Origin of the sequence: Aeromonas sp. s5, assembly GCF_040907865.1 — a bacterium.
In the GTDB taxonomy this organism is placed as follows: domain Bacteria; phylum Pseudomonadota; class Gammaproteobacteria; order Enterobacterales; family Aeromonadaceae; genus Aeromonas; species Aeromonas dhakensis.
The window spans coordinates 1-56,869 of the sequence record NZ_JBFOCO010000016.1; the positions used below are offsets into that span (position 1 = coordinate 1).

At 62.8% G+C, this 56,869-nt stretch carries 50 protein-coding genes (1 of these 50 cut by a window edge); 27 read left to right on the forward strand and 23 right to left on the reverse strand.

The window, feature by feature from the left end; all coding sequences use genetic code 11:
- Positions 1-31 precede the first annotated feature (31 nt).
- The gene (locus tag AB5Y94_RS10355) at positions 32-364 is read right to left on the reverse strand and encodes a cupin domain-containing protein (RefSeq protein WP_124251015.1); all 333 of its coding nucleotides are present in this window, start codon (positions 362-364) and stop codon (positions 32-34) included.
- 226 nt (positions 365-590) lie between these two features.
- Between AB5Y94_RS10355 and AB5Y94_RS10360 the strand changes: the two genes are divergently transcribed.
- From AB5Y94_RS10360 to AB5Y94_RS10380, 5 genes are all read left to right on the forward strand, one after another.
- A complete protein-coding gene (locus AB5Y94_RS10360) occupies positions 591-1,949 on the forward strand; it encodes an NCS2 family permease (RefSeq protein ID WP_368205455.1) in 1,359 nt (452 codons plus the stop codon).
- A gap of 239 nt (positions 1,950-2,188) precedes the next feature.
- The gene (dhaK, locus tag AB5Y94_RS10365; RefSeq protein WP_017765519.1) at positions 2,189-3,259 is read left to right on the forward strand and encodes a dihydroxyacetone kinase subunit DhaK; all 1,071 of its coding nucleotides are present in this window, start codon (positions 2,189-2,191) and stop codon (positions 3,257-3,259) included.
- Between the two features lie 9 nt (positions 3,260-3,268).
- Positions 3,269-3,898 (forward strand): dihydroxyacetone kinase subunit DhaL, encoded by a 630-nt coding sequence (gene dhaL / locus AB5Y94_RS10370; protein WP_017765520.1) that lies wholly within the window; start codon positions 3,269-3,271, stop codon positions 3,896-3,898.
- Between the two features lie 2 nt (positions 3,899-3,900).
- A complete protein-coding gene (gene dhaM / locus AB5Y94_RS10375) occupies positions 3,901-4,617 on the forward strand; it encodes a dihydroxyacetone kinase phosphoryl donor subunit DhaM (protein WP_099360419.1) in 717 nt (238 codons plus the stop codon).
- A gap of 140 nt (positions 4,618-4,757) precedes the next feature.
- On the forward strand, positions 4,758-5,840 hold the full coding sequence (locus tag AB5Y94_RS10380) for a glycerol dehydrogenase (RefSeq protein ID WP_368205456.1): 1,083 nt from the start codon (positions 4,758-4,760) through the stop codon (positions 5,838-5,840).
- An 89-nt stretch (positions 5,841-5,929) separates the two neighbouring features.
- Here the strand turns inward: AB5Y94_RS10380 and dhaR are convergent, their stop codons facing one another.
- Positions 5,930-7,840: a dihydroxyacetone kinase operon transcriptional regulator DhaR gene (gene dhaR / locus AB5Y94_RS10385; protein WP_368205457.1), complete on the reverse strand. Its 1,911-nt coding sequence runs from the start codon at positions 7,838-7,840 to the stop codon at positions 5,930-5,932.
- A gap of 67 nt (positions 7,841-7,907) precedes the next feature.
- Positions 7,908-8,801, reverse strand: coding sequence for a LysR family transcriptional regulator (locus AB5Y94_RS10390; RefSeq protein WP_054543645.1), 894 nt, complete (start codon positions 8,799-8,801; stop codon positions 7,908-7,910).
- Positions 8,802-8,956: 155 nt separating this feature from the next.
- Here AB5Y94_RS10390 and AB5Y94_RS10395 point away from each other — a divergent pair, with 155 nt between their 5' ends.
- The 3 genes from AB5Y94_RS10395 (at position 8,957) to AB5Y94_RS10405 (ending at position 14,444) form a co-directional block, all read left to right on the forward strand.
- Positions 8,957-10,090 carry an agmatine/peptidylarginine deiminase gene (locus AB5Y94_RS10395; protein ID WP_368205458.1) on the forward strand — a complete coding sequence of 378 codons (1,134 nt, stop codon included), beginning with the start codon at positions 8,957-8,959 and terminating at the stop codon, positions 10,088-10,090.
- 500 nt (positions 10,091-10,590) lie between these two features.
- On the forward strand, positions 10,591-12,738 hold the full coding sequence (locus tag AB5Y94_RS10400) for a hypothetical protein (protein WP_368205459.1): 2,148 nt from the start codon (positions 10,591-10,593) through the stop codon (positions 12,736-12,738).
- Entirely contained in the window at positions 12,738-14,444 is a 1,707-nt protein-coding gene (locus AB5Y94_RS10405) for a LeoA/HP0731 family dynamin-like GTPase (RefSeq protein ID WP_368205460.1), read from the forward strand. Before AB5Y94_RS10400 ends, AB5Y94_RS10405 begins: the two co-directional genes overlap by 1 nt.
- Positions 14,445-14,750: 306 nt before the next feature.
- Here the strand turns inward: AB5Y94_RS10405 and ydiK are convergent, their stop codons facing one another.
- Together ydiK and AB5Y94_RS10415 are read right to left on the reverse strand one after the other, a co-directional pair.
- Entirely contained in the window at positions 14,751-15,836 is a 1,086-nt protein-coding gene (gene ydiK, locus AB5Y94_RS10410) for an AI-2E family transporter YdiK (protein ID WP_368205461.1), read from the reverse strand.
- The gene (locus tag AB5Y94_RS10415) at positions 15,833-17,212 is read right to left on the reverse strand and encodes a phosphatase PAP2 family protein (RefSeq protein WP_368205462.1); all 1,380 of its coding nucleotides are present in this window, start codon (positions 17,210-17,212) and stop codon (positions 15,833-15,835) included. The genes ydiK and AB5Y94_RS10415 overlap by 4 nt, the downstream gene beginning before the upstream one ends.
- A gap of 196 nt (positions 17,213-17,408) precedes the next feature.
- Here AB5Y94_RS10415 and AB5Y94_RS10420 point away from each other — a divergent pair, with 196 nt between their 5' ends.
- Positions 17,409-17,789, forward strand: coding sequence for a hypothetical protein (locus AB5Y94_RS10420; RefSeq protein WP_161957736.1), 381 nt, complete (start codon positions 17,409-17,411; stop codon positions 17,787-17,789).
- A 54-nt stretch (positions 17,790-17,843) separates the two neighbouring features.
- Here AB5Y94_RS10420 and AB5Y94_RS10425 read toward each other — a convergent pair whose 3' ends face one another.
- Positions 17,844-18,617, reverse strand: coding sequence for an ABC transporter substrate-binding protein (locus AB5Y94_RS10425; RefSeq protein WP_005306204.1), 774 nt, complete (start codon positions 18,615-18,617; stop codon positions 17,844-17,846).
- A gap of 128 nt (positions 18,618-18,745) precedes the next feature.
- Positions 18,746-19,960, reverse strand: coding sequence for a hypothetical protein (locus tag AB5Y94_RS10430; RefSeq protein ID WP_368205463.1), 1,215 nt, complete (start codon positions 19,958-19,960; stop codon positions 18,746-18,748).
- 214 nt (positions 19,961-20,174) lie between these two features.
- On the opposite strand from AB5Y94_RS10430, the gene AB5Y94_RS10435 reads away from it, so the two are divergent.
- From AB5Y94_RS10435 to AB5Y94_RS10445, 3 genes are all read left to right on the forward strand, one after another.
- A complete protein-coding gene (locus AB5Y94_RS10435; protein WP_010635865.1) occupies positions 20,175-20,501 on the forward strand; it encodes a YnjH family protein in 327 nt (108 codons plus the stop codon).
- A 405-nt stretch (positions 20,502-20,906) separates the two neighbouring features.
- A complete protein-coding gene (locus AB5Y94_RS10440) occupies positions 20,907-21,392 on the forward strand; it encodes a GNAT family N-acetyltransferase (protein ID WP_123245659.1) in 486 nt (161 codons plus the stop codon).
- Positions 21,389-22,246 carry an AraC family transcriptional regulator gene (locus AB5Y94_RS10445; RefSeq protein WP_329274290.1) on the forward strand — a complete coding sequence of 286 codons (858 nt, stop codon included), beginning with the start codon at positions 21,389-21,391 and terminating at the stop codon, positions 22,244-22,246. The genes AB5Y94_RS10440 and AB5Y94_RS10445 overlap by 4 nt, the downstream gene beginning before the upstream one ends.
- Positions 22,247-22,339: 93 nt before the next feature.
- Here AB5Y94_RS10445 and AB5Y94_RS10450 read toward each other — a convergent pair whose 3' ends face one another.
- Both AB5Y94_RS10450 and AB5Y94_RS10455 read right to left on the reverse strand, forming a co-directional pair.
- Entirely contained in the window at positions 22,340-23,233 is an 894-nt protein-coding gene (locus AB5Y94_RS10450) for a DMT family transporter (RefSeq protein ID WP_368205464.1), read from the reverse strand.
- A gap of 148 nt (positions 23,234-23,381) precedes the next feature.
- The gene (locus AB5Y94_RS10455) at positions 23,382-23,822 is read right to left on the reverse strand and encodes a DUF2214 family protein (RefSeq protein WP_005306181.1); all 441 of its coding nucleotides are present in this window, start codon (positions 23,820-23,822) and stop codon (positions 23,382-23,384) included.
- Positions 23,823-23,931: 109 nt separating this feature from the next.
- Here AB5Y94_RS10455 and AB5Y94_RS10460 point away from each other — a divergent pair, with 109 nt between their 5' ends.
- Positions 23,932-25,542, forward strand: a complete 1,611-nt coding sequence (locus AB5Y94_RS10460; protein WP_368205465.1) for a diguanylate cyclase — start codon at positions 23,932-23,934, stop codon at positions 25,540-25,542.
- A gap of 15 nt (positions 25,543-25,557) precedes the next feature.
- Here the strand turns inward: AB5Y94_RS10460 and AB5Y94_RS10465 are convergent, their stop codons facing one another.
- Genes AB5Y94_RS10465 through AB5Y94_RS10490 form a run of 6 tightly spaced genes read right to left on the reverse strand, consistent with a single transcriptional unit; the run spans position 25,558 to position 30,829 of the window.
- Complete coding sequence (locus AB5Y94_RS10465; RefSeq protein WP_017785516.1) at positions 25,558-26,217, reverse strand: HAD family phosphatase; 660 nt, start codon at positions 26,215-26,217, stop codon at positions 25,558-25,560.
- Positions 26,218-26,256: 39 nt separating this feature from the next.
- A complete protein-coding gene (locus AB5Y94_RS10470) occupies positions 26,257-27,264 on the reverse strand; it encodes an ABC transporter ATP-binding protein (protein ID WP_349934230.1) in 1,008 nt (335 codons plus the stop codon).
- A 6-nt stretch (positions 27,265-27,270) separates the two neighbouring features.
- The gene (locus AB5Y94_RS10475) at positions 27,271-28,047 is read right to left on the reverse strand and encodes an ABC transporter permease (RefSeq protein WP_005306167.1); all 777 of its coding nucleotides are present in this window, start codon (positions 28,045-28,047) and stop codon (positions 27,271-27,273) included.
- On the reverse strand, positions 28,040-28,939 hold the full coding sequence (locus AB5Y94_RS10480) for an ABC transporter permease (RefSeq protein ID WP_368205466.1): 900 nt from the start codon (positions 28,937-28,939) through the stop codon (positions 28,040-28,042). The genes AB5Y94_RS10475 and AB5Y94_RS10480 overlap by 8 nt, the downstream gene beginning before the upstream one ends.
- Positions 28,939-29,772 carry an alkaline phosphatase family protein gene (locus AB5Y94_RS10485; RefSeq protein WP_042070970.1) on the reverse strand — a complete coding sequence of 278 codons (834 nt, stop codon included), beginning with the start codon at positions 29,770-29,772 and terminating at the stop codon, positions 28,939-28,941. Before AB5Y94_RS10485 ends, AB5Y94_RS10480 begins: the two co-directional genes overlap by 1 nt.
- 10 nt (positions 29,773-29,782) lie before the next feature.
- Entirely contained in the window at positions 29,783-30,829 is a 1,047-nt protein-coding gene (locus tag AB5Y94_RS10490; RefSeq protein WP_017787901.1) for an ABC transporter substrate-binding protein, read from the reverse strand.
- A 197-nt stretch (positions 30,830-31,026) separates the two neighbouring features.
- On the opposite strand from AB5Y94_RS10490, the gene AB5Y94_RS10495 reads away from it, so the two are divergent.
- On the forward strand, positions 31,027-31,866 hold the full coding sequence (locus AB5Y94_RS10495) for a UTRA domain-containing protein (RefSeq protein WP_368205467.1): 840 nt from the start codon (positions 31,027-31,029) through the stop codon (positions 31,864-31,866).
- A 39-nt stretch (positions 31,867-31,905) separates the two neighbouring features.
- Here the strand turns inward: AB5Y94_RS10495 and AB5Y94_RS10500 are convergent, their stop codons facing one another.
- Complete coding sequence (locus tag AB5Y94_RS10500) at positions 31,906-32,670, reverse strand: helix-turn-helix transcriptional regulator (RefSeq protein WP_005306152.1); 765 nt, start codon at positions 32,668-32,670, stop codon at positions 31,906-31,908.
- Between the two features lie 445 nt (positions 32,671-33,115).
- On the reverse strand, positions 33,116-34,030 hold the full coding sequence (locus tag AB5Y94_RS10505) for a LysR family transcriptional regulator (RefSeq protein WP_005306149.1): 915 nt from the start codon (positions 34,028-34,030) through the stop codon (positions 33,116-33,118).
- A gap of 257 nt (positions 34,031-34,287) precedes the next feature.
- On the opposite strand from AB5Y94_RS10505, the gene AB5Y94_RS10510 reads away from it, so the two are divergent.
- The 7 genes from AB5Y94_RS10510 (at position 34,288) to AB5Y94_RS10540 (ending at position 46,717) form a co-directional block, all read left to right on the forward strand.
- Positions 34,288-34,620 (forward strand): hypothetical protein, encoded by a 333-nt coding sequence (locus AB5Y94_RS10510; protein WP_011707661.1) that lies wholly within the window; start codon positions 34,288-34,290, stop codon positions 34,618-34,620.
- Positions 34,621-34,650: 30 nt separating this feature from the next.
- Positions 34,651-35,337 (forward strand): pirin family protein, encoded by a 687-nt coding sequence (locus AB5Y94_RS10515; RefSeq protein WP_005306141.1) that lies wholly within the window; start codon positions 34,651-34,653, stop codon positions 35,335-35,337.
- A gap of 40 nt (positions 35,338-35,377) precedes the next feature.
- Positions 35,378-35,770 (forward strand): DoxX family protein, encoded by a 393-nt coding sequence (locus AB5Y94_RS10520; RefSeq protein ID WP_005306139.1) that lies wholly within the window; start codon positions 35,378-35,380, stop codon positions 35,768-35,770.
- 223 nt (positions 35,771-35,993) lie between these two features.
- Positions 35,994-39,326 (forward strand): exodeoxyribonuclease V subunit gamma, encoded by a 3,333-nt coding sequence (recC, locus tag AB5Y94_RS10525; protein ID WP_368205468.1) that lies wholly within the window; start codon positions 35,994-35,996, stop codon positions 39,324-39,326.
- Positions 39,326-42,931, forward strand: coding sequence for an exodeoxyribonuclease V subunit beta (gene recB, locus AB5Y94_RS10530; protein ID WP_368205469.1), 3,606 nt, complete (start codon positions 39,326-39,328; stop codon positions 42,929-42,931). The genes recC and recB overlap by 1 nt, the downstream gene beginning before the upstream one ends.
- Complete coding sequence (gene recD, locus AB5Y94_RS10535; protein ID WP_368205470.1) at positions 42,928-44,967, forward strand: exodeoxyribonuclease V subunit alpha; 2,040 nt, start codon at positions 42,928-42,930, stop codon at positions 44,965-44,967. The genes recB and recD overlap by 4 nt, the downstream gene beginning before the upstream one ends.
- 244 nt (positions 44,968-45,211) lie before the next feature.
- Positions 45,212-46,717 carry a hypothetical protein gene (locus AB5Y94_RS10540; RefSeq protein WP_368205471.1) on the forward strand — a complete coding sequence of 502 codons (1,506 nt, stop codon included), beginning with the start codon at positions 45,212-45,214 and terminating at the stop codon, positions 46,715-46,717.
- Positions 46,718-47,090: 373 nt separating this feature from the next.
- Here the strand turns inward: AB5Y94_RS10540 and AB5Y94_RS10545 are convergent, their stop codons facing one another.
- The 3 genes from AB5Y94_RS10545 to AB5Y94_RS10555 form a co-directional block, all read right to left on the reverse strand.
- Positions 47,091-48,035 carry a LysR substrate-binding domain-containing protein gene (locus AB5Y94_RS10545; protein WP_019838615.1) on the reverse strand — a complete coding sequence of 315 codons (945 nt, stop codon included), beginning with the start codon at positions 48,033-48,035 and terminating at the stop codon, positions 47,091-47,093.
- Positions 48,032-48,310, reverse strand: a complete 279-nt coding sequence (locus AB5Y94_RS10550) for a hypothetical protein (RefSeq protein ID WP_368205472.1) — start codon at positions 48,308-48,310, stop codon at positions 48,032-48,034. Before AB5Y94_RS10550 ends, AB5Y94_RS10545 begins: the two co-directional genes overlap by 4 nt.
- Before the next feature lie 400 nt (positions 48,311-48,710).
- Positions 48,711-49,109 (reverse strand): VOC family protein, encoded by a 399-nt coding sequence (locus AB5Y94_RS10555; RefSeq protein ID WP_005306118.1) that lies wholly within the window; start codon positions 49,107-49,109, stop codon positions 48,711-48,713.
- 75 nt (positions 49,110-49,184) lie between these two features.
- Here AB5Y94_RS10555 and AB5Y94_RS10560 point away from each other — a divergent pair, with 75 nt between their 5' ends.
- The 3 genes from AB5Y94_RS10560 to AB5Y94_RS10570 all read left to right on the forward strand — a co-directional run bounded on the left by AB5Y94_RS10560 (position 49,185) and on the right by AB5Y94_RS10570 (position 51,846).
- A complete protein-coding gene (locus AB5Y94_RS10560) occupies positions 49,185-50,096 on the forward strand; it encodes an AraC family transcriptional regulator (protein WP_368205473.1) in 912 nt (303 codons plus the stop codon).
- Between the two features lie 188 nt (positions 50,097-50,284).
- Entirely contained in the window at positions 50,285-51,286 is a 1,002-nt protein-coding gene (locus AB5Y94_RS10565) for a diguanylate cyclase (RefSeq protein WP_017780877.1), read from the forward strand.
- Between the two features lie 140 nt (positions 51,287-51,426).
- Positions 51,427-51,846: a hypothetical protein gene (locus AB5Y94_RS10570; protein ID WP_005306108.1), complete on the forward strand. Its 420-nt coding sequence runs from the start codon at positions 51,427-51,429 to the stop codon at positions 51,844-51,846.
- Between the two features lie 57 nt (positions 51,847-51,903).
- Here AB5Y94_RS10570 and AB5Y94_RS10575 read toward each other — a convergent pair whose 3' ends face one another.
- From AB5Y94_RS10575 to AB5Y94_RS10585, 3 genes are all read right to left on the reverse strand, one after another.
- Positions 51,904-52,254: a hypothetical protein gene (locus AB5Y94_RS10575; RefSeq protein ID WP_368205474.1), complete on the reverse strand. Its 351-nt coding sequence runs from the start codon at positions 52,252-52,254 to the stop codon at positions 51,904-51,906.
- 220 nt (positions 52,255-52,474) lie between these two features.
- Positions 52,475-52,801, reverse strand: a complete 327-nt coding sequence (locus AB5Y94_RS10580; RefSeq protein WP_005306102.1) for a hypothetical protein — start codon at positions 52,799-52,801, stop codon at positions 52,475-52,477.
- Positions 52,802-52,871: 70 nt separating this feature from the next.
- Positions 52,872-53,045 carry a hypothetical protein gene (locus AB5Y94_RS10585; RefSeq protein ID WP_368205475.1) on the reverse strand — a complete coding sequence of 58 codons (174 nt, stop codon included), beginning with the start codon at positions 53,043-53,045 and terminating at the stop codon, positions 52,872-52,874.
- 179 nt (positions 53,046-53,224) lie between these two features.
- Between AB5Y94_RS10585 and AB5Y94_RS10590 the strand changes: the two genes are divergently transcribed.
- From AB5Y94_RS10590 to AB5Y94_RS10600, 3 genes are all read left to right on the forward strand, one after another.
- Positions 53,225-53,947, forward strand: a complete 723-nt coding sequence (locus AB5Y94_RS10590; protein ID WP_005306095.1) for a response regulator — start codon at positions 53,225-53,227, stop codon at positions 53,945-53,947.
- A 10-nt stretch (positions 53,948-53,957) separates the two neighbouring features.
- A complete protein-coding gene (locus AB5Y94_RS10595) occupies positions 53,958-55,343 on the forward strand; it encodes an ATP-binding protein (RefSeq protein WP_005306091.1) in 1,386 nt (461 codons plus the stop codon).
- Positions 55,344-55,445: 102 nt separating this feature from the next.
- Positions 55,446-56,869, forward strand: the 5' portion of a protein-coding gene (locus AB5Y94_RS10600; RefSeq protein WP_368205476.1) for a transporter substrate-binding domain-containing protein. 64 nt of this gene lie beyond the right edge of the window; the window shows 1,424 of its 1,488 coding nt (coding positions 1-1,424); its start codon is at positions 55,446-55,448; its stop codon lies off the right edge, out of view.

A 56,869-nucleotide genomic window follows, 5' to 3' on the forward strand; every position in this document is an offset into this window, starting at 1 on the left:
CCCCAAATTCCCTCTTTTCTCCTTACTCACTTCAGTAAAACACGCAGAGCCAAACGGTGGTCATGTCGGGATGGGTCCACTCGACCCTGTGCTTCTGGCGGGCAGGGATATTGATGTGATCTCCCGGCCCCAGCTGGACCAGCTGTTGTTGTTGGGTTTGCGGTTCGATGAACAGCAGGCTGGCTTCGCCCTGCACCACCAGGATCCACTCATGTTCGTCCTGATCGTACCATTCACCGGGGGCCGTCTGATGGCCATGGGAGAGAATGCGCTCGATCCTCAGGTGATTGGTACTGACCAGATCCTGAAAGAGTTCGGTGGGGAGTGGCGAGGGGATATCGTTCAGCAGATTGCGGGTGTGCATGGGTATCTCCCGTCTGGCGGCGTGAATGGTTACCTGCAGTATAGGTGGGTCGTTTACGCTCGCAGGGGAAGAGGGGCAGCCTGAACCCGTCATATCTGTGCCCGAACGAGAACGTTCCCTGTGATTTTGATGAAAAAATCAGGGAAATCGCTGCAATCCGGATAAATTCTTGCTATTTTGCGCGCCATTCACGCAAACGATTTCCTTCACACTTTCAGGATTAGTTATGGCAAAGCAAGATATGGCCGCCCAATCAGGGAATGGCGGCTTTCTGGACTCTTATTTTTCCATTTCTGCGCGCGGCAGCAGCGTGCGTCAGGAGCTGGTCGCAGGGCTGACCACCTTTCTGGCCATGGTCTACAGCATCATAGTGGTGCCGAACATGCTGGGTGCTGCCGGCTTTGAGCAGGGCCCGGTGTTTGTGGCGACCTGCTTGATCGCCGCTTTCGGCTCCCTGCTGATGGGGCTGTGGGCCAAGCTGCCGATGGCCATCGGTTGCGCCATCTCCCTCACCGCCTTTACCGCCTTCAGCCTGGTGCTGGGGCAGGGGCTGAGCATTCCGGTGGCGCTGGGCGCCATCTTCCTGATGGGTGTGCTGTTCACCCTGATCAGTGTCACCGGTGTGCGCCAGTGGATCCTGGACAACCTCCCCTCCGGCATCGCCCACGGCACCGGCATCGGTATCGGCCTGTTCCTGCTGCTGATCGCCACCAACGGTGTCGGCATGGTGATCAAGAACGAAGGAGCCGGTCTGCCGGTACAACTGGGTGAAGTGACCGCTTTCCCGGTCATCATGACGGTGCTGGGTCTGGCCGCCATCTTTGGTCTGGAACGTCGCAAGGTGCCGGGCGGCATCCTGATGGTGATCATCGCCATCTCCATCCTCGGCCTCATCTTCGACCCGAAAGTGACCTGGCAGGGCTTCTTCGCCATGCCGAGCCTGACTGGCGAGAAGGGCTCGCTGGTAGGCAGCATGGATCTGCTGGGCGCCCTCAATCCGGTGGTGATTCCGACCGTACTGGCGCTGGTGATGACCGCGGTGTTTGACGCCACCGGTACCATCCGTGCCGTGGCCGGTCAGGCTGGCCTTATCAACGAACGTGGCCATATCATCAGCGGCGGCAAGGCCCTGACTGCCGACTCCGTCAGCAGCATGGTGGCAGGCGCCGTCGGTGGCGCTCCGGCTGCCGTCTACATCGAGTCTGCCGCAGGCACCGCAGCTGGCGGCAAGACCGGTCTGACCGCCGCGCTGGTCGGCGTGCTGTTCCTGCTGATGATCTTCCTCTCCCCGCTCAGCTATCTGGTACCGGCTTACGCCACCGCACCTGCGCTGATGTACGTCGGTCTGCTGATGCTGGGCAACGTCACCAAGCTGGACTTCAACGACTCGGTCGATGCGCTCTCCGGCATGCTGTGCGCCGTCTTCATCGTGCTCACCTGCAACATAGTCACCGGCATCATGCTGGGCTTCGTGGCGCTGGTGATCGGTCGCCTGTTTGCCACCGAGTGGAAGAAGCTCAACATCGGCACCGTCATCATCGCCGTGGCGCTGGTCGTTTTCTATGCCGGTGGTTGGGCCATCTAACCCGTCAGCTTATTGAGGTTGTAGCGAAGGGCCCCTGCAGGGCCCTTTTTGTTGGCTGTGAGACGGCTAACAGTTTTGCTCTTATTTGCTCCGCATTGTTTCAGATTGAAACGCCAGCCTCTCTTCTGCTGTTTCAAATCCGAACCAAACCGCCCGTCATTTTTATCCTCTTTTCTGCCGTTAGACTGGCTCCATCAACCATTTGCCCACCCGAGCGGTGGCAAGCCAAGGAGTGAGCCATGAAGAAACTGATCAATGCCGTCGATGCCGTGGTCCGTGAACAGCTGATGGGGATGGCCGCCGCCCACCCCGAGCTCAAGGTGCGTATCGAGCCCCACTTCATCACCCGTGCCGATGCTCCCGTGATGGGCAAGGTGGCGCTGGTTTCCGGCGGTGGCAGTGGCCACGAGCCGATGCACGGTGGCCTGGTGGGCAAGGGGATGCTGGATGGTGCCTGCCCCGGCGAGATCTTCACCTCGCCTACGCCGGATCAGATGTACGAGTGCGGCCAGGCGGTCGATGGCGGCGCCGGCGTGCTGTTTCTGGTGAAGAACTACACCGGCGACGTGCTCAATTTCGAGACTGCGGTCGAGCTGCTGCACGGTGATGGTGTCAAGGTGGGGTTCGCCCTCATCGATGACGACGTGGCTGTGAAGGACAGCCTCTATACCGCCGGTCGCCGTGGCGTTGCCACGACCGTACTGTGCGAGAAGCTGGTCGGTGCCGCCGCCGAGGCGGGCTATGATCTGGCGCGTTGCGAGGCGCTGGCCCGCCGCGTCAACAACCAGAGCCGCACCATAGGGGTGGCCATGCATGCCTGCACCGTGCCAGCCGCCGGCAAGCCCTCCTTCACCCTGGCGGACAACGAGGTGGAGTTCGGCGTCGGCATCCACGGCGAGCCGGGCATCGAACGCCGCCCCTTCACCGACCTCAACGCCCTAGTGGACGACATGTTCAAGGAGCTGGTCGACAACACCCCCTATGGCCGCACCCTGCGCCACTGGGACAGAGCCTCCGGCAGCTGGCAGGAGGAGCACACCTTTATCGAGCCGTTCAACAAGGGTGACCGGGTCATCGCGCTGGTCAACAGCCTGGGCGGCACTCCCATCTCCGAGCTCTACGGTGTCTATGGCCGCCTTGCAACCCTGTGCGAAGAGGCGGGCATCCATCTGGTGCGCAACCTGATCGGCCCCTACTGCACCTCCCTCGACATGACCGGCATCTCCATCACCCTGCTCAAGGTGGATGACGAACTGATGACCCTGTGGGATGCCCCCGTTCACACCCCTGCCCTGCGCCGCGGCTGCTGAGGAATATTCATGTTAAGCAAGCATCAAATCGTCAACTGGCTGCTCGACTGCGAGCACATCTTCACCGAGCAGCGTGACTACCTCACGGCGCTGGATACCGACATCGGCGACGGCGACCACGGCCTCAACATGCAACGCGGTTTCGCCAAGGTGGCCGAGAAGCTGCCGGCGGTGGCGGACAAAGACATCGGCCAGGTGCTGAAAACCACCGGCATGACGCTGCTCTCCTCGGTCGGCGGCGCCAGCGGCCCACTCTACGGCACCTTCTTCATCCGGGCCGCGGCCAGCAGCGATGCCTGCCAGAGCCTGACCCTTGGCCAGCTAGGCAAGATGCTGAGCGACGGGGTGGAGGGGATCGTCTCGCGCGGTCGCGCCGAGCCGGGTGACAAGACCATGTGCGATGCCTGGTGGCCGGCCCTGGCCGCCCTGCAGCAGGCGGAGCAACAAGGCTTGCCGCTGCCCGAGGCGCTGGACAGGGCGGTGGCGGCCGCTGCCGCCGGCACCGAGGCCACCATCCAGATGCAGGCTCGCAAGGGGCGCGCCAGCTATCTTGGCGAGCGCAGCATCGGCCATCAGGATGCCGGGGCCACTTCGACCCTGCTGCTGCTGACCGCCCTGCGTGACAGAGCGAGGTTGTAGACATGATCGGAATCGTAGTGGTCTCTCACAGCGCCATGCTGGCAGCCGGCTTGAAAGCGCTGGCCGATCAGCTGGGCAGCCCGGCGAAACTGTTGCTGGCGGCCGGGGTCGATGACCCCGATCACCCCATCGGCACCGACGCCATCGCCGTGATGAGTGCGATTGAAGAAGCGGATGACGGCAGCGGCGTGCTGGTGCTGATGGACTTGGGCAGCGCCCTCCTGAGTGCCGAGACCGCCCTCGAGTTGCTGCCCCCTGAGCTGAGTGCCCGGGTGCGGCTCTGCCCGGCCCCGCTGGTCGAGGGCACCCTGGCCGCCGTGGTGGCGGCCGGTTCCGGCCTGATGCTGGACGAGGTCGCCGCCGAGGCGCTGGGGGCCCTTGGCCCGAAACAGGCGATGTTGCCGGGCAAGGCGGAGCCGCAGACCGTTGAAGCCGCTCCTGCCCCTGACGACGGCTGGATGCGCTGCGAGGTGGTGGTAGACAATGCCCACGGCCTGCACGTGCGCCCCGCCGCCCGCCTGGTGGCCGCCCTCAAGCCCTTTGCCGCCGAACTCAAGCTGCAGAAGGGGGAGAAAGAGGCCAATCCCCGCAGCCTGACCCGACTCACCATGCTCGATGTGCGCCAGGGGGACACGCTCACCCTGCTGGCACGCGGGGAGGATGCCGAGGCCGCCTTGGCCTGCTTCCAGCAGCTGGCTGCGGAGCGCTTCGGCGACTGACGCCACTGTTTCAAGGCGCTGCACTCGCTTGCTGAGCCGGTGCAGCCCCATTCAAGACGAAGGACTCCCCGGCACTGCCGCCCCTTCGCCTCCTTTAATTTCAAAAGAAGTCTTACGAAATAAAGAGAGAGGGATAAAATATGGACCGCATCATCATCAGCCCCAGCAAATACGTGCAAGGCAACGGGGCCCTCGCCAACATAGGCAACTACGTCAAGGCACTCGGCGCCAAGCCGCTGATCCTGGCCGACGCCTTCGTCACCAAACTCGTTGGCGATACCGTGGGCACCAGCTTCCACGGGGCAGGCATCCAGCCCGAGTTCGACTGCTTCAACGGCGAGTGCTCCCGCCCCGAGATCGACCGCCTGCTGGCCCGCTGCAAGCAGACGCCATTTGACGTCATCATCGGCATCGGCGGCGGCAAGACGCTGGATACCGCCAAGTCGGTCGCCTTCTACCAGCAGGTGCCGGTGGTCATAGTGCCGACTATCGCTTCCACCGATGCCCCCACCAGCGCGCTGGCGGTCATCTACACCCCGGAAGGGCAGTTCAGCGAATACCTGATGATCCCGACCAACCCCAACATGGTCATCATGGATACCGGCGTGGTCTCCCGCGCCCCGGTGCGGCTCTTGGTCTCCGGCATGGGGGATGCGCTCTCCACCTACTTCGAGGCGCGCGCCAACAAGGTGTCCGGTTGCCAGACCATGGCCGGTGGTGCCTCCACCTTGGCGGCCCAGGCCATCGCCGAGCTCTGCTACAAGACCCTGCTGACCGATGGCTACAAGGCCAAGCTGGCGGTGGAGCAGGGGCTCTGCACCAAGGCGGTGGAGAACATCATCGAGGCCAACACCTATCTGAGCGGTATCGGCTTCGAGAGCAGCGGTCTGGCCGCCGCCCACGCCGTTCACAACGGCCTGACCCAGCTGGCCGAGTGTCACCACCTCTACCACGGTGAGAAGGTGGCATTCGGTACCCTGGTGCAGCTGGTGCTGGAGAACGCGCCCATGGCGGAGATCGAAACCGTGTTGGGTTTCTGCCGCTCCATCGGCCTGCCCACCAACCTGCATATGATGGGGGTCAAGGAGCTGGACATGGCGCGCCTGATGGAGGTGGCCAAGGCCTCTACCGCGGAAGGGGAGACCATCCACAACATGCCGTTCAAGGTCACCGCCGAGGATGTGCTGGCGGCCATCGTCACCGCCCACCAGCTGGGGTTGTAATGACCAGCCAGCTTGCCATAGAAAAGGCCCCGCATCTGCGGGGCCTTTTTCATGTTCAGCGAACCGATATGTAGTGGCTCGGGCCGGCGTCAGCCGTGATAGTCGGCAGGATCGATCTCGAGCAGCTTGAGCCGCCGCCAGAGGGTGGTGCGGCTGATGCCAAGATGCTGGGCCATCTGGCTCACCTGCCCCTTGCAGGCGTGGGCGCAGCGCAAAATGGCCTGGCGCTCCAGCTCGGCCAGGGTGAGCAGCGGCTGCCCCACCACCTCGTCCGCCACCCGCTGATAGCCGTGGCGAATGGCCGCGGGCAGCGCCTCCGGCGGGATCGGCCCCTGACCGGCATGAAGCAGTGCATGCTCGATGGCGCTGCGCAGCTCCCCGAGATTGCCGGGCCAGGGGTAGGCGAGCAGGCAGTCGAGGGCCGCCGGGCTGAACTGGCGCACCGGCTCGCGCCCCTGCGCAGCCAGCTGCTGGCTGATGAGGCCGGGCAGATCGGCGGCGCGCTCGCGCAGGCCTGGCAGCCACAGCTCGCACGCCTGCAGGGCATAGAGCAGCTGGCGGCCGAAGTGCCCCTCCTGCACCTTCTGCTCCAGCGGGGCGCTACTGGTGGCGATGATCCGCACCTTGAGCGGCAGGATACGGGCCGAGTCGAAGCGCTGCAGGCGACCGGTCTTGAGCAGTTGCAGCAGCGCCGCCTGCATGGGGGCAGAGAGGCACTCCACCTGCTCCAGCACCAGCGTGCCGCCGTGGGCCAGTTCGAACTTGCCGGCCCGCTCCTGTCCGGCCTCGTCAGAGCCCATCAGCTCCAGCGCCATCCGCTCGCTCGGCAGGGCCTGACAGTTGAGGGTGATGAGTGGCCCGGCGGCCCGTTCGCTGCCGAAGTGGATCGCCTCCGCCAGCTGGGCCTTGCCCACCTCCTCCTCGCCGCGCAGCAGGATGGGGCCCGGGCTTTGGGCCGCCTGCCGGGCGTAACGCAGCAGCTTGCGCATGGCGCTCGATTCGCCCACCAGCGCCGACAGCTCGGGCACCGTCTGGCGCAGCTGATGGATGGCCCGCAGCCGATCGACCGGGTGCAGCAGCACGATAAAGCTGACGCCGTCCGGCCCGGGCAGCGGCTTGAGGCTCACCAGCGCACTGATGAACTCCGCCTCTTGCCTGCCCACCCGCTCCAGCGTTACCTCCACGTGGCTCAGGGTGGTCTGCCCCTTGATGGCGAGCTGCAACCGCTGGGGCAGCAGCAGGTGCTGCTCCAGCGGTTGGCCGAGGCAGAGCGCCGGATCGAGCCGCAGCCGATTGGCCGCCAGCGCGTTGAGGTAGCGCAGCCGGCCCTGCGGATCCCAGGCCAGTACGCCGTCATCCATGCCATCCAACAGGGCGTAGAGCTCGCTCAGGTGGTGCTGGGACTCCTGCATCAGGGTCTCCATCTGCAGCAGGTGGGCCAGCTCGCGCCCGGCGCTGACGGTGAGCGCCAGATCGCCGGCGCTCGCCTCCTCCACCTTGCAGGTCAGCGCCATGATGGCGACCTGACGGCCGTTGCTGTTGTAGACCGGGCTGGCGCAGCAGTGCCAGGGGTGCAGGGTCTGGTTGAAGTGCTGGGGGCCGCTGACGCAGAGCGGCACTCCCTCCAGCGCCGCCAGGTTGATGGCATTGGTGCCGATGCGCCCCTCGCTGAAGAAGGCACCGGGGCCAAACCCCAGCGCCGCCAGCTCGCGCAGGGTGTCGGGGTGACCGGTCTGGGCCAGCAGGCAGCCGCTCTCGTCGGTGAGCAGCAGGGCGCAGGGGCGCCCCTCCATGAATTCGTAGAGATCTTCGAGCGCCATCTCGCCGGTGGTGAGCAGGTCGCGCTTGCGCTGGCGCAGGCTCTGCAAGGTCTGCCCCTTGGCGCTGTGGGGCGGATGCCAGAGGGTGGCGCTGGTCTGGTGGGCGCAGCGCAGCCAGGAGGCTTGCAGATAGTCAGGCCAGGCCCGGGCTGGCGGCATGGAGGCGGACAGGATGGTCACGACAAGATCCGGCAAAGAGACGAACGCCCATTTAACCACCCTTGCCGGCCCGATTCAGTGACCTGCCTCAGAGGGATGGCAAACCATTCTCGGCGGGAGCGGGGTCGGCAAACTGCAACTCAAGCCAGCGACAGAAGGCGCGGCACTCCGGCATGGTCTCGCTCTCCTGATGTACCAGCAGATGCCACTGCGGCCCCTTGACCCTGTGGGTGGAGAGTGGCAATAGCTGCCCCTGCTGACGGGCGGGATGGGAGAGCCGCTCGCTCACTAGGGCGATGCCGAGCCCCTGACAGGCGGCGTCCAGCAAGAGGCCGGGATCGGAGAAGTTGAGCCCCCGGGTCTGCAGGTACAGATCCTCTCCACCCTTGAGGGTCCAGTGGTGCCAGTCCAGCTCACGCTCCCCGTGCAGGGTGGTGCGCTCTGCCGCAGGTAGCGCCAGCACGGCGGGGGCAGCCACCGGCAGCAGGCGGTCTGCCAGCAGCAGCTGGTGGCGGCACTCGGCCTGGGGGGCCAGCTCCCAGCGCAGGGCGAGATCGATGGTCTGCTCGGCCATGTCGGGCTCTTCGTCGCTGGTGAACAGCCAGAGATCGACCTCGGGATGGGCGCGATGAAAGGCCCCCAGCCGCGGCAGCAACCAGTGGCGGGCGAGGGTTGTGCTGGTGTTGAGCACCAGCTGGTTGGGTTTGCGGTACTGCTCCAGCCGCTGGATCCCCATCGCCAGCTGCAACAGCACGCTCTGGGTGGTCTCCAGCAGATCCTGCCCCGCATCGGTGAGGGTGACCGAGCGCCCCTGCCGGTGAAACAGCGGCTGGCCCAGCAGCTCTTCCAGCGAGCGGATCTGCTGGCTGATGGCGGACTGGGTCAGGTGCAGCTCCTGCGCTGCCTGATGAAAACTGCCGAGTCTGGCCGCCGCCTCAAAGCCCCGCAGCACGTTGAGCGGGGGCCACTGCTTGAACACCATTGATTAGCTCCACTTATCACTTTTACCGAAAATCGATCGTTTGTTAGCCACCCATACAGCAGATAGTCTATTACTCAACGCAGATTGATTAACAGCGCTTGTCATTTTCGGCCACTCATCGACGGACAATAGCGCGATCATCCAAGGAGTTTTTCATGTCATCCCGACGCAACGTCTTGAAACAGCTGGCCGCCATCGGCGCGCTGGCCGGGCTCGGCAACCTGCCGGGCAAGGTCAGTGCAGCCAGCAACAACGTAGGTGAAGATACCGCCACCAGCGGCGAGCCGTTCCATATGCCCGATGAGGCCGCCTCTCAGACCCGGGTCTGGGTCGCCTTTGCCGCCAGCGCGGCCATCTGGGGCCGCGATTACCAAGAGGTGCAGGCGACCATAGGCCGGCTGGTTAAGGCCATGGTGCCTTATACCCAGGTGAACGTGCTCTGCCGCGCAGCCGAACAGGCGCTGGCCCGCCAGCTCTGCGGCGAGCAGAACACCCGCTTTGTCGTCTCCGAGCTGGACGACATCTGGCTGCGGGATACCGGTGGCGTCTTCGTCCAGAACGGCGAAGGGGCGCTGGGGCTGGTGGATTTCAACTTCAACGGCTGGGGCGACAAGCAGGAGCACGAACAGGATGCGGGGGTAGCCGAGCTGGTCAGCAAGCAGGCGGATGCCCGATATCTGCAGAGCAAGCTGACCGGTGAGAGGGGTGGCATCGAGGTGGATGGCAAGGGGACCGCCATCCTGACCGAGAGCTGCTGGTTCAACAGCAACCGCAATCCGGGGGTAAGCAAGGCACAGCTGGAGGCGGAGCTGAAAGCCAATCTGGGGCTGCGCAAAATCATCTGGCTGCCCGGCATCAAGGGCCGTGACATCACAGATGCCCACATCGATTTCTACGCCCGCTTTGTACGCCCCGGGGTGGTGGTGGTCAATCTGGACAACGACCCCCAGTCCCACGACTACGAGGTGACCCGCCGGCACCTGGCCATCCTCAAACAGGCCACCGATGCGGACGGCAACAAGCTGGAACTGCATGTGCTGCCGCCACCGCTGGACGGGCGGGACAACCGATTCAGCCGCAGCCGCGACTTCGCCGCCGGTTATATCAACTATCTGTCGATCAATGGTGCGGTGATCGCCCCCGAGTTTGGCGACAAGGCGGCCGACCGCTACTGCCACGAGTTGTTGGCCCGCCTCTATCCCGGCCGCGACATCGTGCAGATCAATATCGATCCGGTGGCCGCCGGTGGCGGCGGCATTCACTGCATCACCCTCCACCAGCCAGCCTGACCTTCCCCTACCCACTGATAACCCGGAGCGTTGCCACACCCCGGGTTATTTCTCCACGCCATTTCTGTTAACCACGTGCCCCGGCACCACCGCCGTTCTGTATCTTGGCCAGCTATGTCATATAGCGTGTCACCTCCATCACACTCCCGAGTTATTCAAGTTGCTGAGACTGGGTGGGGCTTTTCATTACCGATCCTTCAGTGTATTTTGCCCAACTGAACGAAACATAGAGCCAAAAGAGGATGTTTGGCACATACATTTAGCACCGGAAACAAGCTGTTAATATTTTGATTCAAATTGAGTTTTTTGTGGCGGTTATCCGAGCGCTCAAGGTTATAAGGAAGGCTTGATGAACGGATTAGTAATACCTCATATACAGAACCTTAAGCAGTCGGTCCTTTTTAAAACTCCTTCCGATGTTCTGTATCTGTATCAAGGGGAAGTTTGTGCCAACTGAAGCTTTGACTCCAAGTGGGGTCTACCAAACAATATTACTTGAAGTGGATCGCATTTTGCGAAATCTAACGCAGACCACTAGCGATCCAACGCTACAAAAAGCCAATGAAAATGCGCACCAGCAACTGGATGCCTTTCGTCAAAAGCTGAACGAGAACATTGATAGTCTGCAAAAAAATGCCGAGTGGAATACCTTCACGATTGCCTTTTACGGCGAAACCAACGCTGGCAAATCGACGATCATCGAAACCCTGCGCATTCTGCTCAAAGAGCAAAGTAAGCGTTCACGCCAGCAGGCGTTCCGCGCCTTTCAGCAGGAACATCAGCTGACGGACAGCGATATCGAAACCCTGCAGCACGCCCTGAGCGAGAACGAAAAACGGGCCGCCGAGCTAGCTCACGCCATTGAGGCGATCAATCTGGACTACGCCGATCGCGAACATACCTTCCAGAGTCAGATTGACGCCATCTCCGCCCTCATCGCCGACCAGCGCAAACAATTTTCCCTGTGGCGGAAGTTCATTCACCTGTGGGTAAAAACCGCCGAGCAAAAAGAGAAAGAGAGCCAGACTATCCTCAGGCAGGCGCTGGCGCATGAAAAGGCTAACGCGCTGAAATCCCTCCAGACGCAAAAAGCGGAGTGCGATTCCCACGCGGCCTCCCTGCGACAACTGCAGGCCGCGCAGAAAAGCAAGCTGGACGAACTCTCCCTGCTGGCCGACGGTGAGATCATCGGCACCGGTGTGTCTGACTTCACCATGGACACCACGCTTTACCCGTTCGACGCCCACAACCAGCGCTTTGCCCTGCTGGACGTGCCGGGCATTGAAGGGAAAGAGAGCAAAGTTCTGACGCAAATTCAGCAGGCGGTCGAAAAGGCCCACGCCGTGTTCTACGTCACCAGCAAACCAACTGCGCCGCAGAAAGGCGATGACAATGCGCCGGGAACACTGGAAAAAATCAAAGCGCATCTGAATGCGCAAACCGAAGTCTGGACCCTGTTTAACAAGCGCATCACCAACGCCGTGCAGCTGAATCGCCCGACTCTCGTCAGCGATGACGAGCAGCTGAGCCTCGACGATCTGAATAAAAAAATGCGCGAGCAGCTGGGCGATAATTACCGCGATACCTGGTCCGTTAGCGCCCTGCCGGCCTTCCTGAGCGTGGCGGAGCACCTGGTTCCGGGGTCAGAAAACGCCAAAAAGCGGGTCAAATTATTAGAAAAATTAGAATCGGAGACGATCCTAGAAAAAACCGGTCTGACCGGATTTTTATCCTTGCTGACCCAACGGCTGGTCTCTGACAGCAAGGCCAAGATCGCCCGCTCCAACTTCAACAAAGCCCGCACGACGGTGGAGGATGTCACCGCCGAGCTGTCGACGTTGCAAAAAGAGAGCTACGGTAAACTCGCGAAACAGCTGCAAAACGACACCGTTAGCGCCCATCAGCTGCTGGACATTGCGCAGGCATCCTTAAAAACGCGCCTGATTAATCAGGCCGAAGAGGCGGTCGATGCCTTCCGCAGCCGCGCGAGAAAGCAGGTGTACAGCGAAATTGAAGACGACATCAGCAACGATCGCTTCAAGGATGAGCTGGAAACCGCCATCCGGCAGCAGCACGCGACGCTGGAAGAAACGCTGCCGGGTATTTTCAAAGCCGAACTGGATACCTTCAAAGAGGAAACGGAAGAGATTGTGCAGCGGTTTCAGAAATACGCGCAGGATATTCTCGCCACTTACTCGAAGCTCCAGCAGCAGAAATTCGATAACCAGTTCGAACTGAAGATCAATATCGATAATGGCGTGAAGCTCACCAGCCTGGTGGCGACTCTGGCAGGCGGCGCACTGCTGCTCTGGAACCCGGCGGGCTGGATGATCCTCGCACCGGCGCTGGCGGGAATGGTGTTCGCCGCCTACAAAGCGGTGCGCAGCTTCTTTAGCTCCTCTTATAAAATCTCCCAGCAAAAACAGTCAGCGGACGACAACCTCAACAAAATCGCCCGCAACATGAAGTCAGCGATTGAGGACGGCATCGACAACGTCTTCCCGGAGCTGGAAGAGAAGGTCACACAGCTGAAAACCATGCTGGAAGAGCCCACCCGCCAGGCCGCTGAGATCAACAAAATCCTGATTAACGCGACCACTAATTTACGCCATCTGTCACACAGCCTTGCGGCCGCAGGAGAGAAATAATGGAAAAGACGCTGGATGTATTTAAATCGCAGCAGGCGAAGAACCTCGAAATCCTCACCAATCTGAACGCGTTTTTGCAGCAGGGCGAGGCTTTTGGCATTCAGATGGACCCGCATCTGCTGCACAAATTAGAGATGGCGAAAGAGAACGCTGCCAACGGCAAACTGCACATTGCGCTAATTGGAGGGTTCTCCGAGGGCAAAACCTCGATTGCGGCGGCGTGGATGGAGAAACTGGACAAGGCGAGCATGAACATCAGCCACCAGGAGTCATCCAACGAGGTGAAAGTGTACGATGTGGGTTCTGATTTTGTGCTGATCGACACCCCCGGGCTGTTCGGCTTTAAAGAGCAGTTCGATGAGGGGACGCAGTCGATGGAAAAGTACAAAGACATGACCAAGAAATACGTCAGCGAAGCGCATCTCGTTTTGTATGTCATGAACTCGACTAACCCGATTAAAGAGAGCCATAAGCAGGATCTGGAGTGGCTGTTCCGCACCCTGAACCTGCTGGACCGCACGGTGTTCGTCCTCAGCCGCTTTGATGAAGTGGCGGACGTGGAGGACGAGGAGGATTACCAGTCGAATGCGCGCGTGAAGTGCCAGAATGTGGCGTCACGCCTGCAAGACTTGATCGCCCTGACGCCAGATGAGCGCGACGCCCTGAGCATCGTCGCCGTCGCCGCTAACCCATTCGATATGGGCACGGAATACTGGCTGGAAAACCCGGAGAAATTCCGCGCGCTGTCGCACATCAGCACTCTGCAAACGGCGACCAGCCAAAAAATCGCCGTCAGCGGCGGCCTGCAGGCGCTTGGCGAAGAGACCAAAAAGAGCGTGATTCGCGACATTCTGACCCGCAAACTGCCTGTGGCCATCGAGCAGGATCAGCGCATTCGCGAAGAGGTGGCGGATCTGGTTGTGATCCACCAGCGGATGCAGAAAGAGATGAGCGCCATGCAGGCCAAAATGAGCGACATTCGCACGTCACTGCGCACCTTCGTCACGGACTACTTCTCCGATCTGATCCTTCAGGCCGAAGGGCTGAGCATGGAGACCTACCAGATCTTTTTCGAACGCGAGGTGGGCGATAAAGGCATTGTGCTGTCGACGCGTCTGCAAAACGAATTCGATCGCCGTCTGCAGACCGTTTCCCAGGCGCTGGATAAGATGCAGGTGGGCTATAACGCCGAAATCAGCCACTACAACGGCACTCTGACCGCGATGGGTAAACAGGGGCTGGACTATGTGGTGAAAAGCAACGTCATCAATAACGCTACAGTGCTTGCTACCCGCGATGGCGTGGTGTCGTTGGCGAAAATGGTCGGGCTGGATCTCGGCAAGATGCTGAAATGTAAGCCCTGGGGGGCAGTGAACCTGGCGAAAGGGTTAAATGGATTGCTGTCAGTCGCCGGGCTGGCGCTGGAAGCCTGGGACTCTTACGCGCAGGCGAAGCGTGAAAAACTGTTTGCCGAAAGCATTCAGAGTATGGTGGCGAACTTCCGCGCCCAGCGTGAAGAGCTGATTGAAATTCTGAACGCACCGGATTACGTCGATCGCTTCTTCGCAGGCTACGTCGTGATGCACGGCGAGCTTGAAGGACTTGAGCAGACGCTGCGCCACAGCAAGGAGCGCCAGGCGCAGTTTGCCAAATGGCGCGAGCAGGCCGAGGCCATCGAAGCTGAGTTTACCCATGTAAATGCCTGATAACGTGTAAGTATCAGGCCTGCTCGTAGATTAGCCGTAAGGCGTAATCGGACGTTTGCGTAAATCACTTATCCAGCTATATACAGTCCACCGCATTCCCCTCTCTGACAGATGCCGCTGATTCACGGAAACGCCGGGACAGCGGCATCTTGATCGCCCGATTACGTTTTGCCAATCGAACCTGCATGGGGCGGTAATATGTGGGGTATGCAGGTTGGAACGAATTAGCAAACCTGATGCTATTGCCATAAACAAAAGAGCCGCCCGATGGGCGACTCCTTGGCATCAGCGATGGTGACTGATTCGTTATTCGACCTTGGGTGGTTCAACCACGGCCGCCGCCGGGTGGTCATCTTCCTTGATCCAGGCATCCAGCAGGGTGTAGCCCACTGCCAGCACCACCGGGCCGATAAAGAGGCCGATGATCCCCATCGCCAGCAAGCCGCCGATAACCCCCACCAGAATGAGGATGAGCGGCAGGTCGGCGCCGCGCTTGATCAGGAAGGGACGCAGGAAGTTGTCCATGGTGCCCGCCAGCAGCGACCAGACCAGCAGGAAGGTGCCCCAGGTGGTGTCGCCGCTCCAGTAGAGGTAGCCGACACAGGCCAGCAGCACCGGGAAGGGGCCAATCTGGGCGACGATCAGCAGGAACATCACCACCACCAGGATCATGGTGTAGGGGATGCCGGCAATCAGCAGACCGATACCGGCCACCGAGGATTGCACCAGGGCGGTCACCACGACCCCCATGGCCACGGCGCGGATCGCCTGTGAAGCGAGCACGGTGGCGTTGTCGCCGCGCTCGCCGGCCAGCCGGTGGGCGAAGCGGCGAATGCCGGTCGCCACCACTTCACCGGAGTGGTAGAGCAGGCCGCAGATGCCGACGGTCAGCAGGAAGTGGACGAACAGCAGCCCCAGGTTGCCCGCTTGGGAGGCGAGCCAGCGGGCGGTCTGGCCGAAGTAGGGGGCCAGCTTGGCAAACAGCACCTGACCACCGCTCGCCAGGATCTGCTGCCAGAAGTCGTAAAGCTTGCCGCCCACCAGCGGCACCTGCTGCAGCCAGAGCAGCTCGGGGGGCGGGGAGTGGCTGATGGTGGTGCCCAGCTCGATCAGCATGGGCGCCTTCTCCGCCACGTTGGCCAGCGCCATGAAGAGCGGGATGACGAACATCAGCAGCAGCACCAGGGTCATGAAGAGGGCCGCCAGGGCGCGCTTGCCCCACAGCAGGCGCTGCACCATCAACATCAGTGGCCAGGTGGCGATGGTGATCATGGTGGCCCACACCAGCGCGGGCAGGAAGGGGCGCAGCACCATGAAACAGGAGACGATGAGGAGGCTGATAAACAGCACTCCCAGGGTTATCTTGGCTAAATCCACTTTTTTCATATTCATAGCAATCCCTTGTCAGGGCCTGGGCCCTTGGGTAGCGGGTCATTATTCACGAGAGAGAGTATCCACCAGAGACCGGCGCTCAACCAGAGCCCCAGGCAACAATAAAGCAGCCACTGGCCGAGCAGAATGAGCCAGGAGCTGGTCAGCCAGAGCGGCAGCGCCCACCACAATGCCCCCAGCGGCAGGCCACCGAGCAGGGCCAGCAAGGGGAGGCGCCAGCCGGCCGGCGCCGTGCGCGGCAGCGGCAACATCATGCCGAGGGTCAGCCCCAGGCTGAAGGTGGCCAGGCCTGCCAGCGCCGAGGATTGGCTCCACCCGGCGGCCAGCGCGCAGGCGAGGGTGAGCCCGGCGCAGCCCCGGCGACTGGCTGCCAGGCCGGCGAGGCGGGGATACAGGGCCAGCAGTAAGGCGCCAAGTAGCAAACCGGCCGCCACATCCGACAGGAAGTGCACCCCGAGCCAGACCCGGGCCAATCCGGTCAGGGCGGCCAGCAGCAGGGCCAGGGTGGCACTGCGCCAGGGGCTGGCGGGCCAGCAGGCTCTCAGCAACACGCCCCAGAACAGCAACGCAGAGGCGGCGTGGCCGCTCGGCATGCCGAAGCCCTGGGCGCTGCCCTGTGCCAGGGCGGGGTCGAGGTGGAAGGGTCTGGGCCAGCCAATCCCCTCCTTGGCCAGCTGCACCAGCAGGGTGAGGGTCAGCATGGCCAGCAGCAGCTGGCGCACCCGGGGCCAGCCCAGCCAGGGCAGCAGCAAGGGTAGCAGGGCAAGCTGAAAGGCGGCTGAACCGAACAGGTTGCTGACCTCGAGCCAGCGCACCTGGGCACCGAGCCAGGTCTGCAGCTGGTGGATCAGCGAGACTTCCATGCGGTGCAGTGCATTGCCCTCGCCACGAAAATCGGGCAGCCACAGCACGGGGCTGTCGGGCATGGCGGCCAGTTGGGGGGCCAGCCAGTCGAGCTGGGCCGGGAAGCGGCGTTGCTCATCCGGCAACCGGGCCGGCGCGATCAGCCTGGCATTGAGGATCTCGCCGCCCAGATTGGGGGCCTGCAGCAGGGAGACGAAGCCAGAGCCGGCCTGTGCGCGGATGGGCTCCAGGGTTTGACAGGCAAACAACAGGGCGCGCTGCCATGGCCCCAGCTCGGCGACGACCCTGCCCCGCAGGCCAGTCTCTTCATACAGCTCCCGCAGCGCCGCCTGTTGCGGCGTCTCTCCTGCATCTATGTAGCCACCGGTCAGGCTGTAGCGGGAGGAGACCCTGTCTTGCACCAGCAACAGCTGCTGCTGGTGCTTGACCACGCAGACGGCCGCCGTCGGGGCGGCAAGGAGGGGCGGTGACGACAGCAGGAGGCAGAGCAGCAAAAAACAGTGGCGCAACATGAAGGCCTGACCGATAGGGGGTGATGGGCACAAGCGTCACAGAAATCAGATAGTTGGGCAATGGTTTGTGGCCGGACGCCGGGGCCGGGCCGGCGTGGCAAGCGGGCGACCCGGCGCGCAAGGATTGCCGTGGGGTAAGGCAGTCCCTAGTATTGGCAGCTATGTTATTTCCATGCAGCAAACCTTGGGACCTTCCATGAAACAGTTTGGTTTTTTTCTGGGCATCGCCATCGGTGTCATCCTGATCCTGTTCGGCAGCATCGTCATCTTCCAGGCCCTGCCTGCCGCACTGGACGTGCTGGAGATGCCGAGCCGCATCCCCTTCGTGCGCGAGGTGTACACCTGGCTGATGACCAGTGCCAGCGGCCTGACCGGCCAGCTGGAGCAGAACTTCCTGGAGGCGTTCCAGACCGTGCTCAAGCTGATCCTGCTCATCACCTTCATGTGGGTCTGCGTCAAGCTGGTCAACATGGGGGTCTTGATCATCCGGGCCGGGGTCGACCTCATCCGCACGGCCATCGAGCACAGCGAGGGCGCCCAGACCAAGAAGTCCGAGCACGACCATCACTTCCAGTGAGCGGCTCGCACCATGAAACAGGCCACCTTCGGGTGGCCTGTTTGCATCTGGTACTTACTCTATTCGCGGCAGGTGATCGGCTGGCGGTGGCTGCACCACATCCTGGTAGCGGGCGATGAGCTGCTTGAAGGCCTCCCCCTGTCTGACCTTGTCGAGCGCCTGCTGCAGGCGGGCGACCTGCTGTTTGTCCGCCGCCGGGTTGAAGGCGAAGCAGTTGTCCTGATCCGCCAGGGTGGCGACGGTGACGAAAGTCTCGGGGGCAAAGCCCAGCTGCCTGGCCTGATGAAACAGCATCACCTCGTTGCCGGCCACCAGATCGGTGCGGGCCATGATGAGCTGGCGCACCACCTGATCCATGCGCTCCACCGACATCAGGTTGGCGGGGCTGATGCCCCGGTTGAGCAGCAGCTGCTCCCCCACGTCCGCCTGCATCACCCCGATCTGCAGCCTGGTGAGATCGGCCTTGCCGGTCACCTTGGGGGCATCCCGCTTGCGGCCCACCAGAGACACCCGCGAGTGGCTGATGGGGCAGACCCAGAGGAAGTGGGGATCCCGCGCCCGGGTGTGGGCCGTGGTGAACAGCACGGCATCCGGCTGCTGGGTCAGCAGGTACCAGGCCTTGGCCCAGGGCATGAAGTGGATGGGTTGCTCCGGCTCCCCCATCTCTTGCCACATCAGTCTCAACAGCTCTACCGCCAGGCCGGTGCTGTTGCCCTTCTCATCCTGGCCGTTGAACGGCATGTTCTGCTCGGAGTAATAGGTGAACGCCGAGGCGGGCAGGGCGGCCCCCAGACAGCAGCAGACAAACAGACCGAGCAGACGCGACATGGCAGCACTCCTTGCGAAAAGTCGTCTTCATCCAGTTTAGGGAGTTATGCCGAGAAGTTCATGATTTCCGCTGCCAGGGAGCGGGCGGGGAAAACGACCAGGCCATCTTGCGATGGCCTGGGAAGGGGTTACTTGAGTAGAGCTTCCATCTCGGCTTCGGCGGCGGCGCGCGCGGCTTCGGCCTTGGCGGCCTGTTGCTGCACGGTGGCAGCGGCGCTGCTGACTGCCTGCTTGGCGGGCTCGGTCACGGCCTTGGTGGCCTGCTGCTGCGCGGTGGCATCCGCGCTGCTGACTGCCTGCTTGGCAGGCTCGGTCACGGCCTTGGTGGCCTGTTGCTGCACGGTGGTCGTGGCGCTGCTGGCAGCTTGCTTGACTGGTTCGGTCACGGCCTTGGTGGCTTGCTGCTGCACGGTGGCAGTGGCGTTGCTGACCGCCTGTTTGGCCGGCTCGGTCACTGTCTTGGCGGCCTGTTGCTGCACAGTGGCAGCGGCGCTGCTGACCGCCTGCTTGGCGGGTTCGGTCACGGTTTTGGCAGCTTGCTGCTGCACGGTGGTCGTGGCGCTGCTGACCGCCTGCTTGGCGGGCTCGGTCACTGTCTTGGCAGCTTGTTGCTGCACGGTGGTCGTGGCGTTGCTGACCGCCTGCTTGGCAGGCTCGGATACCGCCTTGGTGGCCTGCTGTTGTACGGTAGCAGTGGCACTGCTGGCTGCCTTGCCGGCTTGTCGCTGGGCCGAGGTAGCGGCGCCGTTCACGACCTGCTGGGTGGTGTCAGCCATGGTCTTGCTGGCGCCCTGCTGCAGGGAACCCAGCACGCTGCCGAAGAGCGAGCTACCGGTGGCCGCGCCGCTCAGGCTGTTGGTGGCACCGGAGAGCGCACTGGCTGCCGGATTGCCCTGCGCCTGCCAGTTCTGCATCTCGCTGGGCCAGCTCGGAGCGCTGGCCGCCAGGTTTTCGCCAAAGACCTGGGGCGTGCCGTCGCCCTTGAGCAGCATCACGGACATCTGGTTGGTCTGCGAGTTCCAGACCATGCCTGCCTGTTTGGCCACCTCGGGCATGGGAGCATAGCGGGAGACCACGTAGAACAGCGGCCCCTCCTGCTGCAGCTCGTTGGCGGTCTTGAGCAACTGCATGGTGCTGTCGTAGTTGGGGCCGAGGATGGCGGTCATCCGGTCCTTGATCAGGGGCTGTTCAAACAGGTTGGCCTGGTTGGGATCGAAGCCGACCAGGGGTTTGAGCAGGGCCCACATCAGCTGGCTGGTGGGGCTCATCATCAGCAGGGGGGCAACGCAGGCGGACAACATCAGGCTCAGGCAGGCCGCCTGGAGCAACGGCATGATACGCATTGGGATAATATCCAAATAACGATTTGATTAATAAGGTTATATTTGTCTGGGGCCGACAAATTCAACGGGTTCTCCTGGCCCGGTTCTGAGACGGGCGGGCAGGCGCTGGCAGGCTACCATATTGGCTTGGGAATGCCAGAGAGGGCACCGCTTATTAATCAAGTTTGTGCGGCTGCCGGTCGCTTCCATTCTTCATCAAGCGAGGAGTGACATCATGAATTCAGGCAAGAGGGCAGGCGGCTGGCTGCTGCTGGCACTGCTGGGCGGTGCGACCGGTATCGGCGTGGCGGCAGAACCGAAGCGGACGGAAGTGGGCAGCGAGTTGGTGTTGCCGCTGGGATCGCTGCCGGAGCGGGTCTGCTGGTATCAGGATCAGAAGTATTCGGCAGGGGCCCGGATCCGGCAGGGTGATGACTGGCTGGAGTGCGCTGCGCAAAACGAACAGGAGAGCAACGGGCCTCTGGTCTGGCGCGAGCCACAAAGGGCGTCGGATGCGGCTGGCAAGGCGACACAGAGCGGCACCATCACCGTGGGCCAGTGAGGCTTTTCTTGATCCAGCTAAAGACATGGACGTGACCTCTATCGCATAATGCGGCTCTTTTCCTCTCTTGACTGGGACTTCAGAAATGGCTCGTCGCTCTTCCAACACTCAACGTCGTCGCAACAGCTGGTGGTACAAACGCCTGTTGGTACGGGAACGTGCAGAGCGCGAAGCGCGTTCCGTTCGAGATTGATACTGCAGTGAAACACGGAGCCTCTGGCTCCGTTTTTTATTCATCATGCGCCGTGATGATGCCGGGGCCCTTGGGCCCCCGTTTTGTTTGTCCGCCGCCCGGTGCAGCCCCATGACGATGGGATGCCGAATTGCCCGCGCAAATAACCGTGGCAGGGGGATGACCGGACCCTTCTGATACTGCATGATGAAGTTTTCGAGAAGGAGCCTCAGATGCAGATCACCATTCGTCACGCCGAACCGGCCGATGCCCCCGCCTTGCGGGATCTCTATGCCATGCCCAATGCCCAGGCGGGTACCCTGCAACTGCCCTATCCGACCCTGGGGGTCTGGCAGAAGCGACTGGAGAGCGGCAGCGTGGTGGCGCTGGTGGCTGAGGTCGACGGTCTGCTGGTGGGGAATATTTCACTCCATATCGAGCCCAACCCGAGGCGCAAACACGTGGCCTGTATCGGCATGGGGGTGCGGGATGACTGGGCGGGTAAGGGAGTGGGCTCCGCCCTGTTGGGGGCCGCGCTGGAGATGGCCGACAACTGGCTCAACCTGCGCCGCATCGAGCTGACCGTCTATGCCGACAATGCAGCGGCGCTGGCGCTCTATCGCAAGTTCGGCTTCGTAGAGGAGGGGCTGGCCCGTGGCTACGCCTTTCGCCAAGGCGAGTATGTGGATGCCCTCTACATGGCGAGGATCCGGCCATGATCGACTACCGCCGCCGGCTCATCCCGGTGCTGCGGGCGCTGGAGCAGGATCCGGATCTCACCATCGAGGCGCTGGCGGAACGGGCCTGTCTCTCCCTCTACCATTTTCATCGGGTGTTCACCGCCGTGGCGGGGGAAGCCCCGGGCGAGATGTGCCGGCGCCTGCGCATGCAGCGTGCCGCCTGGCAGCTCTGCTACACAGATGCCAGCGTCACCGCCATCGCGCTGGGGGCAGGGCTCGGCAGCTCCCAGGCGTTCGCCAAGGCGTTTCGTCGCTACTATGGCTGTACCCCGGGGGAGTTTCGCCGCGACAAGGGCAAGAATGGACACCTGGAGAGCAAGGATGGACACGCATGGGATGGTCTGCCCCCTTATGCTGAAGGCCACTCATCAGCAAGGAGCAACACCATGAAAACAGTCGAGATGGATGCCCGCACCCTGGCCTATATCCGGGTCACCGGTCCCTATGGCGAGGGTTATGATGCCGTCTGTGGCCGCCTGCACCAGTGGGCCGCCGCCCGCGGGCTAGAGGGCGGGGAGTGGATCTTCATCTACCACGACAACCCTGAGGTGACGCCGCCGGCCCAGTGCCGCACCGACATCGGCATCACAGTGCCACCCCAGACCCGGGGCGAGGGGGAGGTGGAGACCCAGCTCATTCCGGCCGGGCGCTATGCCCAGTCTCGCTACCTCATCACCGATCGCAGCCAGTACGGGCCGCGTTGGCAGGAACATGTGGGCGACATAGTGGCGGCCGGGCTGGAGTTCGGCAGCGGTCCCTGCTTCGAGCTTTACCACAGCGTGAGCAACGATCCCCTGCGCGATGACGTGAGCTTCTGCTCCAGCGTGCGCTAGACGCGCGGCAATAAAACGAGGCGCCTGTGGGCGCCTCGTTTTATTTGGGATGGAGGCTGGCCGCTTGCGCTGTCGGCCGCTGCCGCATCAGGGCTAGCTGGGCACCTTGTCCCGCCGGGATTTCCACCACCAGCGCAGGCGGATCTGGGAGATCAGCATACCCGCCAGCATCAGGGCGCAGCCGACGAAGGCGCGCTCATCCAGGGTTTCCCCCAGCAGCAGGACGCCGCCGATGGCGGCGAACACCGTTTCCAGGCTGAGGATGATGGCGGCATGGGCCGGGTGGGCGCCACGCTGGCCCACCACCTGCAAGGTGTAACCCACCCCCACCGACACCAGACCGGCGTAGAGCAGTGCCTGCCAGCCGGCGACGGCACCGGCCACCGAGGGGGTCTCGATGAGGAAGGCGGTGGCCAGGCTGAGCAGGCCGCACACCACGAACTGCACCCCGGCGAGGCGAATGGGGGCGACCCGGCTCGAGTAGTGATCCAGCACCAGCAGGTGCACCGCCCAGAACAGGGCCCCCACCACCTGCAGCAGGTCGCCGTAGCCGATGGTGAAGTCCTCGGTAACGCTGAGGTAGTAGAGTCCCGCCATGGCGATGAGGGCGCCGACCCAGGTGTTGGCCCCCGTCTTGTGGCGCAGGGCCAGGCCGATGACGGGCACCAGTATGATGTAGAGGCCGGTGATGAAGCCCGCCTTGGCGGCCGTGGTGTAGAGCAGCCCCACCTGTTGTAGCGATGCGGCGCTGAACAGCACGGTACCGGCGATGAGGCCACCGGTCAGCAGCAGGCGGCGATCCCCGGCCTGCCCGCCCGGCTGGCGGGATTTGAGCCACCACAAGAGCGGCAGCAGGGAAAGGGCCCCCAGCAGAAAGCGCAGGCCGTTGAAGGTGTAAGGCCCCATGTGGTCCATCCCGAGCCGCTGGGCGACGAAGCCCAGCCCCCAGATGGCGGCGGCCATCAATAACATCATGTTCGAACGCATAGATTCATCCCTGAAAGACGGACGGGCAGGGCCGTGCCGCAAAGCTCCAGCCTCCAAGATAACCGTGAGCGGGGGGATTTGTCTTGCGCTGTCGGTGAGGTTGGCGGCGTGAGCGGTTATCCCGCTGCAGAGCCGCAGGCCGGGGGACTTAGCCGTTGGCGATTCTGGCCAGCAGGGGAATGAGGGCGAGCAGCAAGAGGTTGCCGCGCAGGATCCAGATCACCCAGAACTGCTGCTGAATGGAGACCATGGGGGCGCGTCCCTGGCGCAGGGAGCGGCGCCAGCGGTAGAAGAGGCGGCTGGGGTAGCCAAAGCTGATGGCCATCACGAAGAACAGCAGCAGCTTGGTGCGATAGCCCGGATTGGCGAGCAGCACGGCCGGTTCGTCGGGGTGGGCGAGTACCTGCAGCACCCCGGTGATGAAGATGAGCAACAGGGCCAGCGCCGCCAGGCCGTCGGCCAGCAACAGCTTGCGCACCTGCTCGATGGACATGCCGCGGCGGAACAGGAAATATTCGGAGGTGATCGCCCCGGTCAGGGTGATCACGGCGCAGTAGTGCAGCGCCATCAACAGGTCCGGGTTCAGCATCCGTGTCGATTACCTCTAATTGAGCAGATAAACAGCTTCCTTTTGGACGCCATCTCGCGCTGCTGATATTCTGACACTACGCGTGGTCTGGCAATAGCAGGAGTCAGGATTGGTTAAACGAGCGGTCGCCAAAAAAACCTGGTCCCTGGTAACCAGGATGCGTCTGGGCCTGCTTTTGCTGTTCATTCCGGTGCTGATGCTGGGTGGTATCTACTACCTGCACATGGAGCGGAGTCTGCAAAGCGAGCTGCAGCAACGCCTGCTCGCCACCAACCACCAGCTTCGTCACGTCTTCATCGAGCCCTATCTGCACGAGATGGAGCGCCAGTTCACCCTCATCTACGACAGGGTCAAGGTTGAGGACATCAGCGGTCCCCGCCTGCTCAACACCGAGACCTATCTGAAGGAGTGGCAGCTCTACAAGGGGATCATGGCCGATCTGGTCTACATCTATGTCGGCACCGCCGAGCGCCAGATGCTGATCTACCCCGATTGGCAGGCGGATGCCAACTTCGATCCCAGGGTGCGTCCCTGGTATCAGCTGGCCAGCCAGCACGTGGGCAAGATGGTCTGGACCGAGCCCTATTACGACTACACCAACGGCAACCTGGTGATCGCCCTGGCGCGGGCCTTGACCGACAAGGAGGGCAAGGTGCGCGGGGTCCTTGCGGTCGATGCCATCCTGGCCCCCTTCTCCGCCCAGCTGAATCGTCAGCTGGGTGAGGGCTACCAGATGATCGTCAACCAGTCCGGCAAGGTGCTGGCCCATCCTGACGCGGCCCAGCTGCTCAAGCCCATGACCCATCCAGAATGGCTCGCTCGCTTCACTCAGGAGGACGGCATCTTCCTGGACAAGGACTCCCGCCAGTTCGTGGCCTACAGCAGGCTGCAGGAGCGCAACTGGGTGCTGATCAGCGTGCAGCCGGCGGCCAGCGTGATGGCGGTGGTGGACAGGGTCTCCCTCAACGTGTTGCTGATGGTGGCGCTGGCCTGTGTGCTCTACCTGATGCTGGCGCTGATCTGGTCCCGCTATTTTCGCCGCATGCTCGACGAGATCTCGAGCATGATCCGGGCCAGCCGGATGGAGCCTGACGGGGTACCCCTGGGGGGCATGCGCGAGCTCAGGCACGTCTATGCCGAGCTGGCCGAGGTGAGCAAGGATTATCACGAGGCGCGCCAGCAGGCCAACCTGGACAAGCTGACCGGCCTCTACAATCGCCGCTTCTTCGACGAACGTTTCAACCGACTGCTGCAGGATCAGCAGCCGTTCTGCCTGGCCATGGTGGATCTGGACGACTTCAAGCGGGTCAACGACACCTTCGGCCATCAGACCGGGGATGTGGTGCTCAAGCGGGTGAGCCAGCTCGGCCGGGCCCTGCTGGGGGATCACGGCTGGGTCTGCCGTTACGGTGGCGAAGAGCTGGTGGTGTTGCTGGTCAACCCGGACATCCACTTCTGCCAGATGCTGCTGGAGCAGTTCCGCAAGGGGGTGGAGTCACTGGACTGGCGCGAGCCGGGGCTCAGGATCACCTTGAGCGGCGGGCTGGTGGCCAGCCGGGCGGGGATGGATGGCAAGGCGCTGCTGGCGGCGGTCGATGCCGAGGTGTATCGCGCCAAACGCGACGGCAAGAACTGCATCCATCTGGGCCGAGCAGAGGCGAAGGGGCAGGAGGAGACGCCCCCTGCCGACGATGCACTGCTGAGCAACGAAGAGGCCTGAGGGCCTCTTCTTCATTCAGGAGGCCAACTGCCAGTCGAGGGTGGGCCAGGCCTGCTCGGTGGCGATCTGGCGCAGCCCCGGAGCGGGGTTGACCGCGTGGGGGTGGGTCACCGCCTGCAGCAGCGGCAGGTCGTTGTGGGAGTCGCTGTAGCCGTGGCTCTCCCGCCAGGGGTCGGCGCTTGCGGCAAACAGCTGGTTGATGCGGGCCACCTTGCCCTCGCGAAAACTGAGGGTGCCGCGGGTCTGGCCGGTCAGCATGCCGGCCTCTTCATCCAGCAGGATGGCCACGCAGTGATCCATCCCCAGCATCTGCGCCATGGGAGCCACCAGATGCTCGCCGGAGGCGGAGATGAGCACCAGCTCGTCGCCCCGCTTGCGGTGCCACTCGATGCGCTCCACCCCCTCAGGGTAGATGCGCTCGCGCAGCACCTGCTCGGCAAAGCGGGCACAGAGCGGGTCGAGCCACTGGCGCGACTTGCCTGCCAGCGGCTGCAGGGTGAAGGCCATGTACTGGTGCATGTCCATCTTGCCCTGATGGTAGAGGGACATCATCGCCTGCTCCTCGGCAATCATGCCGGCCGGGGCCAGCTCCTCGGTCACCATGTACTCCAGCCAGAGGCTGGCGGAATCCCCCGCAATCAGGGTCTCGTCCAGATCAAACAGTGCCAGTGCCATGGGTGCTCCTCGCAGTGAAAATGGAAATGTAATGGGGCGTCATGCTACCTCACAGAGTTGATCCCGGGCCACCGCCAGGGTCACGGCACTGCCCACCGGCAGCAGATCCCGGGCCGAGCGGTTGAGGCAGTCCACCGTCAGCAGGCCCGCCGCGCAGCTCACCTGATAGCGGATCACGTTGCCGAGCAGCTGCTGCCCGCTGATAACCCCCGGCAGGTGCGGCTCGTCGCTGCGGAAGCCGGCCGGCAGCAGGGAGAGGGATTCAGGTCGCAGCGCCAGCTTGCCGCGGCAGTGCTGGCCGAACAGGGCCTTGGCCTGCTCGCCATCGAGCAGGTTGTAGTTGCCGATAAAGCCCGCCACGAAGGCGTCGGCGGGGCGGGTGTAGATCTCCTCCGGCGTGCCGCTCTGGACGATGGATCCCTTGTTCATCAGGAAGATCCGGTCCGACATGGTTAGCGCCTCCTCCTGATCGTGGGTGACGAAGATGGTGGTGAGCTCGAGGCGCTGCTGGATCTCGCGGATCTGCTGGCGCAGGCTGCGGCGGATGCGGGCATCCAGCGCCGAGAGGGGCTCGTCCAGCAGCAGGATCCGCGGCTGCACCACCAGAGCGCGGGCCAAGGCCACCCGCTGGCGCTGGCCACCGGAAAGCTCGGCCGGATAGCGGCGCTCGAAGCCGGTCAGCTCCACCAGCGCCAGCGCCTCCTGCACGCTGGCGGCCAGATCCCGCCCTGGCTGGGGCTTCATCTTGAGGCCGAAGGCGACGTTGTCCCGCACCGTCATGTTGGGGAACAGCGCATAGCTCTGGAACACCATGCCGATGCCCCGCTTCTGGGGCTCCTGCCAGGTGATCTCCTCACCGGCCACCCGCACCTGGCCGCCATCCACCGGGGTGAGCCCGGCCAGTGCCCGCAGCAGGGTGGACTTGCCGCAGCCGGAGGGGCCGAGCAGGGTCACCAGCTCCCCCTTGCGGATGCCGAATTCGATCCCCTCGAACACTCTGGTGTCGCCGTAGGATTTGTGCAGTTGATTCACTTCTAGATGGAACATCTTGATTCACCTATGAAATCTGTTCGCCGCCCAGGTGAGCAGCAGGGTCAGCAGGAAGTAGCTCATCACCAGCGCGCTGGTGAAGTGGCCCGAGGTCGAACGCATGTTGTAGAGGTAGACCTGCAGGGTCTCGTAACGGGTGCCCACCAGCATGTTGGCGAACACGAACTCGCCGAGCAGGAAGGAGAGCGACAGAAACAGCGCCGCCAGCAGCCCCTTGCGCAGGCAGGGGATCACCACCAGCAGAAAGGCGCGGCGGCTGCTCGCCCCCAGCAGGTGGGCGGCATCCATCAGATCCCTGAGCGGTACCCCCTGCAGGCTGTTGGCCAGTGCCCGGTACATGAAGGGGAGCACCACGGTGAACCAGGTACCGATCAGGATCCACGGCGTGCCTATGATGGGCAGGACGCCGTCGGCGTAGATCTGCAGCAGCCCTACCGAGGAGACCACAGGCGGCACCGCGAAGGGGAGCAGGATCAACAGATTCATCCAGGGATCCAGCTTTGGGAAGTAGTAGGCCACCACCAGTACGGTGGGCACCAACACTAGCGTGCCGAGCAGCAGAGTGGCGAAGCAGACCAGGAGGCTTCGGCCAAACGCCGCCAGAAAGCGCGGGTCGCCCCAGAGCTTCAGATACCAGTCGAGGGTGAAGCCGTCCGGCAGCAGGGTGGCCCCCCAGCGGGTGGAGATGGAGTAGAGAAAGGTGGCCAGCAGCGGCAACAGCAGGGTAGCCACCAGGGCCCCCAGCACCCAGCGCGGCCAGCCAGGTTTCAAATCATGCATGGGATTGCCCCCTGTTCACGTAGCTCTTTTTCAGCAGCCACTGGTTGGCGGCCGTCACCACCCCCAGCAGCACCATCAGGATCACCGCCAGCGCCGCCGCCATGTTCGGCTCGAGGAAGATGTCGCCGGAGACCAGGCTGGCCACCCGGATGGTCACCAGGTTGAAGTTGCCGGTGGTGAGGGCATAGGCAGAGGCATAGGCCCCCACCGCGTTGGCAAACAGGATGATCAGGGTGCCGAGCAGCGCAGGCGTCAGCACCGGCAGCGCCACGTGCCAGACATATTGGCTCTTGCTCGCGCCGAGCAGGGCGGCGGCCTGCGGCCACTCATCCTGCAACGCATCGAAGGCCGGGTAGAGCAGCAGCAAAGCGAGCGGGATCTGGAAGTAGGTGTAGATGAGGATGAGGCCGCTGCCCGAGTAGAGGTTGAAGCCGTCGATGAGGCCCCAGGATTTCAGCAGCAGGGTCACGGCGCCATTGATGCCGAGAATGATGATGAAGGCGAAGGCCAGCGGCACCCCGCTGAAGTTGCCGGTCATGGTGACAAAGGCCAGCAGCAGCCGTTTTACCCGCTCGCCGCTGTGGCGCAGCGCGGCGGCCCCCAGGGTGCCGATGGCAAGCCCCGCCAGGCTGGCGATGCCGGCGATGCGCAAGGAGTTGCCGAACGATTGCAGGTAGAAGGGGGAGCTCAAAATCTCCCGGTAGTAGTCGAGGCCCCAGCCATCCGGGGTCTGAAAACTGCCCACCAGCACCCACACCATGGGGGCGAGCTGGAACAGGATCATCAGGAGAACGAACGGCAGCAGCACCAGGGCTGGCAGCCAGTGGCGGCGCAGCCGGCGCCGGGTGACGGTCGGTTGATCCGCGAGGATCTCGGTGGTGGCGGGCATCATCAGTGTACCTCCGGCAGGTTGCCGGCCTTGAGCAGCGGCGGGCAGCCCGGCTTGTCGTGGGAAACTCCCAGCAGGTCGGCCATCAGGGCGCAGAGCTGGGTCTGCTGCATGGCGGGACCGGCCGGCCACTGGGCCACGAACGCATCGCCAAACAGCCAGAGCGGTACCCGGCGCTCTTCGGTCAGGGTGCCGCCGTGGCTGAGATCGTTGTTCATGCCGTGGTCCGAGGTGATCACCACCTGATACCCCTCCGCCAGCCACTGGGGCAGCAGGTCGGCCAGCAGGCTGTCCATCCGGCGCGCCTGATTGCGGTACTGACGGGAGTCGAGGCCGAACTGGTGGCCCGCGTCATCCACCCCCATCGGGTGGATCAAGAGAAAATCGGGGTCGTACTGGCTGCGCAGCCACTCGCCATCCATCAGCAGGTGGCTGTCGGGGTAGCCGTCATCCCAGTAGAAACAGCCGTGCTGGATGGGCAGTCGCTCGTCATGGGTGAAGCGATCCCGCGCCGCTTGCCAGGGGCTCTGGTTGTAGAGCTCGCTCACCCAGTGATAGGCCGCGGCTGCGGTGCGTTTGCCGCCCGCCCGGGCCAGATGGAAGATGGACTCCTGCCGACTGAGACGGCTCACCCCGTTGTGGGTGATGCCGCTCTCCACCGGCGTCGCCCCGGTCAGGATGCACTCGTAGAGGGGCCGGGAGAGGGAGGGCAGGGCACAGCTCAGGGTGGCCTGCAACCCCTGTCCCGCCTCTACCATGCCCGCGAGGTAGCCCATGCAATGGGCTACCTCGGCAGAGAGGCCATCCACAAGTACCACTATCACCTTGTGTTGCACTGGCCGCTCCTTACTGCATGTTGATCATGACGGTTTCCTGCCACTGGCGCGGCAGGGCCTTGGAGCTCTGCTCCCAGGCGGCGTGATCCTGGACCGGCTTGGCATTGGCGTACTGCTCGGCCGGCAGCAGCTTGGCTTTGACGTCATCCGGCAGGGTCACGTTGCTGCGGATGGGGCGGGCGTAGCCGCGTGCCAGGTTGATCTGGCCGGCGTCGGAGAGGATGTATTCCCGCGCCAGCTTGGCGGCGTTGGGGTTTTTGGCCCACTTGTTGATGATGGTGGTGTAGCCGGCGATGACGGAACCGTCGCTCGGGATCACCACATCAAACTTCTTGGGGTCGATCTGGTCGCGGTAGTTCAGGGCGTTGAAGTCCCACAGCACACCCACTTCCACTTCGCCCTTCTCGATGTTGGCGATGGTGGGGTCGTTCAGCGACAGACGGCCCTGCTGGGCCAGCTTGCCGAACAGCTCCAGCGCAGGCTTGAGGTTCTTCTCGCTGCCGCCGGTGGCATAGGCCGCCGCCAGCACGCCGTTGTTGGCCTGGGAGGCGACACCCACGTCACCCAGGGTCACCTTGTAGTCGCCGCCCAGCAGGGATTGCCAGCTGGTGGGGGCCGCCTTGACCAGATCCTTGTTGATCAGGAAGGCGATGGTGCCGGTATAGGCCAGCATCCAGTGACCATCCGCATCCTTGGCCCAGTTCGGAATGTCGGCCCAGGTGGAGGGTTTGTAGGGCTGGGTGACCCCCTGCTTGACCGCGACCGGGCCGAAGGCGCCGCCCACGTCGCCGATGTCGGCGGTGGCGTTGCTCTTCTCGGCGGCGAACTTGGCGATCTCCTGGGCCGAGCTCATGTCGGTGTCCTGATGCTTGATGCCGTAGATGCTGCCGAGCTGCTGCCAGGTATCCTTCCAGTTGGCCCAGCTGTCCGGCATGCCGACGCTGCTGAGCTGGCCTTCACCGCGGGCGGCCTTCTCGAGATCCGCGATGTTCTCGGCGGCAAACAGTGGCTGACTGATGGCCACCAGGGCCAGTGCACTTGCGATCACGCTTTTCATCATTCCATCCCTCTGGACTAGGTCAGTTAAGGTTCGAGAGGGATGCTAGAGGGGAAATATGACGGTGGCGGGGCGCTTTGATGGCAGTTTGATGACAATCGCCCTGTCATGGCGCTGTCATCCTGCACGGTTACAACTCTCAATCCGAGTGAGGCTGGACTACTCCAGCGATGGGTGAACCAGCCACGGCAGCCAGGATGAGCGACAGGAAGATGAGCGTGATCGAACCGAGATTGAGCGAGCGGGCAGTGGCCGATGGCCGCGCCTCCAAGTGTGAACAGATTTGCCAGACCCTGCGCCGCTATATCGGCAGCGGCCAGCTAGGTGCGGGACAGCAGCTGCCCGCCGAGCGGGCCCTGAGCGAGCGATTCGCCACCACCCGAATCACCATCAAGGAGGCACTCTCCAGCCTCGAGGCGGATGGCCTCATCTACCGGGCCGAGCGGCGCGGCTGGTTCGTGGCACCGCCCCGCCTCACCTACGACCCCGCCATCCATACCCACTTTCACCAGTGGATCGGCGAGCAGCAGCGCACCGCCGAGACCCGGGTGTTGGCCCACGGTGGCGAGCTGGCCAGCAGCGAGCTCTGCCGCTGGATGGGGCTGGAGCCTTTCACCCCGCTCTATGAAATCCGCCGCCTGCGCCTCATCGACGGCCGCCCCGTTCTGCACGTCAGCCACCATCTGCTGGCCAGCCGCTTTCCCGATATCGCCAGCGCGCCGCTGGCCAGCTCCCTCACCGAGCTCTATCGGGAGCGCTATGGCATAGGCCAGGGTGGGGCGAGCCTCGAGATCACCCCCTCGGCGGCGCGCGGCGCCATTGCCCGCGCCCTCAATCTGGCGGAGGGGAGCGCCGTGCTGCGGCTGGTGCGGGTCAACTACGACGAGCGGGGAGCGCTGGTGGATTGCGATATCGAACACTGGCGGCCGGATGCCATCCGCATCTGTCTCGATACGCGAGCATTGCAGCCACTCGCAGGCAAGCTGCAGCAAACCCGGCTCGTGGATCCGGCGTGTCCTGGCGGGTCATGCCTGTGAGGAAAGGAGGGGGAGCGGATCCCGCGGGATCCGCCGGGATCAGTTGTCGATATTGGGGATCAGATCGTCGAAGCTCTGGTAGCCGCAGTCGGCCAGTTGCAGCGACATGGTGTAGGTCTTGCTGCCCTCCCGCTGGCCGATGGCGGGGCGGTTGAGCTTGAGCTCCTGGTGCCAGTACTCCTTCATCCGCTCGATCAGCGCCATCGCCTCGCTCTCGTCCAGGTGGAGCTGACACAGCGCCATGTAGTTGTTGGGCCTGTGCATGTTCTCCACCAGATAGTCCCCCAGCACCGACATGGCCTGGCGCGCCTGCTGACGGGCGAAGCGGCTGTGCTGCTCGAAGCTGATCCGCTCGCTGATGAGGAAGTGGTAACTGTTGTCGATGCCGAGCTGCAGGATGCCGAGTTTCTCCAGCTTGCGCAGATAGAGGTAGCAGGAGGCATCGGTCAGGCCGTACTCCCGCTTGAGATCGATCAGGGTCTTGTCGCGCCAGAAGATGTTGGCGAGAAAAGCGTAGAGGCCGGGCTCCCTGTGGAACGCCTCGTCCTGCTCCTGGGTGAAGACGGCGCGCCGGCTCTGGGCGTCCTGGGTGCGGTCCAGCAGCTCCTCGAACGACAGCCCCACCAGGTGGCACACCTCCAGCAGGGTGTCGAACGGCAGGGAGGGCTTGTTCATCATCCGCTTGACGGTGGCGATGGAGACCCCCATGGCTTCTGCCAGGGTCTGATAGCGGATCCCCTTGTCGGTCAGGGTCTTCTTCAGGGTGTCGAGAATATTGTTGGCCAGGGTCTGGCTGTAGGTCATGCAACTATTCCTTTATCTGCATTTTTATGTTGTGTCAGAAATTGAGTTCTTTTGTCGTTGTGGGCTCAGATACTGACACTTTAAAAAACCAGAGGAAACAAACCCGACCTAATCGATTGAAATGGCCAGACCAGTCGCGCTCGAAGGTTGCAGATAGTGATACTCTGCGGTGCATATCCTTCAACCGTTCAACATTTTGCTGGTGGCGCATAAAACATCGCGCATAATTCAAAACGAATCGGATTCAAGACCTTCCTGGTTGAGAAATCGATTGTTTGCTTCCAATTTAAGGGTTTTTTAAACCGCAAGGTTTTTTATTCTTTCCTGGCATTGAGCGGAACTCGCAAGAGGGCCGCTTTTTTCTTTTCCTAGAATCTGAGCCCGCCGTCAAGACAGGGGCTCAGTTTCGGCACTTCCTGCGCCGCCGCCCTCGCGTGGCAGATATTTATTCCCCCTTGCAGGGAAACAGCTTGGGTATCTCCCGGATCAGCCAGCTCTTGGCCTTGCCCATGGTGTCGCGCCGCCAGGCCAGCACCACCTGGATCTGGTGACGATACTCGGGGCTGATCACCTTGAGCCGTCCGGCCCGGATGTCCTCTTCAATCCAGCTCAGCGGCATGGTGCCGACCCCGATCCCCGCCAGCAGGGCATCGCGCTTCTCGCCCATGGTGCTGACGGTCAGCCGCGGCTGCTTGTCGAGCAGACGATAGGTGAGCACCGGCTTGCGCAGCGCCGTGTCGGCCACCGCGATGGCCCGGTAGCGGCGCAGGGTATCGTCCGCCAGGGGCTCCGGCTCCTGATGCAGGGGATGATCCGGGTGGGCGACGTAGAGCATCACCTCCTCCTGCAGCGGCTGGTGCTTGATGCCGGTCATCATGATGTCGGGATTGAGGGAGGAGATGAGCAGGTCGGCCCGGCCATCCTCCAGACACTCCCAGCTGCCCGCCAGTACTTCGGCCCGCAGCCGCAGCCGGGTATCGGTCAGCTCGGCCAGCCGTTCCACCAGCGGGTAGAGCGCCTGCAACGGCACCAGCGCATCGACGGCGATGGTGATGTCGGTCTCCCAGCCGCGGGCCAGCGCCCGGGTCTCGCCCACCAGATGCTCGGCCGCTTCCAGCAGTATCCGGCCGCGCTCCAGCAGCATGCGGCCCGCCGGGGTGAACTTGGTTCTGTGGCCGCTGCGGTCGAACAGCATGGCGTCCAGCTCGTCTTCCAGCTTCTGTACCGTGTAGCTCAGCGCCGAGGGCACCTTGCCCAGTTCGTCGGCTGCCGCCGCGAAGCTGCCGCGGCGATCGATGGCATCCAGCACCCGGATGGCTTCCAGGGTCAGCGCCCGTTCCTTGTTCAGTTCCTTGGCCATAAATTGCCTTCAATTTTTTTGAACATGTTTGCCAGTTTATCTCGCTAACAAGTTAGGCCAAGTGTCTTTAATATTCAATCAACGCTTAGGCAGGAGCGCCAAGCAGCCAAATAAACGGGTAGTTCCAGACTGTGACCCCCTCAATCAGGGCGTCTGACTTCGGTGAAAGAACAACACACTATTTGAATGACCTCTTGCATGGATGCATTGATTCTGGCCACAGCGGCCTTGGCAATGACATAAAACCAAGAGAGTGAATGAACATGAAAAACGTAATCAAGATGCTGGCCGTTGCAGGCCTGATGACCGCAGGTTTTGCTCAGGCTTCCGTCCCGGCCGACCTCAACGCCGCCCCGGGCGTGCTGTTTGTAAACTGGCACGCCACCGCCGCGGTGGAAGGCAAGGGCAACCCCATGCTGGAAGTGCGTGACGAGTCTGGCGACCTGGTTGCCTCCGTCCACGCCAACCTGATGGGCAGCCAGCAGGTCCAGATCCCGAGCCGCACCCAGGGCAACCTGACCGTGAGCCTGGGTGAGCAGAGCAGCGACTACCGCATTCCGTTCGGCATCGGTAGCGGCAAACAGCGTTAATCAACCGTATCGGTACGTGAGGAGCACACCATGATGAAATTGAGAGCCGCAGAAGCGCGCGGCAAGGCCAACTTCGGCTGGCTGGATGCGCGCCACAGCTTTTCCTTCGGGCACTACTACGACCCGGACTGGATGGGGCATTCAGTGCTGCGGGTCATCAATCAGGATCTGGTGGCGCCGGGTGGCGGTTTCGCGACCCACCCTCACGCCAACATGGAAATCCTGACCTGCGTGCTGCAAGGCACCATAGAGCACAAGGACAGCCTCGGCCATGCCGAGCAGATCCCGGCGGGGGATTTCCAGCTGATGAGCGCAGGCTCCGGCATCCGGCACAGCGAGTACAACCCCTCGCAGACCGAGCCGCTCTCCCTGCTGCAAATCTGGATCGAGCCGAACGAACACGGCACGACACCCGGCTATCAGCAGAAGAAGATTGAAGCCAACCCGGGCATGACGCTGGTGGCGTCACCGGATGGCGAAGCAGGATCCTTCAGGATCCGCCAGCAGGCCCGCGTCTGGCGGTTGCAGCTTGAACCGGGTGAGAGCCTCACCTGGGAGCTGGCCGGCCGACACGGTTACCTGCAGATGATTTCAGGGGAGCTTGCCGCCAACGGTCTGGCTGCCCGACCCGGCGACGGGGTACTCAGTCGTGATGAGCCCAAATGGGATCTGGTGGCCATGAGTGCCAGCCAAGCCCTGTTATTTGACCTACCCTGAAGCAGTCAGTGGTGATGTGACGCAAAACGAGGATATTGAAATGGACAAGATGAAAGATTTGGCACTGCTGGTGGGTCGCGTACTGCTGGCTCTGATGTTTGTGATTGCGGGCTGGGGCAAGATCGGTGGTTACGCCGGTACCCAGGGGTATATGGAAGCCATGGGCGTGCCCGGTTTCATCCTGCCGCTGGTGATCCTGCTGGAGCTGGGCGGTGGCCTCGCCATCATGCTGGGCCTGTTTACCCGCAGCCTCTCCGTACTGATGGCCGGTTTCACCCTGATGGCCGCCTTTATTTTCCACTATCAGCCTGCCGATCAGATGCAGATGCTGATGTTCATGAAGAACGTCTCCGTGGCCGGTGGTTTCCTGGCCCTGGCGGCGGCCGGTGCAGGGGCCTTCAGCCTGGATGGCCGCCTCGGCAAGAACTGGTAAACCCCGCAGGTTCGAGTTTTCCAACGCCTTTTGGCCGGTGTAGTTGCACCGGCTTTTTTATGCCCGCCATATTTGCCTGTGGCAGATGGGCGATGTGATCGGCGACAACAAGCGCCTTTTGCATCTTATCCCCCGATCCCCGACAATCCCGATACCTGTGACGTGACGGGGATCCTTGAGGTTTTCCCGCGCTGACCCCTCTTTGCACTGGCGGGAATTGCCCATGTTTACCCTCTACCACTCCAATCAGCTGGATCTGCTCAAAGAGTTGCTGGTGAGCCGCATCCGGCAGACCCCCCTCGCTCACCCTTTCGAGCGCGAGCAGATCCTGGTGCAGAGCCCGGGCATGGCCCAGTGGCTCAAGCTGGAGCTGGCCAAGGCCTTCGGCATTGCCGCCAATATCGACTTTCCGCTGCCCGCCAGCTTTATCTGGGAGATGTTCACCCGGGTGCTGGCGGACGTGCCGCGCCAGAGCCCCTACAACAAGGGCGCCATGAGCTGGCAGCTGATGACCATCTTGCCCGCCCTGCTCGACCGCCCCGCCTTTGCGCCGCTGGCCGCCTATCTGGGCGGGGATGACGCGGAGTCATTGCAGGATCCCGAGCAGGTACGGCTGTGGCAGCTCTGCCAGAAGGTGGCGGATCTGTTCGACCAGTATCTGGTCTACCGGCCGGACTGGATCGCCCGCTGGGAACAGGGGGAGGGATTGAGTCAGGAGCTGGTCGGGGTGAGCGGTCAGGATTGGCAGCCGGAGCTGTGGCGCGAGCTGGTGGCCCGCACCCTGGCGCTGGCCCCCAGCGGCTACCACCGCGCCAACCTCTACGAGGAGTTTATCCACGAGCTGGAACGCACCGCCGATCTGCCGGGCAAACTGCCCCAACGGGTCTTCGTGTTCGGCATCTCGGCGCTGCCGCCGCGCTACGTGGAGGCGCTGCTGGCCCTCGGCAGCCGGGACGAGGTGGAGGTGCACCTCTTCGTCACCAACCCCTGCCGCTACTACTGGGGTGATCTGCTCGATCGCAAGACCCTGGCGCGCCTCGAGAACAAGCTCAAGCCCGGCACCGATCGCGATACCCTGCAGGGCCCCGCCAACCCGCTGCTCGCCTCCATGGGCAAGCTGGGGCGCGACTACCTGCACCAGCTGATGGAGCTGGAGGTGCCGCAAATCGAGGCCTTCGTCGATATCGACGACACCAGCTTGTTGCGCGCCATCCAGCAGGATGTGCTGGAGCTGGCCGAACGGGGGGCCGGCGAATTCAGCCTCGATGCCAGCCACCACAAGAGCCCCATCAGCCCGGCGGATGGATCCCTGCAGATCCACGTCTGTCACGGCCCGATGCGCGAGCTCGAAGTGCTGCACGACCGGCTGCTGGCGCTGTTCGAGCAGGACCCCTCTCTCACCCCGAAAGACGTGGTGGTGATGATGCCGGATGTGAACAGCTATGGCCCCTACATTCAGGCGGTATTTGGCGCGCGGGGCCAGATCCCCTTCGCGGTGTCCGATCGGGCGGCGAGCCAGGAGAGCCCGCTGCTGCAGAGCTTCCTCGCCCTGCTCAGACTCCCCAACGCCCGGCTGGGGGCCGGCGAGCTGCTCGCCATCCTCGAGGTGCCCGCCGTGCTGCGCCGCTTCGAGCTCGATGACGACGAGTTCAACCAGTTGCGGCGCTGGGTGCAGGAGACCGGCATCCGCTGGGGGCTGGATGACGGCTACCCGGAGCGCTTCGATCTGCCGCGCCTCTCTGGCAACAGCTGGCTGTTCGGCCTGCGCCGCATGCTGCTCGGTTTTGCCATGGGGGATGGCGAGCCGGTGGCTGGCATCCTGCCCTATGCCGATATCGAAGGGCAGCAGGGGCTGGCCCTCGGCAAGCTCGCCTGGTTCGTCGACTCCCTGGCGGAATTTCTGCCCCGCCTGCAACAGGCGCAGCCGCTGCCCGAGTGGATCGCCTGCCTCAACGAACTGCTGGAGCGCTTCTATCTGGCCGACGAGGATGAAGAGCGCCAGCTGCAGCTTATTCGCAGCCAGCTGGCGGACTGGCTCGCCCAGCTTGGCGAGGCGCGCTTCGAACAGCCCATCAGTGCCGACCTGCTGCAGGATTACCTCGGCAGCGTGCTGGGGGAGTCCCGCTCCAGCCAGCGCTTCCTCGCCGGTCAGGTCAACTTCTGCACCCTGATGCCGATGCGCTCCATCCCCTTCAAGCAGGTCTGCCTGCTCGGCATGAACGACGGCGTCTACCCGCGCACCCTGCCCCCCATGGGGTTCGACCTGATGGCGGTGGCCGGCCGGCGCGGGGATCGTTCCCGTCGCGACGACGACCGCTACCTCTTCCTCGAGGCGCTGCTGAGTGCCCAACAGGGGCTCTATATCAGCTATCAGGGCTTCAGCGCCCAGGACAACAGCGAGAAGGTGCCCTCCGTGCTGCTGGCCGAACTCATCGACTATGTGCGTCAGGGCTTCGTGCTGGCGGGGGATGAGGCGCTCGATGACGAGACGTCCGGCAAGCGGCTACTCGAACACCTGATCGTCGAACACCCGCTCACCCCCTACAGCCGCAGCTACTTCTATCCAGAGGCACATTCCGGCCTCTTCACCTATGCCGCCGACTGGCTGCCGGCCCTGAGCCCGCAGCGCGGGGCCGCCAACTTCCAGAGCGGCGAGCTGCCGCTGCCCCCCGAATGGGGGAAAGAGCAGGGGTTGGAGCTGGCGGAGCTGCTGCGCTTCTATCGCCAGCCCGCGAAGTATTTCCTCAACCGCCGCCTCAAGGTGTGGTTCGAGCTGGACGAGGCCGAGATCGAGGACAGCGAACCGTTCGAGCTGGACGGCCTGCAGCACTACCAGCTCAAGGCGTTGCTGCTCGACGCCCATCTGGCACAGGGGGAGAGCGAGGAGCGTCGCCATCGCCTGCAGCTCTCCGGCCTGCTGCCCCAGGGCTGGTTCGGCAGCCTGCTGCTGGACGATCTGGACGCCGAGATGGGCAAGCTGGCGGCGCGCCTGCGTCCCTGGGTGGCGGTCAATGAGGCGGACAAACAGGCGGTGGAGATCGATATCTCCCTGACACAGGGCCAGTTGCAGGGGTGGATCGACACCCAGAAGGGGCGCTTGCTGGTGATCAAACCCGGCAGCTTCAACGGCAAGGATCTGCTGCTGGGCTGGATCCAGCACCTTTGCCTCTCCCTGAGTGATGCCCCCGGCGACACCCTGCTGTTCGACGCCAAGCAGAGCCTGCGGCTGGCTAGGCTTGCGGCTGACGAGGCTCGGCCCAAGTTGGCGGCGTTGGTGGCGCTCTGGATGCAGGGGATGAAGCGGCCGCTGCCGTTCTTCCCCAGCACCGCCTGGGAGTGGATCAAGGGGATCGAGAAGGATCCGGAGAAACCGGAGGCCGCCGACAAGGCGGCCCTCGCCCGCTTCAACGGCGGCTACATGGTGACGGGGGAGGGGCAGGACGTCTACGTCGCCCGCTGCTTCCCGGAACTCGATGACGAGGTGCTGGCCCAGCTGCAGGCGCTGGCCCGCGAACACCTGACCCCGCTGATCAAGGCGCTGGAGGAGTTGCAATAATGGCCAATCCGCTCAATACCCTGCGTTTTCCCCTCCATGGCGAGCGGCTGATCGAGGCCTCTGCCGGCACCGGCAAGACCTACACCATCGCCGGCCTCTATCTGCGCCTCTTGCTGGGCCACGGCCCGCTCATTGAAGAAGGGGAAGACGCCGGTCAGCCCAGCGCCCACGAGCGGCCCCTGTCGGTGACCGAGATCCTGGTGGTGACCTTTACCGAGGCGGCCACCGCCGAGCTGCGCGGGCGGATCCGCGGTCGCATCCACGAGGCGCGCCTCGCCTTTATGCGCGGGCAAAGCGGCGATGCCCTGCTGGCCCAGCTGCTGGAGGAGGTGGAGGATCACGAGCTGGCGGCCCGTCGCCTGCTGGCCGCCGAACGGCAGATGGACGAGGCGGCCGTCTTCACCATCCACGGCTTCTGCCAGCGGATGCTGAAACAGAACGCTTTTGAGTCGGGCGCCCTCTTCGAAACCGAATTTCTCACCGACGACAGCCAGCTCAGGCTGCAGGCGGTGAGCGACTACTGGCGATCCGAGTTCTATCCGGTGGATAAAGCCCTCGCCAGCGCCGTGCGCGCGCTCTGGCCGAGCCCCGCCGCCCTGCTGCGGGAGATGGGCAGTTGGCTCGACAACAGCGAACTGGAGATGCGCCCACCGGCGGGGGACGAGACCCTGGCTGCCCGCCATCAGGCTGCCATGGCCCGTATCGCAGCGGTGAAGGAGGGCTGGCTGGCGCAGGTGGACGAGATCCGCCGCCAGACCGATGGCCAGATCAGCCGCTACACCGGCAAGAACTACGAGGGGTGGCTCGCCAAGATAGCCGACTGGGCACAAGACGAGGCCAGCGGCTACGCCATTCCCAAGGAGCTGGAGCGCTTCGGCCAGACGGTGCTGGAGGCGAACCTCAAGAAGGGGGGCGAGCTGCCCACCCTGCCGCTGTTCAACGAGATCGACGCGCTGCTGGCGAGCCGCCCAGGCATCCGGGATCTTATCCTGCAGCGGGCCGCCGTGGTGGTGCGCAGCCGGATGCAGGCGAGCAAGCGCCAGGCTCATCAACTCTCGTTCGACGATCTGCTCAAAGACCTCGACGGGGCGCTGGGTTCTAGCCTTGGCGAGCGGCTGTGCGAGCGCATTCGCGCCACCTACCGGGTCGCCATGATCGATGAATTCCAGGATACAGACCCCCAGCAGTACCGCATCTTCCACCGTCTTTACGGCGGCCATAAAGACACGGCGCTGCTGATGATCGGTGACCCCAAGCAGGCCATCTACGGCTTTCGCGGTGCCGACATCTTCACCTACATTCAGGCGCGGCGAAATGTGAGCGCCCACTATACCCTGGGGCGCAACTGGCGCTCCAGCGGCGCCCTGGTGGCGGCGGTCAACGGTCTGTTCGAGCGGGCCAAGGATCCCTTTATCTACGAGGCGGATATCCCCTTCCTGCCGGTGGAGGCGCAGGGCAAGAGCAAGGCGCTGTTGCTGGAGGGCGAAACCGCCCCCGTGCTGCACTGCTGGCAGCTGAGCGGCCAGCCCACCTTCAACCGGGGGGATTACCAGAGCAAGATGGCCCGCGCCACGGCGGCGGAGATCCACCGCCTGCTGACTCTGGCCCGCGAGGGCAAGGCGCTGATCGGCGAGACGCCGGTCAAGGCCGGGGATATCGCCGTGCTGGTGCGCACCGGCGCCGAGGGCAAGCTGGTGCAGCAGGAGCTGGCACGCCTCGCCATCGCCTCGGTTTATCTGTCGAATCGCGAGAGCGTGCTGGAACAGGTGGAGGCGCGGGAGATCCTGCTGATCCTGCACGCCTGCCAGAACCCGAGCGAGGAGAGAAGTTTGCGGGCGGCGCTCGCCACCGGCCTGTTCGATCTCGACGCCAAGGCCCTCGACGAGCTTGCCAGTGACGAACGGGCGTGGGAGAGCGCGGTGCAGGAGTTTATGGAGTACCGCAAGGTCTGGCACAAGCGCGGTGTGCTGGCCATGCTGCGGGCCCTGCTGCACCGGCGCAATCTCGCCTCTTCGCTTTTGGCGAGCCCCTACGGTGAGCGGCGGCTGACCAACTTCCTCCATCTGGGGGAGCTCTTGCAGCAGGTGAGCAGCGAGCTGGACGGCGAATACGCCCTGCTGCGCTGGCTGGGGGAGGCGGTGAACCGCCAGAGCGGCCAGGATGCGGAGCAGATACTTCGCCTGGAGTCCGAGCGCAAGCTGGTGCAGATCGTCACCATCCACAAATCCAAGGGGCTGGAGTACCCGCTGGTCTTCCTCCCCTTTATCTGCAGCCACCGCAGCGCCGACACCCCCCTCTATCACGAGGCCGATGAGGCGGGCAATCGCACCATCCTCGATCTCTCCGGCGCCGAGGAGTCTCTGGCGGAGGCCGACAAGGAGCGCCTCGCCGAGGATCTGCGCCTGCTCTATGTGGCGCTGACCCGGGGGGTCTACGCCACCTGGCTGGGGCTGGCGCCGGTGCGCTCCGGCAACGGCAAGTCGGCGAAGACCGACCTGCACCAGACCGCCATCGGCTACCTGTTGCAAAAGGGCGAAGAGGGGGACGCCGCGACCCTGGCCACCGCCCTCAGTGCGCTTGCCCAGGATCTGCCCGGGGTGGCCGTCGGTGAGCCCTCGCTCACCCGCCCGGCCCCGCTCCCACCAGAAGAGGAGCAACTGGGCGAGCCCCAGGTGCGCCGCTTTGGCGGCACCCTTGAGCGGGACTGGTGGATCAGCTCCTACTCTGGTCTCGCGGCCCAGGGCCACGGCCACAGCAAGGGGGTGCTGGCCAATCCCGGCTTCGATGACGAGGTGGTCACCGAGACGGCCGCGCTGGCTGCCGAAGAGCCAGTGCAGGCGCCCCAGCCCTCCATCTTCACCTTCCCGAAGGGGGCGCGCCCCGGCACCTTGCTGCACAGCCTGTTCGAGACCATCGACTTTGAGAGTGCCGCAGGCGAGCCGCTGGCACAGCATATCGCTACCCTGCTGGCGCAGGATGGCTTCGACGAGAGCTGGGCCCAAGTGCTGCAACAGCAGGTGGAGGCGGTGCTGGATACGCCACTTGAAACCGGCTTTGGCGAGCCGGTGCGGCTGCGGGATCTGGCCCCCGAGCGCAAGCAGGTGGAGCTGGAGTTTTTCCTGCCCATGGGGCGGGTGACGGCCCCTGCGCTGACCGCGCTCTGCCAGCAGCACGACCCGCTGTCGCGGGGCAACAAGCCGCTTAGTTTTGCCACAGTGCAGGGGATGCTCAAGGGCTTTATCGACCTGGTGTTCGAGTGGCAGGGGCGCTGGTATCTGCTCGACTACAAATCCAACCACCTCGGCATGAGCCCGGCCGACTACAGCCGGCCGGCGCTGGAGCAGGCCATGGTGGAGCATCGCTACGATCTGCAATACCAGCTCTACTCCCTGGCGCTGCACCGGCTGCTCGCCCTGCGTCTGCCGGGTTACGACTTCGACCAGCACTTTGGCGGCGTCTTCTATCTGTTCCTGCGCGGCATGCCGCAGGGGGGGATCTTCCATACCCGCCCCAGCCGCGAGCTGGTGCTGGGGCTGGATCGGCTGTTTAGCGAGGGGGTTACGCCCGCCCTCGCACAAGTTTCAGATAACGGGGTAGAAGCATGAAGAGCGCAATCATGATCGAACGGCTCAAGGCCCTGGCGCTGGCGGGGCGCATCCGCCAGCTGGATCTGCAATTTGCCAAGCTGGTGGCCGATCTGGGTGGCGGCCCCGAGCTGGTGCTGGGGGCGGCGCTCGCCTGCTTCGAGCTGGGGCGCGGCCACGTCTGCCTGCCGCTGGAGATGTTATCTGCCGGATCCTTGCGCCCGTTCGGGCTGGATCCGGATCAGGGCCGGGATCTGCTAGCCGATCTGGCGGATCCTGCGAGCTGGCCCGCCCTGTTTGCGGCCAGCCCGCTGGTTGGCGGCGAACAGGATGAGGGGGAAGCCCCCCGCTGGCCGCTGCGGCTCTGGCACGGGCGTCTTTACCTCACCCGCTACCACGATCACGAGCAGGGGGTGGCCCGCCATCTGCGTGCCTTGAGCGAGCGCGCCGAATGGCCGGAGATTGCCCCGGCCCTGTCGCGCCTCTTTGCCCGCGACTACGGCCTGGTGTTCGCAGCCCTGCTCAAGGCCCGCCTCGCCCCCGACTTCTCGGCCCGCCACTTTATCGAGAAGTACCTGGATCTGGTGTTCCCAAGCGAGGTGGAGTGGCCCGCCATCGAGGCGTTGCTGGCCAGCGCCCAGGCCGCAAACGACCTGAGCAAACTGGATGCACTGGTGCCCGAGGCGCTCTGCTGCAACGGCCAGAAGCTGGCGGCGGCCACTGCGGCGGCGCGCCCCTTTGCGGTCATTTCCGGCGGCCCCGGCACCGGCAAGACCACGACGGTCGCCAAGCTCTTGGCCATTCTGGTGGAGACTGGTCTGCAATCGGGCAAGGCACCGGCGATTCGGCTGGTGGCCCCCACCGGCAAGGCGGCGGCGCGTCTGACCGAGAGTATCGGCTCTGCCCTGCAGGCGCTGGATCTGCCCCCCGAGTGGGTGGAGGCCATCCCCACCGAGGCGGGCACTCTGCACCGGCTGCTCGGGGTGATCCCGGGGCGCAGCCAGTTCCGCCACCACAAAGGCAACCCGCTGCACCTCGACCTGCTGGTGGTGGATGAGGCCTCCATGGTCGACCTGCCGATGATGGCGCGCCTGCTCGATGCGCTGCCGAGCCACGCTCGCCTCATCCTGCTCGGCGACAAGGATCAGCTCGCCTCGGTGGAGGCGGGGGCCGTGCTCGGCGACATCTGCAGCTTTATCGAACAGGGCATCAGCCCCGCCCAGGCGGATTGGCTCTCCCGCCAGACCGGCTATCGCCTGCAGGGCACGCCTGCAGGGGCCCCGGTGCGCGACAGCCTCTGTTTGCTCTCCAAGAGCTGGCGCTTCGATCAGCATTCGGGCATCGGCCAGCTGGCGCGCGCCTGCAACGGCGGCGATGCGGCGGCGGTGGAATCGGTCTGGGGCATGGGATTTGGCGATATCAGCCTGCACCCCTGGGCGGGGGAGGCCTACGACGAGTTGATTGCCCAGGGGGCGGCCGGTTATGGCAGCTATCTGAAGGCGGCCCGCGCGGGGGAAGTGCCCGCCGCCGTGTTCAAGGCATTCAACGGCTTCCAGATCCTCTGCGCCCTGCGCGATGGCCCGTTTGGCGTCGAGGGGCTCAACGAGCGCCTCGAACTGGCCCTGTCACGGGCCGCTCTGATCGCCCGCGATGGCGACTGGTATGCCGGTCGCCCGGTGATGGTGGTGCGCAACGACCACGGGGTCGGCCTCTACAACGGCGATATGGGGCTCTGCCTGCCCGATGAAAGTGGGCGACTCAAGGTCTGGTTCGAGCAGCCGGACGGCACCCTGCGGGCGCTTTTGCCCAGCCGCTTGCCGCCCCACGAGACAGTCTATGCCATGACCATCCACAAATCCCAGGGATCGGAGTTTGCCCATACCGTGCTGGTGCTGCCCGACAGCCCCAGCCCCTTGCTGACCCGCGAGCTGGTCTATACCGGCATCACCCGCGCCAAGGCACGGCTCGATCTCTACGGCGATCGCGCCCTGCTGGCCCAAGCGGTGCGGAAAAAGACCGAGCGTTATTCAGGGTTGGCGGAGAGGTTGGGGGAGTGAGCGATGGTACGGCGGTGAAGGGCGTTGCCGTTGACCCGTTACGCAGTGCTAATTGGACCAACAGTGCTGTGGCAATGAGCTGTATGTTTTATAACCGTGACGTGAGGTAATGGTGTCTGTCATTTTTGACACTTAAGGCATTGATTTTTAATGGGTGTTGTCTCGATGCGCTTTTTGTGGATGGCAGCATGTATTTTTGTTTTATAAATAGCGCAGCGTGACATGTCTCACAGGGAGGAAGGTCGTGATTGAAGATGCACTTTCGTATAAGAATCTTGGTCCTTGTCTGAGCAGTGATTTGGCCGCATACCTTGTAGAGAAGCATGGATTAACACACGAAGCTGCTCGCCAACGGATCAGGCGATCAAGTAATCGAGTAAAACAGCTCGCATATTTAACATTTTCTAGAGGGACTCGTTTTACATATTTAGAACAAGATTATGGTTCTCCTATGTTCTGGGGACATTTGTTTAAAGCAATTTATAGCCAGAAAGGTGCGTACGCTTTAGCTCTGGGGGCTGTACAGGCTAGGGGCATTGTTCCTATCGATCATTTTTATACCGTTTGTGGCTCACCAAAAGCTCAGCAGAAAAAAATTAGTGCACTTGGTGTATTGGAAAGAATGCTTAGTGCGAAGATTTTTGTAAAAGACGAAGTGGATGGCATAGGGGAGTGCATCCTTACCAAGGATTTATATGACAACAATGAATTGAAAGAGTTGGAAATAGTTTCTGTTCGTGCAAGGTTACTTGCTGAAGAGATATTTATTGGCGCTATAAAAGAGTGGCTCCGTAGGTTATCTATAGCAAGTTTTGATTGTATTAAAACAAGATCTGATATCAAGATCCCGCCAATGGTGGGACCATTTTTTTTGGATCTTTCATCACCTAGTTACTTAGCACCATTAGTTGATTGGAATAAGCAAGAAAAGCCTAACCCTGGCTTTGTTGTTTGTGATGTTTTATTTTCAGAAAGTGTAGGGATCAATCATATAGAGCCATTTTTAAATAAAATAAATTCACTGCAAGCATTAAAGAAAATAAATAAGGTTATTTATATTTTTGTTGCCCTTAGCTATGAAAAAGAAGCACTAAAAAAACTCAAAGAAAAAGGTGTTATACCAGCAACACCAGAAAGTCTTTTTGGCAAAGATATAGCCGAAGCATTCATATCTTTAATCGATATTACTAAAAAATCAGCTACAGGAGAGATTGAAAGTAAAGCTTTTGATGAAGTGATCACAAGGCTAGGCAGTCTCGAAGGTGCTATGGGTAATATGCGAGGCGCATTTTTTGAAATGCTTGTCAGCCACATAATAAGAAATTCTACTAATGGCAATGTCTATCTTAATAGAATGTTCAGAGACAATAATGGAAAAAAGGCCGAGGTTGATTTTTATGTAGTTCCTCAGGTCGGTGAACCAAGAATCATCGAGTGTAAAGCCATGAAACCAGGTTCTTTTGTGAGTAACGAAGAAATAAATAAATGGCTAGATGTTAGAATTAAACGAGTCAGAGAGCATTTACAGAGACTAGAAGTAATTAATGCAAACAGCGGCATTCCTAATTTTGAGTTGTGGACAACTGGACGTCTTTCTGATGAGTCCATTACTCGCATTGAAAGGACTAAAGAAGCAAATAAAAAGAAATTTAATATTGTTGTTTTCGGACCGAGTGAAATAAGGCATGTGGCTGGTTCTGATGATGCAGTTTTGAAAATATTGAGAGAGCATTTTCTTCCTAAGCTTTAGCATATCTCGTATGTTGGGCTTCGCAGGCTCAGCACCAACCTACCGATTATGTAGGTTGTGGCTGAGCGTAGCGAAGCCCAACGTTTACCGCGAAATCTCTTTTTCCTTCCCCTCATCCCCAACCCTTCTCCTCCTTTTTAATAAACGGGAGAAAGGAGGCTGGGCATCATTTTATATCTTTCGCACCACGGGATTATCCGGCATTTGTAGGTTCGATTAGCGAAGCGTAATCGGACGGTCGCGTAATCGGACAATCGCGTAACCGGATGGTCGTGTAATCCGACGATCACCTAATTGGAGGCTCCCTTGGCCGGGGTTTCGGCAAGCCAGAGATTCGAGTGCCGAATATCCACACCCCCCAACCGCCTCTGGCTTATGGTTCGGCCTGCATATCCGGTTGGCAGCCGGGGCCCTGGGCGACCTCCTCCTTGAGCCAGTCGGTAAAGCAGCGGATCCGGGTCAGTCGGGGGGAGTCGGGATCCCAGATCAGGTGGTAGTCGTTGTCGGGGTTGTAGCTCTTGGTGAAGAGGCGGGTCAGCAGGCCGCTGGCGATCAGATCCCCCGCCAGCACGTTGCGGCTCAGGGCGACCCCCTTGCCGGAGAGCACCATGTCGATCGCCAGGCTGTTGTTGTTGACCTCGAAGCGCTTGATCCGGCTCAGGTCGAGCCGATAGCCAGACTCCTGCAGCCACTTCTCCCACGAGACTCCGGCGTAGTCGGGCCCGGAGACGATGACGGTGTCGTAGAGATCCTCGATACGCTGCAGCCGCTCGGCCAGGGCCGGCGAGCAGACCGGAAAGACGCACTCCCGGATCAGCAGGCAGGAGCTCAGCTCGGGGTCGACCCGGTTGCAGTAGCGGATCGCCAGATCCATGCCACCCCGGCCTATGGGTTGCACCTGGGGGTTGGCGTTGAGGCGCACTTCGACCTCGGGGTGGCGTTCGACGAAGCGCCAGAGCCTCGGCATCAGCCAGCGGCTGGCGAAGGAGGGGATGACGGTGACGTTCAGCACCCCTGCCAGCGGTTCACACTCGAGGGCGGCCATGCCCTGCTCGAACGCCGCCATGCCCTGGCTGACCCAGGGGAGCAGGCGTGCACCCCGTTCGGTCAGGCGCATGTTGCGCCCCTCGCGGACAAACAGCTTGACCCCCAGACTCTGCTCCAGCCCCCGGATCTGCTGGCTGACCGCCGCCTGGGTGATGAACAGCTCCTCGGCGGCGCGGGAGTAGCTGCCGTGGCGGGCCGCCGCCTCGAAGGTGTGCAGGGCGCCGATCTGGGCGATGTATAACTTGCGCTTATGTGTCTGGTTAGCTTTCATCGTTGGCCTTCCTGGCCCGGATTAATAACACTCGACGTCCAATCAAACGGCGAAATCAAGGCGAGGTTATCATGGAAACGGCAGGAAGCAATCTGATCGAATCGATCATGAAAATATTGACCAGAAGGGCCGACAAGACCCGCACATTCAAGCAGGAGAATATGCCAGACTGGTTGCGACACGATATGGGGCTGCACAACGATGACAATCAAAAGCAGCATCACGCCAGAGACAGGATTAAATATTGAGACGCTGTTTTTGGTACCGCGTGCCAAATTAATATTTATTTTTCTGAATATGATATTGAGTGGCGCTGGTGTCACCCTGTCTGAAATATGGTGTTGCGCCTCAGGTGATATGATCTGGCGATTGGTTGTCCCGTATATATTTCTGCTCGAGGCCCGCATCAATCAATCTGGTGCGAAGGTGGTGGCTGAACGAAGCCCAGTGTTTACCGTTAAATCTATTTTGCCTTCCCCTCATCCCCGACCCTTCTCCCGCAAGGGGAGAAGGGCGTAATAATGCGACCTTCGCTCAATTATGCTGCGCTAATCGAAGCGACTTGGCTGGCCATTTTTCCTTCAACCGAATCAACATGGCTGGCGATCATATCTTCGATGCTGCTTTATCCCCTCTCCCGTTGGGAGAGGGCAGGGTGAGGGGAGCTTTCAGGGATTAGATGGTCAACTCCAGCCGGTTGCCTTCCGGGTCGAGGAAGGTGCTCTCGTAATAGCCATCGCCGGTCCAGCGGGGGCCGTCCAGGTGTTTCACCTCGGCCCCCTTGAGCAGCTTGAGGCGGGCGGTCATCTTGTCCACCGCCTCCACGCTGCCGAGGGAGAAGGCGAGATGGGCCAGCCCCTGCAGCGGGTGCGGCAGGCGCAGATCCGCCGGAAATAGTATGGGGGTGTGCATCAGCTCCAGGCTGGCGCCCCCCTCGAAGCGCACGAAGTAGGAGCTGAATTGTTTGGCTTGATTGTGGTAACGCTCATTGGCCTGCCCGCCAAACAGGGTGCAGTAGAATGTTGTGAGCGCCTCCAGATCCTGTGCCCAGATGGCGACATGATGGATATGCATGGCTTATCTCCTGTGACTTGATGCCCTTAATGCTATGCTGGGGCCTGCCCCTTCGACATGGCTGAGTCCGTCCTGATGATGTCTGAAACTGCCAACACCGAGCTTATCGATGTCTCCCCCGACTGCCGCGAGCAGATCTGCTGTGACAGCCTGCTGCCGGCCCTCGCGCAGGAGCAGGTGTGGCTGGCGGGGTTCTCTCGCCTCAAGACCCGCTACCGTATCGCGCGCCGCTTTGCCGATATGCACTGCTTTTTGCTGACCTTGGGGGGCGAGGGGGAGGTGCAGGTGGGCGATCGCATGGCGCGGCTGCAGGTCGGGGAGTGGGCGCTGATCCCGGCCGGGGAGCCGCTCTGCTACCAGCTGAGTGAGCCGTTGAGAGAGCCACCGAGCGAGCCGTTGAGCCAGCAGTCGAGCGAGTGGGAGCTGGTGTGGCTGCTGCTGCACAAGGACTCCCCCTGGGATGCTTTCGCCAGCCAATCCCGGCTCGGTTGCACCTCCCAGCAGGCCACTCTGCTGCGCACCATCGAGAACCTCTATGCGGAGCAGGAGCGCCATCAGGACCCGCTGCTCAGCGCCCTGCTGGTGGAGCAGCTCGGCTTCTATCTGCGCCGTCTGTTGCAGAAGGGGGAGGGGCAGCGGCGCGGCGAGCGGCTGGCGCTGCGCCTCGAGCTGCTGCTCAAGGAGGCGCTGGCCGAGCCCTGGGACATAGCGCGCATGGCCGGCGCCCTGCATCTCTCCGAGCGCCAGCTCTACCGGCTCTGCCAGCAGCACTTCGCGCTGGCACCCATGGCGCTGCTGCAACGGCTGCGCTTGCAGCGGGCGGCGCTGTTGCTGGCCAGCCGGGCCGATTCGGTAAAGCTGCTGGCCGAGCAGTGCGGCTTTCGCAACGAGTACCACTTCTCCACCGCCTTCAAACGCCAGCATGGCCTGGCGCCCAGCCACTATCGCCACCGGCATCATCCCGCCTTTAAAACCGGAAAAGGCTAGTGTATTGAGTCACACTGGTTGCTACTGTTGTTCAGACGAACCTGATTGCGGCCGATAACCGGAGACGGGCCATGAGCCGGCTGGCCGCGACAGAGTTGGGTTTCATGGGAGTCGTCTCCCCATAGTCGTTTTTCTTCAATCAGATTGCATTTCCCGCAGTTGGGGGTGAGAGGGCAAGGATGGTCTCTATGCTGCAAGACAGTGACACGATCAGGATCTCGGACGTCAGCGAAGCCGTGGTGCACGGCATCCTGGCGGTGGTGAGCGATGGCATCTGGGACTGGAACGCCAACACCGGGTTCGTCTATCGCAATCCCGGCTGGTACCGGATGCTGGGCTACGAGCCCCACACCCTCGGCAACACTGTCTTCACCTGGGAGAGCGTGATCCATCCCGACGACATGGAGCAGGTGATGGCCTGCTTCGACGCCTACCTGAGCGGCGCAGCTCCCGACTACCGGGTCGAGTACCGCTGCCGCAGCCGCAGCGGCGACTATATCTGGATCGAGGATTGCGGCCGCATCATAGCCCGCAACCCGGACGGTTCGGTGGCCCGGATGATCGGCGCTCACCGCAACATCCACGCCCAGAAGCTGCTGCTGGAGCAGCTGGAGCGGCGCAACCACACCCTGGAGCAGCAGATTGCCTTGCGCACCGCCGAGCTGGTGCGGCTCAACGAGGCGCTGCAGCAGAAGGCGGAGGAGAATCGCCAGCTGGCGGAGACCGACGCCCTGACCGGTGCCGCCAGCCGCTACCGGCTGGAGCGCACCATTCGGCAGGAGTGCGAGCGGGCCAAGCGTTTTCAGCAACCCTTCTCCGTCATCGCCATGGACGTGGACGACTTCAAGCAGATCAACGACAGCCACGGTCACCAGGCGGGGGATCAGACCCTGATCAACATAGTGGCGCTGGTGCGCAGCCACATTCGCGAAATAGACCTGATTGCCCGCTGGGGCGGGGACGAGTTCATGGTGGTGCTGCCCAATACCGGCCTGGCCGATGGCTGGCGGGTGGCCGACAAGCTGCGGCAGTTGCTGATGGATACGCCGGTGTGCGAGCACTTCCCCATCACCATGAGCTTCGGGCTGGCCGAGTACCGGCCGGACGAGAGCATGGGTCAGCTGATGGTCAGAATGGATCGGGCCCTCTATCAGGCCAAGCAGACAGGCAAGAACCAGATCTGCCAGTAGCCGGCCGCCCCGCCAGGCCGCCGGCTGCCGAATGGTGCTAATCCTTCCCCCCGAATGCGTCTTGACCTCAGCCTCATCTTGACTCCGTACGGGTACGCTGGTCTGATGCGCGCTCTTTAATCCCCGTGAGACATGAAACGATGAAAAAGAGCATCCTGGTTGCCCTGACTGCACTGCCCCTGATGGCCAACGCCGGCCTGATGGACTCCCTGACCGACACAGTGACCAGCAGCGTAACCAGCACTGCCAAAGAGATGGCCGGCACCGCCATGGACAGCGCCTCCAACGAGGCGATCAAGAAGGCGCTGGACATCAAGGAAGGCGGCTCCAACAAGCAGGCCATCAAAGAGAAGCTGGGTGCACCGGCCAGCACCAAGACCGAAGCCGGTCTGGAAGTGTGGACCTATGATCTGGGCGCCCTGAACAAGGTCTCCCCCATGCTGGCAGAGACCTCCAAGAGCCTGTTCAAGGAGTCCGAAGTGGCCCAGAAAACCGTGCTCATCAAGTTCGAAGGCGAAACCGTCAAGACCCTGAACCTGGCCGACAAGACCAAGGCCTGAGTCTGAACGACGTGCATGAAAAAAGGGGCCCGCGGGCCCCTTTTTGCTGCTTTCGAATTACTGGTGCGCTTCGGCGAACTGCTTCATCGCTTCGGCGTGCTTGGTCATGCCGTCGGCACGCAGATTGAGGTTTTTCACGAACTCGGCCTTCTTGGCCGGATCTTCGATCTTGTCGTAACGCTGCTGCAGGTTCGCCTGGATTTGCTCAGGCGTCATGTTCTGCATGCGGGCCATCTTGTCGTGGCGGCCGCCATGGTGCTTGCCTCCCATCATGCCGCTGCCGTCCATCGGGCAGTCGGTCATCATGCCGGGCTGGGCAGTGCTGACGGCTTCGCTGGCGGCATAGGCGCCAAGCGGCAGGCCAAGGATCAGGGTGGAGGTCAGCAGGGTCTTGGTCAGTTTTTTCATGGTCTATCTCCTTGCGGATTGAGTTCGGGGTCGGCTTGCTCGCCTTGACCCTGATTACACACCAGACAGGTGTCTGAACTTTGCCAGTTGAAGCCTATTTTGTAGCAGAGTGTGACACCATGACCCTGTACCAGGCATTGACCGGGCCCATGCTGGGCGGGAAATAAAAATACCCCGTCAGCGTTGGTCGCTGGCGGGGTATTTTTCCGGATGCGCGAGCTTAGCGCTGGCGACCGCTGCCGACGCTGTAGGGCATCCGATAGCTGCTGCTCTCGCCGTCCAGGCTGAGGGTCAGGTCACCCTGGGCCCGCATCGGCAGGCGTACCTGCTGCATGCCGTTCAGCCGGGCAGGGACCCGCTTGATCAGATCGCCGGCGGCATTGTGGACCTCCAGGGTCGGATGGGCATCGCCGCTGCTGGCGGTGTCGTGCCAGTTGACGAACAGCAGGCCGGGGGCAACGCTGACGTCGGCCGGCAGGGCGGCCTGGGCCAGCCCGGTGTGGGCCAGTCCGGCCAGCATGAACAGGGCCATGGTCTTGTTGATCATGAGTCGATTCTCCTTGATGAGATGCCGCAGGGGCGGCGGGAAGGTCAGGGTGCGCACCGGAGGGGGCGCATCATGACGAAGGGGGCTCGGTCGCCTGGTCGGCGGGCACACTGATATCGTCTGCTGCCGCGTCGACGGCGCCGGCTTGCTCCGGGTCGGTCTGGCCGGATGTGCGCCTTGCCTGTCTGGCAAGGGCTTCGCTGGCGGCAAAGGCCAGCAGCAAGGGGGTGGTGAGGGCCAGCATGGCCTGTCTGCTCCTGCAACCGATGGGGTGGTCACAGTAAACAGCCGGTCTGTGTCTCAACTTTGCCGAGCGGCCGCTTTTTTGTAGCAGAGTGTGGCATCTTGCTGATCTGGCACACTTTGACACAAACCGCCCGGCGGATTTTCGTATACTCGTGCCAGCTCTAACAGGAGGTCCCCATGAATCAAAACAGCACCCACATTCTGGTGGTCGACGATCACAGCGAGATCCGCGATCTGCTGAAGCGTTTTCTGGAACAGCACGGCCTGCGGGTCAGCTGTGCCCGCGATGGCAAGGAGATGAAGCGGCTGCTGGAGGAGCGGGAGTTCGATCTGCTGGTGCTGGACCTGATGATGCCGGGGGAGGACGGCCTGACCCTCTGCCGCGAGCTGCGGGCCAAGTCCAGCCTGCCCATCATCATGCTTACCGCCATGGGGGAGGAGACCGACCGCATCATAGGGCTGGAGATGGGGGCCGACGACTACCTCGCCAAGCCGTTCAATCCGCGCGAGCTGCTGGCCCGCATCAAGGCGGTGATGCGCCGCACCCAGGTCGAGCCGCAGCCGGTGGCCGAGGCCTTGACCCGGGATCTGCGCTTCGATCGCTGGCTGCTCGACATCAACCGGCGCGAGTTGGTGGATGAGGAAGGGGTGGGGCTGAGCCTCTCTACCGCCGAATTCGACCTGCTGCGGGTCTTTCTGGAGCGGCCGCAGCGGGTGCTGAGCCGGGATCAGCTGCTGGATCTGGCCCGTGGCCGCGAGGCGGTGGCGTTCGACCGTGCCATCGACACCCTGGTGAGTCGGCTGCGGCGCAAGCTGGAGCGGGATCCCAAGAATCCCGAGCTTATCAAGACCATCTGGGGCGGCGGTTACCTGTTCGCCGCCGATGTGACCCAGGTATAAGGCGGTGGGGATGTTAAGACGCGGCTGGTCGAAGCTGTGGCCCAAGGGGCTGACCGGCCAGATCATCCTGGTGGCGCTGGCCGGGCTGGTGCTGATCCAGCTGCTCAGCATCCAGATCTATCGCACGGATCGGGAGGAGGCGCTCGGCTACGTCAACAGCCGCAACGCCATGCAGCGCATCGTCTCGGTGGTGCGGCTGCTGGCCCTCTCGCCCCCCTCCCTCTATGACGAGATCCTCAAGGCGAGCCGCAGCGAGACCCTGCTGCTGCGCATCGCCGACGAGCCGCTGCAGCCGGACAACCGCAGCCCCCGCTTCGAGCAGCTGGTGCGCTCCCGGCTGGGTTACCCCTCGACCCTGATGGTGGAGATCAGCGCCGAGCTCAAGCAGGATGCCCAGCGCAGCCGGGCCTGGCAGCACCACAACCGGATGATGAAGGACCGCAAGGGGGTGCCGCCGCCGCAGGACATGCGGTTGTACGGCTCCATCCAGCTGCCGCGCGGCGGCTGGCTGCAGTTCAGCTCGCTGGTGGACAAGGAGTCGGCCAGCTGGTCCTGGCAGACCACCTTCAACCTGATGCTGGTGGCGAGCCTGGTGATCGGCATGATGATCTGGCTGTTCCGTCGTGCCACCCGGCCGCTCAAACAGCTGGCCGCCAACGCTGATCGGCTCGGCCGCGGCGAGGACATAGAGCCGCTGCGGGAGGAGGGGCCGACCGAGGTGCGCGAGTCCATCCAGGCCTTCAACCGCATGCATACCCGGCTCGATCGCTTCGTGCAGGACCGTACCCGCATGCTGGCGGCCATCTCCCACGATCTGCGTACCCCCATCACCAGCCTGCGACTGCGCACCGAATTTCTGGACGAGGGGGAGGACAAGGAGCGGATCCAGCAGACCCTGCAGCAGATGGAGCAGATGCTGGCGGCCACCCTCAGCTTCGCCCGGGAGGAGGGGCAGCAGGAGGCGACCCGGGAGCTGGACCTGGTCAGCCTGCTGGAGAGCCTGTGCGACGACTATGCCGACACAGGTCAGCCGGTTACCTGCCTGGCCGAGGGCAAGCAGGTCTACGCCTGCCGCGCCAACACCCTGCGCCGGGTGCTGCAAAACCTCATCGGCAACGCCATCAAGTATGCCGGCAGCGCCGAGGTGTCGCTGGAACGCACCGACAGCGAGCTGGTGATCCGGGTCTGCGATCAGGGGCCCGGCATCGATCCGGCACGGCTGGAGGATGTATTCAAGCCGTTCGTGCGCCTCGACGAGGCCCGCAACACCGAATCCGGCAGTGTGGGGCTGGGGCTCTCCATCGCCCGCACCCTGGTGCACCAGCATGGGGGCGAGCTGACCCTGCACAACCGGGAGCAGGGCGGGCTGGAGGCTCGCATCAGCCTGCCGCTGTGAGGGGCGAACGAGTCGATGAAAAGGGCGCCTGCGGGCGCCCTTCTCGTTTTTGGTCTTGCACTGGTCCGGCCGGCATCACGCTCGTTTCATACTCGCTCATGCTTGTTCTCCTATGCTGAAGATGGTGATAATCGATGGCCGCGCAGACGGCCAAACAGCAGGGTCGGTACAGGGATGGCAGGTGAGTCGGGAGTCAGGTGGCGAGTCGGATACGGGTGGTTGCTGCTGCTCTGTGCGCTGGTATTGCCGGCATGGGCGAACACAGCGCCCAAACCGCTCATCGTGGCCAACTCCAAGGCCTGGCAGCCCTTCTCCTATCTCAATGAAGCGGGTCAGCCCGATGGCCTGTTGATCGATCTGTGGCGCGAGTATGGCCGCGTCACCGGTCGCCCCATCCAGTTCAAGCTGGTGGACTGGCAGAGCTCGCTGGATCTGGTCCGCAACGGCCAGGCCGATGTCCATGGCGGCCTGCTCTGGTCGCCGGAGCGCAATATGGTCTACGACTATGGCCAGGCCCTCTCCCACCTCGACGCCCAGCTCTTCTTCGCCAACTCCCTGCGCGGTTCGGACGTGAACTATTACCTGCTGCACGAGAGCGTGGGGGTGGTGGCGGGAGGGTTCGAGGAGTACTACGCCCGCAAGAACTTCCCGCGCACCCGGCTGCGCACCTTCGATGACAACGACGCCATGCTGCGCGCTGCCTTGAACGGCGAACTGGAAGCCTTCATCGCCGACCTGCAGGTGGCCAACTTCTACATCTACACCGCGGCGGATCCCACCCGCTTCATCCCGGTGCGCCACCTCTACAGCGATGACGTCCGCTTTGCCGTCGCCAAGGGCAATCAGGCGCTGCTGCAGGAGCTGGAGCAGGGTTTCACCCGCATCGGCGAGGCGGATCGGGAGCGGATCATCCGCAAGTGGATGCATATCGAGACCGTCTACCCGGCTCATCTCTGGCCCTGGCTGCTGGCCGTCGGCGGCCTGGTGCTGATGGCCTACATCATCCAGCTGCGGCGGGCGGTGGCGAGCCGTACCGCCGAGCTTATCCAGGCCAACGCCAGGCTGGAGCGCCTCGCCAGCACCGACTCCATGACCGGCATCCTCAATCGGCGCGCCTTCTTGCCGCTGCTGGAGCAACGACTGAGCAGCAGCGAGCCGTGTGCCCTGCTGCTGTTCGATCTTGATCGCTTCAAGGGGATCAACGATCACTTCGGGCACGGGGTCGGCGACGAGGTGCTGTCGGCCATGGTGGAGCGCGTGCAGCGGGTGTTGCCCGCCAGCGCCCTGTTCGCCCGCATCGGCGGCGAGGAGTTCTGCATCAGTCTGCTGGTGGCCGACATGGCGACGCTGCAGCAGTGGGCCGAGCGGATCGGGCGGGAAGTCAATGGCCGCAAGCTGTCGACCAGCGCCGGGGAGCTTGGCATCTCCATCAGCACGGGGGCGGTGTGGGTGCCGGCCGAGGTGAGGGCAGAGGGCCGACGAGTGCTGCTGCAGGCGGATCAGCTGATGTATGGCGCCAAGTCGCT

Coding starts and splice junctions, on each gene's coding strand:
- AB5Y94_RS10590 (WP_005306095.1), top strand. CDS start 53,225: ATGAATCAAAACAGCACCCACATTCTGGTGGTCGACGATCACAGCGAG.
- recC (WP_368205468.1), top strand. CDS start 35,994: ATGTTTACCCTCTACCACTCCAATCAGCTGGATCTGCTCAAAGAGTTG.
- AB5Y94_RS10505 (WP_005306149.1), bottom strand. CDS start 34,030: ATGGCCAAGGAACTGAACAAGGAACGGGCGCTGACCCTGGAAGCCATC.
- AB5Y94_RS10515 (WP_005306141.1), top strand. CDS start 34,651: ATGATGAAATTGAGAGCCGCAGAAGCGCGCGGCAAGGCCAACTTCGGC.
- AB5Y94_RS10560 (WP_368205473.1), top strand. CDS start 49,185: ATGATGTCTGAAACTGCCAACACCGAGCTTATCGATGTCTCCCCCGAC.
- dhaK (WP_017765519.1), top strand. CDS start 2,189: ATGAAGAAACTGATCAATGCCGTCGATGCCGTGGTCCGTGAACAGCTG.
- AB5Y94_RS10380 (WP_368205456.1), top strand. CDS start 4,758: ATGGACCGCATCATCATCAGCCCCAGCAAATACGTGCAAGGCAACGGG.
- AB5Y94_RS10545 (WP_019838615.1), bottom strand. CDS start 48,035: ATGAAAGCTAACCAGACACATAAGCGCAAGTTATACATCGCCCAGATC.
- AB5Y94_RS10415 (WP_368205462.1), bottom strand. CDS start 17,212: ATGTTGCGCCACTGTTTTTTGCTGCTCTGCCTCCTGCTGTCGTCACCG.
- AB5Y94_RS10520 (WP_005306139.1), top strand. CDS start 35,378: ATGGACAAGATGAAAGATTTGGCACTGCTGGTGGGTCGCGTACTGCTG.
- AB5Y94_RS10510 (WP_011707661.1), top strand. CDS start 34,288: ATGAACATGAAAAACGTAATCAAGATGCTGGCCGTTGCAGGCCTGATG.
- AB5Y94_RS10405 (WP_368205460.1), top strand. CDS start 12,738: ATGGAAAAGACGCTGGATGTATTTAAATCGCAGCAGGCGAAGAACCTC.
- AB5Y94_RS10440 (WP_123245659.1), top strand. CDS start 20,907: ATGCAGATCACCATTCGTCACGCCGAACCGGCCGATGCCCCCGCCTTG.
- AB5Y94_RS10480 (WP_368205466.1), bottom strand. CDS start 28,939: ATGATGCCCGCCACCACCGAGATCCTCGCGGATCAACCGACCGTCACC.
- AB5Y94_RS10455 (WP_005306181.1), bottom strand. CDS start 23,822: ATGCTGAACCCGGACCTGTTGATGGCGCTGCACTACTGCGCCGTGATC.
- AB5Y94_RS10390 (WP_054543645.1), bottom strand. CDS start 8,801: ATGGTGTTCAAGCAGTGGCCCCCGCTCAACGTGCTGCGGGGCTTTGAG.
- AB5Y94_RS10360 (WP_368205455.1), top strand. CDS start 591: ATGGCAAAGCAAGATATGGCCGCCCAATCAGGGAATGGCGGCTTTCTG.
- AB5Y94_RS10395 (WP_368205458.1), top strand. CDS start 8,957: ATGTCATCCCGACGCAACGTCTTGAAACAGCTGGCCGCCATCGGCGCG.
- AB5Y94_RS10445 (WP_329274290.1), top strand. CDS start 21,389: ATGATCGACTACCGCCGCCGGCTCATCCCGGTGCTGCGGGCGCTGGAG.
- AB5Y94_RS10565 (WP_017780877.1), top strand. CDS start 50,285: ATGCTGCAAGACAGTGACACGATCAGGATCTCGGACGTCAGCGAAGCC.
- recD (WP_368205470.1), top strand. CDS start 42,928: ATGAAGAGCGCAATCATGATCGAACGGCTCAAGGCCCTGGCGCTGGCG.
- recB (WP_368205469.1), top strand. CDS start 39,326: ATGGCCAATCCGCTCAATACCCTGCGTTTTCCCCTCCATGGCGAGCGG.
- AB5Y94_RS10450 (WP_368205464.1), bottom strand. CDS start 23,233: ATGCGTTCGAACATGATGTTATTGATGGCCGCCGCCATCTGGGGGCTG.
- AB5Y94_RS10575 (WP_368205474.1), bottom strand. CDS start 52,254: ATGAAAAAACTGACCAAGACCCTGCTGACCTCCACCCTGATCCTTGGC.
- AB5Y94_RS10570 (WP_005306108.1), top strand. CDS start 51,427: ATGAAAAAGAGCATCCTGGTTGCCCTGACTGCACTGCCCCTGATGGCC.
- AB5Y94_RS10580 (WP_005306102.1), bottom strand. CDS start 52,801: ATGATCAACAAGACCATGGCCCTGTTCATGCTGGCCGGACTGGCCCAC.
- AB5Y94_RS10465 (WP_017785516.1), bottom strand. CDS start 26,217: ATGGCACTGGCACTGTTTGATCTGGACGAGACCCTGATTGCGGGGGAT.
- AB5Y94_RS10430 (WP_368205463.1), bottom strand. CDS start 19,960: ATGCGTATCATGCCGTTGCTCCAGGCGGCCTGCCTGAGCCTGATGTTG.
- ydiK (WP_368205461.1), bottom strand. CDS start 15,836: ATGAATATGAAAAAAGTGGATTTAGCCAAGATAACCCTGGGAGTGCTG.
- AB5Y94_RS10420 (WP_161957736.1), top strand. CDS start 17,409: ATGAAACAGTTTGGTTTTTTTCTGGGCATCGCCATCGGTGTCATCCTG.
- AB5Y94_RS10595 (WP_005306091.1), top strand. CDS start 53,958: ATGTTAAGACGCGGCTGGTCGAAGCTGTGGCCCAAGGGGCTGACCGGC.
- AB5Y94_RS10470 (WP_349934230.1), bottom strand. CDS start 27,264: ATGTTCCATCTAGAAGTGAATCAACTGCACAAATCCTACGGCGACACC.
- AB5Y94_RS10495 (WP_368205467.1), top strand. CDS start 31,027: ATGAGCGACAGGAAGATGAGCGTGATCGAACCGAGATTGAGCGAGCGG.
- AB5Y94_RS10435 (WP_010635865.1), top strand. CDS start 20,175: ATGAATTCAGGCAAGAGGGCAGGCGGCTGGCTGCTGCTGGCACTGCTG.
- AB5Y94_RS10555 (WP_005306118.1), bottom strand. CDS start 49,109: ATGCATATCCATCATGTCGCCATCTGGGCACAGGATCTGGAGGCGCTC.
- AB5Y94_RS10490 (WP_017787901.1), bottom strand. CDS start 30,829: ATGAAAAGCGTGATCGCAAGTGCACTGGCCCTGGTGGCCATCAGTCAG.
- AB5Y94_RS10425 (WP_005306204.1), bottom strand. CDS start 18,617: ATGTCGCGTCTGCTCGGTCTGTTTGTCTGCTGCTGTCTGGGGGCCGCC.
- AB5Y94_RS10355 (WP_124251015.1), bottom strand. CDS start 364: ATGCACACCCGCAATCTGCTGAACGATATCCCCTCGCCACTCCCCACC.
- AB5Y94_RS10500 (WP_005306152.1), bottom strand. CDS start 32,670: ATGACCTACAGCCAGACCCTGGCCAACAATATTCTCGACACCCTGAAG.
- AB5Y94_RS10475 (WP_005306167.1), bottom strand. CDS start 28,047: ATGCATGATTTGAAACCTGGCTGGCCGCGCTGGGTGCTGGGGGCCCTG.
- dhaL (WP_017765520.1), top strand. CDS start 3,269: ATGTTAAGCAAGCATCAAATCGTCAACTGGCTGCTCGACTGCGAGCAC.
- dhaM (WP_099360419.1), top strand. CDS start 3,901: ATGATCGGAATCGTAGTGGTCTCTCACAGCGCCATGCTGGCAGCCGGC.
- AB5Y94_RS10585 (WP_368205475.1), bottom strand. CDS start 53,045: ATGCTGGCCCTCACCACCCCCTTGCTGCTGGCCTTTGCCGCCAGCGAA.